Annotated in this window: 55 protein-coding genes and 1 tRNA gene (2 of these 56 cut by a window edge); 27 read left to right on the top strand and 29 right to left on the bottom strand. The window is 37.5% G+C overall.

All coding sequences use genetic code 11. The features are described 5' to 3' along the window. From B5488_RS10295 to B5488_RS10260, 8 genes are all read left to right on the top strand, one after another. Positions 1-1,075, top strand: the 3' portion of a protein-coding gene (locus B5488_RS10295; protein ID WP_079735185.1) for a 1-acyl-sn-glycerol-3-phosphate acyltransferase. It extends 68 nt beyond the left edge of the window; only the last 1,075 of its 1,143 coding nucleotides appear in the window; the start codon falls outside the window, past its left edge; it ends in the stop codon at positions 1,073-1,075. Then, positions 1,059-2,087: an asparaginase gene (locus B5488_RS10290; protein ID WP_079735184.1), complete on the top strand. Its 1,029-nt coding sequence runs from the start codon at positions 1,059-1,061 to the stop codon at positions 2,085-2,087. The genes B5488_RS10295 and B5488_RS10290 overlap by 17 nt, the downstream gene beginning before the upstream one ends. A gap of 72 nt (positions 2,088-2,159) precedes the next feature. Beyond that, positions 2,160-2,247 (top strand) — tRNA-Ser (locus tag B5488_RS10285). 78 nt (positions 2,248-2,325) lie between these two features. Next, positions 2,326-3,129, top strand: coding sequence for a MotA/TolQ/ExbB proton channel family protein (locus B5488_RS10280; RefSeq protein ID WP_079735183.1), 804 nt, complete (start codon positions 2,326-2,328; stop codon positions 3,127-3,129). A gap of 14 nt (positions 3,130-3,143) precedes the next feature. Beyond that, a complete protein-coding gene (locus B5488_RS10275; protein WP_079735182.1) occupies positions 3,144-3,581 on the top strand; it encodes a hypothetical protein in 438 nt (145 codons plus the stop codon). 4 nt (positions 3,582-3,585) lie between these two features. Then, the gene (locus tag B5488_RS10270) at positions 3,586-4,197 is read left to right on the top strand and encodes an ExbD/TolR family protein (RefSeq protein ID WP_079735181.1); all 612 of its coding nucleotides are present in this window, start codon (positions 3,586-3,588) and stop codon (positions 4,195-4,197) included. A 36-nt stretch (positions 4,198-4,233) separates the two neighbouring features. Further along, a complete protein-coding gene (locus tag B5488_RS10265; RefSeq protein ID WP_075325123.1) occupies positions 4,234-4,716 on the top strand; it encodes an ExbD/TolR family protein in 483 nt (160 codons plus the stop codon). A gap of 104 nt (positions 4,717-4,820) precedes the next feature. Beyond that, on the top strand, positions 4,821-5,546 hold the full coding sequence (locus tag B5488_RS10260) for a porin family protein (protein ID WP_079735180.1): 726 nt from the start codon (positions 4,821-4,823) through the stop codon (positions 5,544-5,546). Here the strand turns inward: B5488_RS10260 and B5488_RS10255 are convergent. From B5488_RS10255 to pyrH, 8 genes are all read right to left on the bottom strand, one after another. Continuing rightward, positions 5,541-6,146 carry a hypothetical protein gene (locus B5488_RS10255; protein WP_079735179.1) on the bottom strand — a complete coding sequence of 202 codons (606 nt, stop codon included), beginning with the start codon at positions 6,144-6,146 and terminating at the stop codon, positions 5,541-5,543. The two genes, B5488_RS10260 and B5488_RS10255, sit on opposite strands and share 6 nt — an antisense overlap. Further along, positions 6,146-7,612, bottom strand: coding sequence for an RNA polymerase factor sigma-54 (gene rpoN, locus B5488_RS10250; protein WP_079735178.1), 1,467 nt, complete (start codon positions 7,610-7,612; stop codon positions 6,146-6,148). Before rpoN ends, B5488_RS10255 begins: the two co-directional genes overlap by 1 nt. A gap of 137 nt (positions 7,613-7,749) precedes the next feature. Further along, on the bottom strand, positions 7,750-8,619 hold the full coding sequence (locus tag B5488_RS10245) for an RluA family pseudouridine synthase (protein WP_079735177.1): 870 nt from the start codon (positions 8,617-8,619) through the stop codon (positions 7,750-7,752). Between the two features lie 217 nt (positions 8,620-8,836). Then, positions 8,837-10,279: an asparagine--tRNA ligase gene (gene asnS, locus B5488_RS10240; RefSeq protein ID WP_079735176.1), complete on the bottom strand. Its 1,443-nt coding sequence runs from the start codon at positions 10,277-10,279 to the stop codon at positions 8,837-8,839. Between the two features lie 162 nt (positions 10,280-10,441). Further along, the gene (locus B5488_RS10230; protein ID WP_079735174.1) at positions 10,442-12,865 is read right to left on the bottom strand and encodes an efflux RND transporter permease subunit; all 2,424 of its coding nucleotides are present in this window, start codon (positions 12,863-12,865) and stop codon (positions 10,442-10,444) included. Positions 12,866-13,039: 174 nt separating this feature from the next. Next, a complete protein-coding gene (locus B5488_RS10225) occupies positions 13,040-15,493 on the bottom strand; it encodes a DUF5686 family protein (RefSeq protein WP_079735173.1) in 2,454 nt (817 codons plus the stop codon). Between the two features lie 203 nt (positions 15,494-15,696). Further along, on the bottom strand, positions 15,697-16,251 hold the full coding sequence (gene frr / locus B5488_RS10220) for a ribosome recycling factor (protein WP_079735172.1): 555 nt from the start codon (positions 16,249-16,251) through the stop codon (positions 15,697-15,699). Between the two features lie 31 nt (positions 16,252-16,282). Continuing rightward, on the bottom strand, positions 16,283-16,990 hold the full coding sequence (gene pyrH / locus B5488_RS10215) for a UMP kinase (protein WP_075325115.1): 708 nt from the start codon (positions 16,988-16,990) through the stop codon (positions 16,283-16,285). Positions 16,991-17,207: 217 nt separating this feature from the next. Between pyrH and B5488_RS10210 the strand changes: the two genes are divergently transcribed. Continuing rightward, on the top strand, positions 17,208-17,894 hold the full coding sequence (locus B5488_RS10210) for a zinc metallopeptidase (protein ID WP_079735171.1): 687 nt from the start codon (positions 17,208-17,210) through the stop codon (positions 17,892-17,894). 179 nt (positions 17,895-18,073) lie between these two features. Here the strand turns inward: B5488_RS10210 and B5488_RS10205 are convergent, their stop codons facing one another. The 4 genes from B5488_RS10205 to B5488_RS10190 form a co-directional block, all read right to left on the bottom strand. Then, positions 18,074-18,604: a ferritin gene (locus B5488_RS10205; RefSeq protein ID WP_079735170.1), complete on the bottom strand. Its 531-nt coding sequence runs from the start codon at positions 18,602-18,604 to the stop codon at positions 18,074-18,076. Positions 18,605-18,777: 173 nt separating this feature from the next. Then, positions 18,778-19,092, bottom strand: coding sequence for a hypothetical protein (locus tag B5488_RS10200; protein WP_079735169.1), 315 nt, complete (start codon positions 19,090-19,092; stop codon positions 18,778-18,780). A 45-nt stretch (positions 19,093-19,137) separates the two neighbouring features. Then, the gene (locus tag B5488_RS10195; protein WP_079735168.1) at positions 19,138-19,608 is read right to left on the bottom strand and encodes an Lrp/AsnC ligand binding domain-containing protein; all 471 of its coding nucleotides are present in this window, start codon (positions 19,606-19,608) and stop codon (positions 19,138-19,140) included. A gap of 52 nt (positions 19,609-19,660) precedes the next feature. Then, positions 19,661-21,034: a saccharopine dehydrogenase family protein gene (locus tag B5488_RS10190; protein WP_079735167.1), complete on the bottom strand. Its 1,374-nt coding sequence runs from the start codon at positions 21,032-21,034 to the stop codon at positions 19,661-19,663. Positions 21,035-21,102: 68 nt separating this feature from the next. Between B5488_RS10190 and B5488_RS10185 the strand changes: the two genes are divergently transcribed. Continuing rightward, on the top strand, positions 21,103-21,492 hold the full coding sequence (locus B5488_RS10185; RefSeq protein WP_079735166.1) for a DUF423 domain-containing protein: 390 nt from the start codon (positions 21,103-21,105) through the stop codon (positions 21,490-21,492). A 75-nt stretch (positions 21,493-21,567) separates the two neighbouring features. Beyond that, positions 21,568-23,169 (top strand): phosphoenolpyruvate carboxykinase (ATP), encoded by a 1,602-nt coding sequence (gene pckA / locus B5488_RS10180; RefSeq protein ID WP_079735165.1) that lies wholly within the window; start codon positions 21,568-21,570, stop codon positions 23,167-23,169. Positions 23,170-23,253: 84 nt separating this feature from the next. Here the strand turns inward: pckA and B5488_RS10175 are convergent, their stop codons facing one another. After that, positions 23,254-24,000 (bottom strand): uroporphyrinogen-III synthase, encoded by a 747-nt coding sequence (locus B5488_RS10175; RefSeq protein WP_079735164.1) that lies wholly within the window; start codon positions 23,998-24,000, stop codon positions 23,254-23,256. A 28-nt stretch (positions 24,001-24,028) separates the two neighbouring features. Further along, positions 24,029-24,646, bottom strand: coding sequence for a DUF4271 domain-containing protein (locus B5488_RS10170; RefSeq protein ID WP_262507359.1), 618 nt, complete (start codon positions 24,644-24,646; stop codon positions 24,029-24,031). A gap of 145 nt (positions 24,647-24,791) precedes the next feature. Between B5488_RS10170 and B5488_RS10165 the strand changes: the two genes are divergently transcribed. From B5488_RS10165 to B5488_RS10155, 3 genes are read left to right on the top strand one after another with little or no spacing between them, the layout of a single operon-like run. Beyond that, positions 24,792-25,526: a polyprenol monophosphomannose synthase gene (locus B5488_RS10165; protein WP_079735162.1), complete on the top strand. Its 735-nt coding sequence runs from the start codon at positions 24,792-24,794 to the stop codon at positions 25,524-25,526. Further along, a complete protein-coding gene (locus tag B5488_RS10160; protein WP_079735161.1) occupies positions 25,523-26,866 on the top strand; it encodes a dihydroorotase in 1,344 nt (447 codons plus the stop codon). The genes B5488_RS10165 and B5488_RS10160 overlap by 4 nt, the downstream gene beginning before the upstream one ends. A 1-nt stretch (position 26,867) precedes the next feature. Then, positions 26,868-27,401, top strand: coding sequence for a DUF4296 domain-containing protein (locus B5488_RS10155; protein ID WP_170065265.1), 534 nt, complete (start codon positions 26,868-26,870; stop codon positions 27,399-27,401). Here B5488_RS10155 and B5488_RS10150 read toward each other — a convergent pair. After that, positions 27,398-28,411, bottom strand: coding sequence for an NAD-dependent epimerase/dehydratase family protein (locus tag B5488_RS10150; protein WP_079735159.1), 1,014 nt, complete (start codon positions 28,409-28,411; stop codon positions 27,398-27,400). The genes B5488_RS10155 and B5488_RS10150 overlap by 4 nt on opposite strands. Positions 28,412-28,681: 270 nt before the next feature. Here B5488_RS10150 and tyrS point away from each other — a divergent pair, with 270 nt between their 5' ends. Next, on the top strand, positions 28,682-29,977 hold the full coding sequence (gene tyrS, locus B5488_RS10145) for a tyrosine--tRNA ligase (RefSeq protein WP_079735158.1): 1,296 nt from the start codon (positions 28,682-28,684) through the stop codon (positions 29,975-29,977). A gap of 241 nt (positions 29,978-30,218) precedes the next feature. Here tyrS and B5488_RS10140 read toward each other — a convergent pair whose 3' ends face one another. From B5488_RS10140 to B5488_RS10125, 4 genes are all read right to left on the bottom strand, one after another. Continuing rightward, positions 30,219-31,196 carry a LuxE/PaaK family acyltransferase gene (locus tag B5488_RS10140; RefSeq protein WP_079735157.1) on the bottom strand — a complete coding sequence of 326 codons (978 nt, stop codon included), beginning with the start codon at positions 31,194-31,196 and terminating at the stop codon, positions 30,219-30,221. Positions 31,197-31,258: 62 nt separating this feature from the next. Continuing rightward, a complete protein-coding gene (locus tag B5488_RS10135) occupies positions 31,259-31,603 on the bottom strand; it encodes a T9SS type A sorting domain-containing protein (RefSeq protein WP_079735156.1) in 345 nt (114 codons plus the stop codon). Positions 31,604-31,766: 163 nt separating this feature from the next. Continuing rightward, the gene (locus B5488_RS10130) at positions 31,767-33,737 is read right to left on the bottom strand and encodes a hypothetical protein (RefSeq protein ID WP_079735155.1); all 1,971 of its coding nucleotides are present in this window, start codon (positions 33,735-33,737) and stop codon (positions 31,767-31,769) included. A gap of 39 nt (positions 33,738-33,776) precedes the next feature. Further along, entirely contained in the window at positions 33,777-36,578 is a 2,802-nt protein-coding gene (locus B5488_RS10125; protein ID WP_079735154.1) for a TonB-dependent receptor, read from the bottom strand. 176 nt (positions 36,579-36,754) lie between these two features. Between B5488_RS10125 and B5488_RS10120 the strand changes: the two genes are divergently transcribed. Further along, the gene (locus B5488_RS10120) at positions 36,755-37,438 is read left to right on the top strand and encodes a response regulator transcription factor (protein ID WP_079735153.1); all 684 of its coding nucleotides are present in this window, start codon (positions 36,755-36,757) and stop codon (positions 37,436-37,438) included. Then, positions 37,438-38,508, top strand: coding sequence for a sensor histidine kinase (locus tag B5488_RS10115; RefSeq protein WP_079735152.1), 1,071 nt, complete (start codon positions 37,438-37,440; stop codon positions 38,506-38,508). The genes B5488_RS10120 and B5488_RS10115 overlap by 1 nt, the downstream gene beginning before the upstream one ends. Here B5488_RS10115 and B5488_RS10110 read toward each other — a convergent pair. Then, positions 38,455-39,513, bottom strand: coding sequence for a glycosyltransferase (locus tag B5488_RS10110; RefSeq protein ID WP_079735151.1), 1,059 nt, complete (start codon positions 39,511-39,513; stop codon positions 38,455-38,457). The two genes, B5488_RS10115 and B5488_RS10110, sit on opposite strands and share 54 nt — an antisense overlap. Before the next feature lie 68 nt (positions 39,514-39,581). Here B5488_RS10110 and trmB point away from each other — a divergent pair, with 68 nt between their 5' ends. From trmB to B5488_RS10075, 7 genes are all read left to right on the top strand, one after another. Then, complete coding sequence (gene trmB, locus B5488_RS10105; protein ID WP_079735150.1) at positions 39,582-40,256, top strand: tRNA (guanosine(46)-N7)-methyltransferase TrmB; 675 nt, start codon at positions 39,582-39,584, stop codon at positions 40,254-40,256. A 6-nt stretch (positions 40,257-40,262) separates the two neighbouring features. Then, on the top strand, positions 40,263-40,886 hold the full coding sequence (locus B5488_RS10100) for a LysE family translocator (RefSeq protein WP_079735149.1): 624 nt from the start codon (positions 40,263-40,265) through the stop codon (positions 40,884-40,886). A gap of 2 nt (positions 40,887-40,888) precedes the next feature. Then, complete coding sequence (locus B5488_RS10095; RefSeq protein ID WP_079735148.1) at positions 40,889-41,218, top strand: MGMT family protein; 330 nt, start codon at positions 40,889-40,891, stop codon at positions 41,216-41,218. Between the two features lie 198 nt (positions 41,219-41,416). Continuing rightward, positions 41,417-42,550 (top strand): Mrp/NBP35 family ATP-binding protein, encoded by a 1,134-nt coding sequence (locus B5488_RS10090; RefSeq protein ID WP_079735147.1) that lies wholly within the window; start codon positions 41,417-41,419, stop codon positions 42,548-42,550. Further along, positions 42,551-42,793 carry a NifU family protein gene (locus B5488_RS10085; protein WP_079735146.1) on the top strand — a complete coding sequence of 81 codons (243 nt, stop codon included), beginning with the start codon at positions 42,551-42,553 and terminating at the stop codon, positions 42,791-42,793. A gap of 32 nt (positions 42,794-42,825) precedes the next feature. Then, a complete protein-coding gene (locus B5488_RS10080; protein WP_079735145.1) occupies positions 42,826-43,887 on the top strand; it encodes an NAD(P)/FAD-dependent oxidoreductase in 1,062 nt (353 codons plus the stop codon). A 119-nt stretch (positions 43,888-44,006) separates the two neighbouring features. Continuing rightward, positions 44,007-44,342 carry a 2Fe-2S iron-sulfur cluster-binding protein gene (locus B5488_RS10075; protein ID WP_079735144.1) on the top strand — a complete coding sequence of 112 codons (336 nt, stop codon included), beginning with the start codon at positions 44,007-44,009 and terminating at the stop codon, positions 44,340-44,342. Between the two features lie 199 nt (positions 44,343-44,541). Here the strand turns inward: B5488_RS10075 and B5488_RS10070 are convergent, their stop codons facing one another. From B5488_RS10070 to rplM, 7 genes are all read right to left on the bottom strand, one after another. After that, complete coding sequence (locus tag B5488_RS10070; RefSeq protein ID WP_079735143.1) at positions 44,542-45,351, bottom strand: DUF3050 domain-containing protein; 810 nt, start codon at positions 45,349-45,351, stop codon at positions 44,542-44,544. Between the two features lie 405 nt (positions 45,352-45,756). Next, complete coding sequence (locus B5488_RS10060; RefSeq protein ID WP_079735141.1) at positions 45,757-46,935, bottom strand: acyl-CoA dehydrogenase family protein; 1,179 nt, start codon at positions 46,933-46,935, stop codon at positions 45,757-45,759. A 56-nt stretch (positions 46,936-46,991) separates the two neighbouring features. Beyond that, complete coding sequence (locus tag B5488_RS10055; RefSeq protein ID WP_079735140.1) at positions 46,992-47,714, bottom strand: tRNA1(Val) (adenine(37)-N6)-methyltransferase; 723 nt, start codon at positions 47,712-47,714, stop codon at positions 46,992-46,994. A gap of 94 nt (positions 47,715-47,808) precedes the next feature. After that, positions 47,809-48,636: a translation elongation factor Ts gene (gene tsf / locus B5488_RS10050; protein ID WP_079735139.1), complete on the bottom strand. Its 828-nt coding sequence runs from the start codon at positions 48,634-48,636 to the stop codon at positions 47,809-47,811. Positions 48,637-48,724: 88 nt separating this feature from the next. After that, positions 48,725-49,621, bottom strand: coding sequence for a 30S ribosomal protein S2 (gene rpsB / locus B5488_RS10045; protein WP_079735138.1), 897 nt, complete (start codon positions 49,619-49,621; stop codon positions 48,725-48,727). 166 nt (positions 49,622-49,787) lie between these two features. Next, positions 49,788-50,174 carry a 30S ribosomal protein S9 gene (gene rpsI / locus B5488_RS10040; RefSeq protein WP_075325081.1) on the bottom strand — a complete coding sequence of 129 codons (387 nt, stop codon included), beginning with the start codon at positions 50,172-50,174 and terminating at the stop codon, positions 49,788-49,790. After that, positions 50,174-50,629, bottom strand: a complete 456-nt coding sequence (gene rplM / locus B5488_RS10035) for a 50S ribosomal protein L13 (RefSeq protein ID WP_079735137.1) — start codon at positions 50,627-50,629, stop codon at positions 50,174-50,176. Before rplM ends, rpsI begins: the two co-directional genes overlap by 1 nt. Before the next feature lie 343 nt (positions 50,630-50,972). Here rplM and B5488_RS10030 point away from each other — a divergent pair, with 343 nt between their 5' ends. Further along, positions 50,973-51,566, top strand: a complete 594-nt coding sequence (locus B5488_RS10030) for a hypothetical protein (protein WP_079735136.1) — start codon at positions 50,973-50,975, stop codon at positions 51,564-51,566. Between the two features lie 162 nt (positions 51,567-51,728). Here the strand turns inward: B5488_RS10030 and polA are convergent, their stop codons facing one another. After that, positions 51,729-54,560, bottom strand: coding sequence for a DNA polymerase I (polA, locus tag B5488_RS10025; RefSeq protein WP_079735135.1), 2,832 nt, complete (start codon positions 54,558-54,560; stop codon positions 51,729-51,731). Between the two features lie 143 nt (positions 54,561-54,703). On the opposite strand from polA, the gene B5488_RS10020 reads away from it, so the two are divergent. Continuing rightward, complete coding sequence (locus tag B5488_RS10020) at positions 54,704-55,633, top strand: isoaspartyl peptidase/L-asparaginase family protein (RefSeq protein WP_079735134.1); 930 nt, start codon at positions 54,704-54,706, stop codon at positions 55,631-55,633. Positions 55,634-55,838: 205 nt separating this feature from the next. Here B5488_RS10020 and B5488_RS10015 read toward each other — a convergent pair whose 3' ends face one another. Then, positions 55,839-56,696, bottom strand: coding sequence for a cyanophycinase (locus B5488_RS10015; RefSeq protein ID WP_079735133.1), 858 nt, complete (start codon positions 56,694-56,696; stop codon positions 55,839-55,841). A gap of 115 nt (positions 56,697-56,811) precedes the next feature. On the opposite strand from B5488_RS10015, the gene cphA reads away from it, so the two are divergent. Beyond that, positions 56,812-57,671: the start of a cyanophycin synthetase gene (gene cphA, locus B5488_RS10010; protein WP_079736578.1), read on the top strand. The gene runs 1,768 nt beyond the window's last position; the window shows 860 of its 2,628 coding nt (coding positions 1-860); its start codon is at positions 56,812-56,814; its stop codon lies beyond the right edge, outside the window.

Below are 57,671 nucleotides of genomic sequence, written 5' to 3'. Positions count from 1 at the left end.
GAGACACCCCATGGTTAAAACGCTTTTACAGTTTACATTTCCTGAAAAAACTTCAGAAGAAATTACGACCATATTGGGAGAATGCCATTCTATTAGAGATTTTCAAACCAAAGTAATTTATAATTCGGTATTAAAAGTTATTGAAAAAAGTACCGAAGGGCTTACTTACAATGGTTTTGATAAATTAAATAGCGATCAAGCTTATTTTTATATTTCCAATCATCGCGATATTATTCTGGATACTTGCTTATTAAACACCACCCTTTATGAGCAGGAGCTTATCATGACGGCTTCGGCTATTGGTGATAACCTGGTGCAAAAGCCTTTTCTTATGGCTTTGTCCCGTTTAAACAGGAATTTTCTTGTAAAACGCGGAATTAGCCCCAGGGAAATGCTGAAGAGTTCTATGGTGCTTTCAGAATATATTAAAAAACTGCTGCATGAGGATGGGCGATCTGTTTGGATGGCGCAAAGAGAAGGCAGAACTAAAGATGGAAGCGATTATACCCAGCAAGGCGTATTAAAGATGCTTGGTATGGCTAAAGGGAAAAATAGTTTGGCGGAATATTTTGCTGGGCTCAAAATTGTTCCGGTAGCGATTTCTTATGAATTTGATCCCACCGATATTTTAAAAATGCCGGAACTTCTTGCTAAAAGAATGAAAGAAGAATATGTAAAATCGGCTAACGAAGATTTTAATTCTATTATGCAGGGTGCGCTTGGTAATAAAGGTCGCATTCATATCAATGCGGGAGAAGTACTTGGAAAAGAAGTTTTTGAAGAGATTGAGAGAGAACATACTTCTATAAACGCACAACTTAAAGCAGTGGCTACAAAAATAGATCAGCATATCTATAAAAATTACAAATTGTGGCCGGCAAATTATATCGCATTCGATTTGTTGAAGAATTCAGAAACGTATGCCAATAAATATTCAGATAAAGAAAAAAGGCAGTTTGAGCGCCGTCTTAGCCGAAGGGTGGATGTTAAAAATGCCCTGGAGCTAAATAGTTATTTATTAATGTATGCAAATCCGGTAATAAATAAAGAAGCGCTATATGAAGAAAAGAGCTAAAATCTTACTTATTTATACCGGCGGGACTATAGGTATGATTAAGGATTATGATTCTGGAGCCCTTAAAGCCTTTAATTTTGATGAATTACTACAAAATATTCCCGAGCTTAAAATCCTGGAGCACGAGATAGATACCTTGAGTTTTGGCGACCCTATAGATTCCTCTAATATGAATGTGGAATGCTGGGTGAAAGTCGCAAATACAATTAATGAGAATTTTGATGCTTATGATGGTTTTGTAGTACTGCACGGCAGCGATACTATGTCTTACACGGCATCAGCGCTCAGTTTTATGTTCGAGAATTTAACCAAGCCCATTATTTTTACAGGATCCCAATTACCTATTGGAGATTTAAGAACAGATGCCAAAGAAAACCTTATTACCAGTATTCAAATTGCGGGTTTACAAAAAAATGGCAAGCCGGTAATTGCTGAGGTAGGACTTTATTTTGAATATAAATTATATCGCGCTAACCGTACTACGAAAATTAATGCCGAACACTTCCAGGCTTTTGCTTCCTTAAATTATGCTCCTTTGGCAGAATCTGGGGTTTATCTTTCGGTTAATTACAATGCATTATGGCGTCCCAATCGAAGACAAAGAACAAAATTGCATACCGGATTTAATAATGAAGTGCTGATTTTAAAGATTTTCCCGGGAATTAATGCAAAAACGGTAGAATATATGTTATCAAAACCTGGACTAAAAGGGGTGGTTCTGGAAACTTACGGAAGCGGGAATGCTCCCAGTGACGATTGGTTTCTCGATATTCTGAAAAGAAAAATTTCTGAAGGATTATTTGTAGTCAATGTAACTCAATGTATTGGGGGAAGCGTAGTTATGGGGCAATATGAAACCAGTGTTCAGCTTAAAAAAATAGGTGTGGTTTCTGGTAAAGACATCAGTACTGAGGCTGCGGTGGCTAAATTAATGTATCTTTTAGGAAAAGAATTGTCTCCTAAAGTGTTTAAAACTATCTTTGAAACCTCTCTTAGAGGGGAAATGTCATAAAATTAACGGCAGATGCTTGACGAAGTATATTTTTTTTCGTTATTTGGCGCACCGTTTAGAAAACGTTAAGAAAGAGAGGTGGCCGAGTGGTCGAAGGCGCACGCCTGGAAAGTGTGTATACGCCACAAGCGTATCGAGGGTTCGAATCCCTTCCTCTCTGCAATAATTATTATATTTTTATTAAAAATTTATTTTTATATCTTTAACCCTTTAACTAATTAAATTAAGACAAACAGTAATGAAAAGATTATTTTCTATTTTGGTAATCGCCGCGGTGATGGTACTTGGAGCCGGAAACCTAAATGCGGCCAATAATGTTAACACATTACCTGGTACAATTGTGAATTTTGTACAAGACGAAGAGGCTGCAGCTGCCGCAGATGAGGCAGAGGAAGAATCTCTTGGTTTTCATCAGGAACTTAAAAAACGATTTATAGAAGGTGGTCCTGCATTTATGGGGATTGTACTTTTATGTTTAATTCTTGGTTTGGCTGTTGCCATTGAGAGAATTATCTTTTTAAACCTTTCTACAACTAACACCAGAAAACTGGCTAGAGATGTAGAAGATGCTTTAAACAGTGGTGGTGTAGAATCTGCTAAGGAAGTTTGTAGAAATACAAAGGGACCTGTTGCTTCTATCTACTACCAGGGTCTTGATCGTGCAGACGAAAGTATTGACGCTGCAGAAAAAGCTGTTGTAGCTTACGGTGGAGTTCAAATGGGACAGTTAGAGAAAAACGTTTCCTGGTTGTCTTTATTTATCGCTATTGCTCCTATGCTTGGTTTCATGGGTACTGTAATTGGTATGATTACCGCCTTTGATAGAATTGAAGCTGCTGGTGATATGCAACCATCTCTTGTTGCCGGAGGTATTAAAGTGGCACTTCTTACAACCGTATTTGGTTTGATCGTAGCTATTATTCTTCAAATATTTTATAACTATATTATCGCTAAAATTGATAGTATCGTAAATGATATGGAAGATGCATCTATCACTCTTATCGATATGTTGGTAGCTTACAAAAACAAAAAAAGAATCTAAGACCAGATTAAATTATGACTTTACATAAAATATTAAAATATGTGTCCATCGTTTTAGGCGTTATAGGTCTTATCCTACTGGGAAGGATCCTTGCCGAAGACGGTGATGCTATAGAGGCCTCGGCCGATTTACAGAATAGTCTGCTTGCACCAATAATGTATTTGTCTTATTTCGTGTTGCTTGTTGTTCTTGTATTGGTCGCATTCTTCGTGATAAAAGGTCTGTTTAAAGGAAATATTAAAAACACACTTATTGCTGTTGGTGCCTTTGTTGCAGTTATTGTAATTGCTTACCTTGTAACCGATGGTACTCAAATGACGCTTAAGGATGGGGATATACTCTCGGCCAACGCAGCGCATTGGGTAAGTGCAGGTTTAGTAACTTTCTACATTCTTGCAGGTATTGCAATTCTAGCGATGGTGATATCCGGAGTTAAAAAATTAACTAAGTAATAATATGGCAAAAAGAGCAGCACCAGAAGTTAATGCCGGTTCTATGGCCGATATTGCTTTCTTGCTTCTAATCTTCTTTTTGGTAACAACAACCATTGAGACAGATAGCGGAATTAGCAGGAAGTTGCCGGAATGGCAGCCAGAAGAACAGGATCCGCCAATAATTAAAGAGCGGAACATCTTCCAGGTATTGGTTAATGCAAATAACCAGTTACTTGTAGAAGATGAGGAGATGGAGATTGAGGAATTAAGACAGGCAGCTGTAGAATTTCTTGACAATGGAGGAGGAACAGGCGATGAAGCTTGTGATTTCTGCCAGGGAGCCGAAGATCCAGCTTCTTCTGTTAACCCAACGAAAGCTATTATTTCATTGGTAAATAACAGGGGAACAGAGTATGGAACTTATATCGCAGTACAAAACGAACTTGTAGCGGCTTATAACCAACTTAGAGATAGGGAAGCCCAGCGTTTGTTTGGTACAAGCTATACAGAGATGGAAGCTAAGTATAATGATTCGCGTACTAGTGAAGGCGCTAAAGAAACTTTAAAGGAGAGAATTGAATTGATTAAAGATATGATTCCTCAAAAGCTTTCTGAAGCAGAACCTACGAGTTAATAACCTTAATATAAAACTTAAATTTAAGACTTTATTATGTCTAAATTCAAAAAGAAAAAAAGCGAAGGGCAACCAGCCATAAGTACAGCATCTTTACCAGATATTGTATTTATGTTACTGTTCTTCTTTATGGTTGTTACCGTGATGCGTCAGAATACGTTAATGGTTGAAAATAAACTGCCATTCGCCGATCAGGTTGAAAAACTTGATAAGAAAGACCTCGTAATGTATATTTACGCCGGTAAACCCAGCCCACGCTACCAGGAAAGATTTGGTAGTGAAGCAAGAATTCAGTTAAACGATAAGTTTGCCAGTGTTGGCGAAGTACAACAATTTATTTTTGCTGAAAGGGAAACTAAGCGTGAAGAGTTAATACCATATCTTACAACTGCCCTTAAGGTAGATGAAGAAACAAATATGGGATTAGTTTCAGATATCAAACAAGAATTAAGAAAAGCTGAAGCTCTTAAAATTAACTATACCACCAAAGAAGGTGACGCCCTGCAAAACATGCAATAATTACCAATAGGTATTTTTTCAAAACTGTATAAACATCCTGTCTAAATTTAAATATTTGGCAGGATGTTTTTTTATCTTTAAACTCAATATACCTGTAGTTTAAAATGAATAGAATATGCTACCTTGTTTTCTTCTTTATACTTTTTAGTACGCCATTATTGGCCCAAACTGAAGAAGGGAATAGATTAGAAAGCATTCCAGACTCCGTACCGTCGATTATCGATAGTTTGTACCGTGAAGATCAATTCTACGTGGGGCTAACTTTTAATCTCATAGGAAATAAACCTGAGTCAATTTCCCAATCTGGTTTTTCTGGAGGAATTCACGTCGGTTTCACAAGAGATTTCCCCATAAATAAACGTCGAAATATCGCTATTGCAGCAGGTTTAGGTTGGTCTTTAAATAGCTATAGCCACAATTTGTTTATTGGCGAAGATGAGAGTGGAGAAACTATTTTTAGAAATCTAACGCGAGATATTGATTATAGTACTAACCGCTTTACTGCCCAGCTAATTGAAGCGCCGTTGGAGTTTCGCTGGCGTACTTCTACTCCCGAAACCTATAAGTTCTGGAGAATTTATACCGGATTAAAATTAGGTTATATCTATCACTTTAAAAGTAATTTTATTCAACCCGAGAACCAGGTTGTTCAAACCGATGTGCCCGAATTAGACCGTTTTCGTATGGGGGCAACTTTTACTTTTGGATATAATACCTTCAATTTTCATATTTATTACAGTCTTAATTCACTATTTCCCGACGCTCGTTTAAACGAAGAGACTATAGATATTTCGGTATTTAGGGTTGGTCTTATGTTTTATATTCTATAACCAGAAGTATAAAACAAAAGCTTGCGGAATTACTCCGCAAAATAAACCAAGCAGAAGTTCATTAAACGTATGCGCTTTATAATAAAGCCTCGATGATGCGGTGATACCCAGCGCAAGAATTAAAAAGCTAATAGTATAGGTTAAATTTAATTGAAAGTTTAAGCTAACCCCTATCATAAATATTATAAGTCCGCTAAGTGCCATTATATGTAAACTGGCTTTTAAACGAAACATGACCACCGTAAATGCCAGTAAAGTTGAAAAAAGAATGCCTACAAAAAAGTAATAAAGGGCGGCATAGTTATAGGCATTTAGAATTTGATTTAGCACCATGGTTACTAAAATGGCAAAGAAAAGCAAAGGCCATCTACGCTCACGTACATCTTCTAAAAATATGGATTGAGCCTTTCCCAGGTTTTTGAGTAAAAAGTAAAATACCACGGGAATAAATACGGTTAAAATTGCAATGGCGAGAAGTTTAGCTTGTATTACACCCGGAGGGAAGAATCGCGGTGTAAATAAAAAATAAAGTAAACTCCCTGCCAGCGGTATCCAAAGCGGATGAAATATAAAGGAGGCGCTTTTTAAAAGGAATTTCATTAAATCTCTTTTCGCAATCTTGCAACCGAAATATCTAACTGCTCCCTGTATTTTGCCACGGTACGCCTCGCAATGGGATAACCTTTGTCTTTTAAAACCTTGGCGAGCTTCTCATCGGTAAGTGGTTTACGCTTATCTTCTTCCTCAATAGACATTTCCAGGATCTTTTTGATCTCCCGGGTAGAAACATCTTCCCCCTGATCGTTTTTCATAGATTCAGAGAAGAATTCTTTTATGAGTTTAGTCCCGTAGGGGGTATCTACATATTTGCTGTTAGCAACCCTGGAGACGGTAGAAACATCCATTTCAATTTCATCGGCGATATCTTTTAAAATCATTGGGCGTAAGTTCCGTTCGTCGCCGGTAAGGAAGAATTCTTTTTGATAGTTCATAATAGAACTCATCGTTACCATTAAGGTTTGTTGTCTTTGTTGTATGGCTTCAATAAACCACTTTGCCGCATCCAGTTTCTGTTTAATAAACATCACCGCATCTTTCTGCGCTTTTGTTTTTTCCTTAGATTCTTTATAGCCCTTAAGCATATCGCTATAATCACGAGAAACGTGCATTTGTGGGGCATTTCTTCCGTTCAGACTAAGCTCTAAATCCCCGTCTACAATTTTTATGGTAAAATCTGGAATTACGTGTTCTACCATCCTGGTATTACCGGAATAAGAACCGCCCGGTTTAGGGTTTAGATGTTCAATAACATCTATAGCCTCACGCAATTCATCTTCAGAAATATCGTGTCTCGAAAGAATTTTGGTGTAATGTTTTTTACTGAATTGATCGAAAGATCTATCCAGGATATCTTCAGCCAATTCTACGCCTTTTGTAGGCTCCTTTCGTCTTAGTTGAATAAGTAGGCATTCCTGAAGCGATCTTGCGCCTACACCAGCTGGATCAAGCTCCTGGACCTTCTTCAATACCTTCTCTACCGCAGCTTCATCGGTATAAATATTCTGGGTAAAAGCCAGGTCGTCTACCACATCCTGTAATTCTCTTCTTAAATATCCACTTTCATCCACACTTCCTACCAAAAACGCGGCGATTTGTTCTTCGGTTTCATCAAATCTAAGGGTGCTTAATTGCGTGGTTAGATATTGGGTAAACGAAGTTCCCGAAGCGTAAGGCACACTTTTCTCATCATCGTCTGCACTGTAATTATTGGCCTGTAATCTATAATTAGGTACTTCGTCGTCGCTTAAATATTCATCAACATCAATTTCTGCTTCTATAGATTCGGTTCCTTCATCTTCACGCTCCCCATCGCTATAATCGTCTTCATATTCCTCATACTCATCCTTGGTTTCCACTTTACCATCCTCCAAAGCGGGGTTTTCCTCCAGTTCCTGCTTTATACGCTGCTCAAAAGCCTGCGTGGGGAGTTGTATAAGCTTCATCAGCTGAATTTGCTGTGGGGAAAGCTTTTGGGATAATTTGAGATTTAATTGCTGTTTAAGCATAAATTTATTTTACTTAACTCGATAATCGAGATTTAATTATTTCAACGCGAGTTTGAAACAATTGTTGTTTACAACAAAAATACGGAAAACAACGCTACACAGCATTTGGCATAGTAAATGATTGTGGTAAAATTTTGTTAAGGATTCTTAGATAATCTCTTAAATTCCACGAATTTCTTCGGAAGCGAAAGCTCGAAAGCCATATTTTCTTTAGTAACAGGATGTTGAAATTCAAGTCCCGTGGCCGCTAAAAATAAACCTCCTTTTTTTATGAATTCTGAAGTTTTACCGTAAATTTTATCACCTACAATTGGATTTCCATGGGTTGACAGGTGAATTCTTATCTGGTGGGTTCTGCCTGTTTTTGGAAAAGCTTTTACCAGACTGAAATTTTCATTTTTAAGTAGAAAATGTTCTAAAACTTCAATGCTGGTTTCAGCTTCTTTTTCTTCAATTCTATCATTTAAAGTAACTGAAGTAGGAAGTGTTCCCAAAACCAGCGCCTGATAACTTTTCTGAATCTCTTTTTCCTCAAAAAGTCGGTTTAAAGCTACCTGGGCAGCTTTACTTTTCGCAATTAGTAATATTCCTGAAGTTGGGTTATCTAACCTATGCACAGGCAAAGGAGACGGCAAAGCATCTTTAACTGTAGATTTTTTTAAATTAAAAGCTAAGGCGTTTTCAACGGTCTTAAAATAATTCCCACTAGTAGGAATTCCTGCGGGTTTATGGATTACCGCAAGAAATTCATCTTCAAAAATAATCTCCAATTTTAAGCTGAAAACTTTCTTATTTTGTTCTTCAGGTTCAAGAAATTCTATTTTTTGTCCTTCTTTGATCCAGTCTGAAGTTTTTGCTGGTTGACCATCTAATAGGATAAGCTCTTTTTTTAAAGCTTTTTTAAGCGAACTTTTGGTAGGAAGGGAAGCAAAGATTGAAACCGCATATTCCTGCAACCTGATTTTTTCAGTTATAGCGGGAACAATATGGGTTTCTTTGATTTTCAATGGCAGGATTTAATGGGAGAAATCATATCAAGTTTTTAAGATCGTCATCCTGAACTTGTTTCAGGATCTAACATGAGGAAAACTAAAATCATCTTAGAATCCCGAAGAAAAATTCGGGATAAAGTCTGAAACAAGTTCAGCTTGACGGTGACGAGTTGATTAAAAAACCTCACAGGTTTTTAAAACCTGTGAGGTTTGAGAATATCTAAAAAATTTTTTAAAACTCGGCGTTTTGCGGAGTTCTAGGGAAAGGAATTACATCCCTAATATTTCCCATTCCGGTTACAAATTGTACCAGTCTTTCAAACCCAAGTCCGAAGCCACTGTGAACACAGGTTCCAAACTTACGGGTGTCCAGATACCACCATAATTCTTTTTCGTCTATATCTAATTCCTTCATTTTATTTTGAAGTACGTCTAAACGCTCTTCTCTTTGCGAGCCACCAACAATTTCCCCAATTCCCGGGAAAAGGATGTCCATTGCTCTTACGGTATTGCCGTCTTCATTAAGGCGCATATAAAAAGCCTTGATGTTTGCCGGATAATCGAATAAAATTACCGGGCATTTAAAGTGTTTTTCCACTAAGAAGCGTTCGTGCTCACTTTGCAGATCGGCGCCCCATTCTTCAATGATATAGTTGAATTTCTTTTTCTTGTTAGGTTTGCAATTTTTAAGGATCTCGATAGCCTCAGTATAACTTACCCTCTTAAAATTGTTATCTATTACAAAGTGAAGTTTTTCCATTAGCCCCATTCCACTGCGGTCTGCTTTTGGCTTGGCTTCCTCTTCAGTTTTGAAACGTTTGTCTAAGAATTCAAGATCGTCCTGGCAGTGATCTAAAATATATTTCAATACATATTTTATAAAATCTTCGGCTAAATCCATATTGCCGTCAAGATCGCAGAAAGCAACTTCTGGTTCTATCATCCAGAATTCAGCTAAATGCCTGGAGGTATTAGAATTTTCGGCTCTAAAAGTAGGTCCGAAAGTATAAATTTGACCCAGTCCCATCGCGTAAGCCTCTCCTTCCAATTGTCCGGAAACGGTTAAATTGGTCTCTTTTCCGAAGAAATCTTCACTAAAATCAATACTGCCATCTTCTTTTTTCGGGGGGTTCTCCATATTTAGAGCGCTAACCCTAAACATTTCCCCGGCACCTTCGGCATCACTTCCAGTGATAATTGGAGTGTTTACATAATGAAAGTTATTCTGCTGAAAATAGCTATGAACAGCAAAAGACAGTTTAGAACGTACACGCATAATGGCGCCAAAAGTATTGGTGCGGACACGCAAATGCGCCTGTTCTCTCAGTTTTTCGAGACTATGGCGTTTTGGAGAAAGAATGGTAAGTTTTACCTCTTCCGGATTCGCATCTCCAAGAATTTTAAATTCTTTTACTTCAATCTCAACTCGTTGCTGATTTCCCTGGCTTTCAACCAAAGTACCTTTTACAGAAACTGCTGCACCAACAGTGATTCTTTTCAGTTCGTCCTGATCAAAATTTTCAAAATCTATTACACATTGCAGGTTGTTGATGGTAGAACCATCGTTTAAGGCAATAAAGCGATTGCTCCTAAAAGAACGTACCCAGCCGTTCACCTCAAATTCCTGTAGAAATTGATTGCTGTCTAATATTTCAGCAATTTTTGCTTGTATCATTTATGTAGATTTAGAAAAAACAAATATAAATTTTCCGTCTCAGCCTGCAAAGCAAGCCGGTTTTTATTAATCCCTCCAGAGGGTTTAATTCTCCGGAGGCTTTTCTCGAATGAAATATAATTTTCCGACTCATACCTAATGGGCTTACCCCGAGGAGCTTGATTATCTTTCTGAATTTTTAGATTCCTCTTTTTCAATTTCGGCCTCGTCTTCATCGGTTTCAATAATCCTCATTGCGGGCTCTTTTAAAACTTCTTTATTAGCGATGTTTTTCTCTAATGAAAGCAATAAAGACGGCAACAATAATAAATTGGCAAGCATCGCGAAAAGTAGGGTTGCTGAAACGAGTCCGCCAAGGGCTACCGTGCCACCAAAGCTACTAATCATAAATACCGAAAATCCAAAAAACAGCACGATGGAAGTATAGAACATACTCACCCCGGTTTCCCGTAGAGCCGCATAAACGGAACGTTTAATTTTCCAATTATTCGCTTTAAGCTCCTGCCTGTACTTTGCTAAAAAGTGAATGGTATCATCTACCGATATCCCGAAAGCGATACTAAATACCAGGATCGTAGAAGGTTTTATGGGTACTCCCAAAAAGCCCATCATTCCTGCAGTTACCAATAGTGGTAGTAAATTTGGCACCAGCGAGACAATTATCATCCTGAAAGATCTAAACATCCAGGCCATAAATAAGGCGATAAGTAAAATGGCCAGGGAAAGGGAAATAATAAGGTTTTTCACCAAATAATTGGTTCCTTTTTGAAAGATAAAAGCTTTTCCTGTCATCGAGATTTCATAGCGCTCCTCGGGGAAAATCTTGTTTATTTTTGGCCACAGATCTTGTTCCAGTTCTTCCATTTTATCGGTGCCCACATCTTTCATATAGGTAGTAATTCTGGCATATCTTCCAGTGCTGTCTATGTAAGAGGTGAGCAGATTTTCATTTGAAGAAAATCCTTTTGCGTAAGGCATTATAAAGTTTTGTTCCTGCGAACTCGGCAATTGATAGTATTGTGAATCTCCATTATAGAAAGCCTGTTTTGAATACTTTACCAGCCGTGTTATTGAAATTGGTTGGGAGAACTCAGGAATTTCAGCGAGATGATCTTCCAGTTCCTCCATACGCTTAAGCGTGGCAGGTTTTAAAACACCATTTTTCCGTTTAGTATCTACAAGAATTTCTAAAGGCATCACGCCATCAAATTCTTCTTCAAAGAATTTAATATCCTGGAAGAATTCTGCTTCTTCGGGCATATCTTCCAATAAACTTCCTGAAATTTTTATGGTGTAAATACCAATAATACTCGCTACCAAAAGAATGATTGAAGTAATATAAATACTAATGCGGCGGTGTCTCACCATTTGCTCCATCCAGCCCACAAAACCCCCAATCCATCGTTTATTAAGGTGTTTAAGGTGTTTGCGCCTTGGCAAATTCATATAACTGTAGATAATTGGAATTATCAACAGACTTAAAATAAAAATCGCCACAATATTTATGGAAGCCACAATTCCAAATTCTTTTAGCAAGGTGCTATCTGTAAGAATAAAAGTTGCAAAACCAGATGCCGTGGTAATATTGGTCATTAAAGTGGCATTTCCCACTTTGGTAATTACCCGTTGTAGCGATTTTGCCTGGTTCCCGTGTTTTTTTATTTCCTGCTGGTATTTATTGATCAGGAAAATACAATTGGGAATTCCTATTACGATAATTAAGGGCGGAATAAGTGCCGTAAGTACGGTGATTTCGTAATTGAATAGCCCTATCACTCCAAAAGCCCACATTACGCCAATACAAACGGTGATCATAGAAATAATCGTAGCTCGAATAGACCGGAAAAAGAAGAAAAATATGAGTGAAGTAACTCCTAGTGCAGCCAGGATAAAAAGCCCGATTTCATCTATGATATTCTGTGAATTCAGCGTTCTTATGTATGGCATCCCGGAGACTTTTACATCTATGCCGGTTCTTTCTTCAAAATTGGCGATGAGCGGCTGCAATTCATCTATAACAAAGGTTTTTCGTTCTTTAGAATTTACAATTTCTTTGTTTAAATAAATCGCCGATTGTAATGTGTTGGAATGCGAACTGTAAACAAGATTCTCGTAAAATGGCAATTCGTTATAAAGTTCATCCTGATATTGCTGAAGTTCTTCTTCAGTAGGATTTTCTTCAGAAATAAATGGGACCATTTCAAACCGGCTGGGCTCTTCAAACTTTTTTAATTGCTGAAGATTACTTACCGAAATCGCATAATCTACCGCGGGGTAGGCCTCTAAAGTTTTGGTAAGCTCTTTCCAGGCCCTAAAATTTTCAGGCTTAAAAAGCGTAGAATCTTTTACGCCCAGGAGAACAAGATTTCCTTCTTCCCCAAATTTATCCAGAAACTCGTTATAGGCAATATTGTCTTCGTGATCGTCTGGTAAAAGGTTAGCTTCGGTATAAGAAAATCGCATGTTCTTCCACTGGGTAGAAAGAAATACTGTAGTAGCAATTATAAGTAAAAGAATAATAATCCTGTTGCGTAAAATTAATCGCGCAACTGAGTTCCAGAATCCGAAACTAAAAATCTTAGCCATTGGAAGTTTTTAAGGGAGGGCAAAGGTATAAAAAGGAAGCCTATTTACTCGATAATCGAGATTTAAATGCTAAAGGGGGCTTGCCGGGAATAAAAAATAGATTTTACGATTTATATCTCGGGGACTTGCTTCAAGGCTTTTGATGGGTTTTTAAACTTTTAAAGTAACTCTAATTTAAATATCTAAATGAAAGGTAAATTTAAATGCGAAGTTTTCATTGAAATTGGGCAAACTATAAGGTCCGTATCGGTAGGCGGCTCCCAAACCAAAACCAACAAGGATTTTTTGCAGTTCTATCCCAAATTCGTGATAACCCTCTTTCAAACTTTTAAACGGAATGCTGTGACGTTCAGGGTTGCTAATATCGCCAATGGCGTGGCGGGAAATAAAAACAAGCTCCGGCTGAATTAACCTATGAATATTTATAGGCCTTAATTGATGCTTTACGTGCAGCATCGCCTGTTTATCACTAAAAAATTCGTTGTAAAACATCGTTTCAAAACTGCGCCGTCCTGCCACCGAAAACCGACTTAAGATTCCTTCGCGAGAAGGGCTGTTAGGCAATGCGTGGTATAAATGGGTTAGTGGTACTTCGTCTGTGGCATAATTTCCTTCAAGAATAATTTCGGTTCGGGATTGGTTGAGTCTTTTTATTTCGTGTTCTACTAAAAGCCCGAATTTCGTGTAATCAAAATCGCTCCCAAAAATCCCGGAAATCCCTTTTGTGATTTGTCCTGTAAACTTTGGATAACCTTTTTCTATTAATTTGGTAGAATTTGGAGTTTTTAGAAACCTGGCAAACGGCCTCCATAAGAAAGAAAATGTAGCTTCAGAAAGTGTATATTCTGAAAATTCCTGCCCATTTAGTAAAAAGCTGTAATCCCGGGTTTGGGAAATATCACTTTTAGAAAGTTGAAGTTCGGTTTTAAAATCAGACCCGAATCTATGGGTTAAGCCACCGCTTAACGTGCGATGCTCATAAAAGAAATTAATATTTACAAATCGTGGCTCTACAATAGAAAAGTCATTTTTACCCTGTAAGTAGCTAAAACTGCCGGTTTCAACAATATCTCGGGTGTAGTTCAGTTTTAGGTCGGTTTCGCTAGCTTTATTTAAATGAATTGAAGTTCCCAGGTTGTATTTAAAAACTTCGTCTTTAGTGCCGTAAACGAGATAGCCGTTTACACTAAGTTTATCTGAAATTGCCTCGTTAGTCTTTCCTCCAAATCCCAGTCTGATTCCTTCGAAATTATTAAATTTAAAGAATTTACCAAGATCAAAATCCCAGAATGCTACCGGATAATAACCTGTAGAAATCGATTTTTGAAGACTTATTTTTTCTTCAATTTCTTTTTCTTTAATAAGCCTTTCGGCACGTTGGCGACTAAACTTATTTTGCGTGCTTAAAGCTTCAGTCCTGTTTTCTTGCCAAAAACTATCTTTTTGGGAATTCGCATCAGACTTAACCAGAATTTCAGCTGAAGTTTCTAAAGTTGCATCAGAATTCAGCTGAATATCGTAATTAGTGCTTGTAGCGTTTAGAAATAGGTTGGGATCACCTCTTCCCGGGGCAAGAATATTATTAAGAATAGATTCTTTTTTCTGAAGTGTTCCTGCCGAAATCACTCCGCCAAAAACCGAAATCGCCTGGTCGCCATTTCCTGGGCGGATTGTTATTTTTTGAGTTTTTGGAAACCATAAGTTTTCGTCAGGGAAATATTCATATTCCTGGTCTATTTCCAGTTTTATCGCGCCAAGAAGTTGCGCTTTTGCCTGCTGAATGGCGTATGTTTTGGTATCTAAATAAAGAACACCTTCTAAACCTGCAACGGCACGTTGCCTTTTTGGTTTAAAATAAATTACATAAGCCGGGCGGGAAGTGGTAGTAGTATCTAAAATTTTAAAAGAATAATTTCTAAAAGCAGAATTTTGTAGCGGTGCGGCATAATCGGTTTCAAAAATTCGAAAATCTTTATCGTAAAGCGAAAATGGATTTACCGAAAGGGATAAGATCTCGTACACTGGTTTTTCAAACCCGGCCGTTTTTAACCCCTTAACTTCTTCTTTTAAACCTTCTTTTTGTGAAAAATAAAACCTGGATATTTTTTCGGAAAAATAACTTGCAGCCGAATTTATTACAGTGCCAATTTCGAAATTGGTGCTATCGGCAGCCATCTCCAATGCGGCAGATTCATTGTCTACAATAAATTTATTATAGTTTTTAAAATTGAATTTTTGCAGTTTCTCTTCAGGATCGTTTTCTGGTTTTCGTGCAATTGCTTTTTCAATTATTGCATTCGCTTTATTTTCTCCCGAAGAAATAGTTACTGCATCGAGTCCTTCAATTTTAGGAGTTAATTTAATCCTTACAAACTCAATGTTTTTTGAAACTTCGAAGGTCTGCGTTTCAAAACCTACGTAAGAAATACTAAGTTGGGTTTTATCTTCTTTAAGACTAACGGAAAAACTACCGTCTATTTTGCTTAAACCTTCTTTGTTGCCAAACGTTATTTTGGCATAGGCGAGGGGTTCACCGGTTTGTTCGTTTACAATCCTTCCCCTTAGTTGTTGCTGAGCACAAACACTAAAGGAAAATAACAGAAAAATAAGCAATAACGGGTAACGCATAGTTTTTCCTGAGATATGAACTAAAAATCAATAAGGGTAAAACAATAGAGGCTGGTTGAGAAGCTTGTTTTCGTCAAGCTGAACGGCTTTCAGCTTCTAGTATGTTTAAATTATAACAACTTAGATCCTGAAACAAGTTCAGGATGACGATTTTTAAAATTCTTCAAACAGCCTCTAATGTAGTCTAAGAAACTGACTTTCTATTATATAGTCATAATTTCTTTTTCCTTGTTTTCAAGGATAGTGTCAATACGGGTAATATGGGCATCGGTTAATTCCTGAACCTCATTTTCAGCATCTCTAAGTAAATCTTCAGAAATATCCAGTTTCTTTAATTCGTTATTGGCAGATTTTCTGTCATTTCTTACCCCAATTTTAGCATCTTCAGCTTCAGCTTTTGCTTGTTTTGTAAGTTGCTTACGGCGCTCTTCAGTTAAGGGTGGTACATTTATAATTACACTCTCACCGTTGTTCATTGGATTAAAACCAAGGTTTGCCAACATAATTCCTTTTTCAATATCTTTAATCAGGCTTTTCTCAAAGGGCTGAATAGAAATAGTTCGGGCATCTGGCGTATTCACATTGGCAACCTGTTGCAGCGGAGTTTGAGCTCCATAGTATTCTACCATTACACTCCCAAGCATTGCCGGGTTGGCTTTACCTGCCCGAATGTTTTGCAATTGTTTATTCAGGTGATCAATCGCTTTGTCCATACCTTCTTTGGTAGTGTCTATAATAAATTCAATTTCGTCTTCCATTTTTTTAATATTAGTTGAGCGTAATAAAACTTTATAAATTAACTTTTGTGCCTATTCTTTCGCCTGTAACCACTTTTAGTAGGTTTCCGGGAGTGTTCATATCAAAAACAATAATTGGGAGTTCGTTTTCCTGGCTTAAGGTGAAAGCGGTAGTATCCATTACTTTTAGACCTTTTCTAATCACATCGTCAAAAGATATAAAATCGAATTTTGTGGCTTTTTTATCTTTTTCAGGATCAGCATTGTAAATTCCGTCTACACGTGTTCCTTTTAAAATTACATCGGCGTGAATTTCAATAGCTCTTAAAACTGCGGCAGAATCTGTAGTGAAATAAGGATTTCCGGTTCCACCTCCAAAAATTACCACACGGCCTTTTTCTAAATGGCGCATGGCTTTTCTTCTAATAAAAGGTTCGGCTACTTCATTTATTTTTATAGCCGATTGCAGCCTGGTTTGAACTCCGGCATCTTCCAGTGCACTTTGTAAAGCTAACCCGTTAATTACGGTGGCAAGCATTCCCATATGGTCACCCTGCACTCTGTCCATTCCTTTACTGGCTCCAGCCACACCTCTAAAAATATTTCCGCCGCCTATAACAATGGCTACTTCTATTCCCTTATCGGTAACTTCTTTAATCTCCTCGGCATATTCTGCCAGGCGATCGGGATCTATGCCATATTGGCGTTGTCCCATTAATGCTTCTCCCGATAATTTTAAAAGTATTCTTTTGTATTGCATAGCCTTTTTGTAGTGATTGGTGCAAATATAGGTAATATCTTAAATTGTAAAATAACATATTCACAATCAATCTTCCGCTAATTACTAATTTTTTTATTGGACTCTAAGTTTCATTTCAGTTAAAATTCTGTGAGTTTAATTTAAAATGTATGGCTAGAATTGGAAATACAAATGGCGAGGTTTTTGCTATCTTTGAAGTAATAAAACAGAAAAGAAAATGTTAGGATATTATATTATTGCAGGGCTCATTTTTATAGTGAGTATGTATGTGAGTAATAAATTGAAAAGTAAATTTAAAAAGTACTCTAAAGTTCATTTGCAAAACGGAATGAGTGGAAAAGAGCTCGCCGAAAAAATGTTACGGGATAACAATATTACCGATGTAAAAGTAATCTCTACTCCCGGAATGTTGACCGATCATTATAATCCGCAGAAAAAGACTATTAATCTTTCTGAGGGTGTCTACAGTCAGCGAAATGCCGCTGCCGCTGCCGTGGCAACCCACGAAACCGGTCACGCTATTCAGCACGCGAATGCTTATAGCTGGTTAACTATGAGAAGCCAGTTGGTGCCGGTGGTAAGCATAGCTTCAAGATTTTCCCAATGGGTTATTTTTGGGGGATTGATTCTTATGGCAACTACCGCTATAGGAAGTACCGTTTTACTATTAGGAATTATTATGTTTGGGATGGGAACTTTATTCAGTTTTATAACTTTACCGGTAGAATATGATGCGAGTAAACGCGCTTTAGCCTGGCTGGAAACCGAAAATATGGTTTCGGGCCCGGAACATGAAGCTGCTGAAGATTCACTAAAATGGGCCGCAAGAACTTATGTAGTGGCCGCGGTTGGTTCTTTAGCAACCTTGCTTTACTTTCTTAGTATTTATATGGGAAGGGATTAATATTGAAAATATTTCTTCTGAAAATTTTATAAAAGAAAACCCGCTTCAGCTGAAGCGGGTTTTCTTTTATCCTGGAATACCTTTTATTCCAGCTGAATTTGTAGTTTATATCAACCTAGATCCCCGATCAAAAATCGGGGCAGGCTCTGAAATAAATTCAGGATTACGTATATACAAATCTATTCTGTACGTTTGTCTCTAATTTGCGGAATACGCTCATCAAGTAATTTAAGTCCCAGGCCTTCAGTGCCCATAAGATCAAATAACTCTAGCGCACGGCGCATTGTTTGCTCTTCTTCCATTTGCTCTGCAATAAACCATTGTAGAAAATACTCGGTAGTATAATCGTTTAACTTTCGGCATTTTCCAACGATATTGTGAATTGCTTTGGTGATAGCAATTTCCTGGTCTAAAGCGGTTTCAAAGATTTCTTCCAAAGATTTAAAATCGTGGTTTACACCATTAACTTCCGGAGAATAGGCGGTGCCGCCATTATCGTTAATAAATCTAAAGATTTTCATCATATGCTCTCTTTCTTCTGTAGCTTGTTCGTAGAAGAAATCTGCACTATTAGAAAGGGCATTGTGATCGCACCAGGAAGCCATAGCTAAATAAGCTGATGACGAATGTGCTTCTTTTTCAATTTGTTTATTTAAAAGATCCATGACATCTACATGGATACTCAAATTTTGTCTTACTAAATCTTTCATTTTTTTATAATTTAACTCTATAGAGGTTCAGCAAAGGCATACGCCTTATGCAGATCAATTATTGGGTCCAGCAGTGTGCTGGTTTTTATTGGTCATTTTCTATAAAATTAGCCAAATGCTGAGTAAGAACCTAATTGTGTATAGAATTTAGAAGTAGTCTAAAGTGAAATAGATTAAACCGAAGTGGTGAGGAGGGAATTAAGTTCTAACATAGCGAAAGAACCGGTAATAAATTCTTTAAGATCTATACATTCTAAGGTGTTAAAAACAAAGAAGTGCTGGCGGTTGCATAGCATAAGCATTTCCAACCCGTGTGGGTTTTGCCCGTTAAAATGAGAATCCAGGTCAATTTCCTTAACCTGCTGTCTAAAAGCTAAAAACTGGCAAAAACCAAGCTGAATAGTTTTATGCGGAAATTCAATAAAAAAGCATCGCTGCTTATCACATTGATAAGAAGTAAAGAATTGAGACTGGTGTAATACTTTCATACTGCAGCCAAAATTAATTCTTATTTAGAATAAATCCAAAGAATATTAAATTTTGATTTGCCTTTTTATTTGTTGATTTAACGAAATAAAGGTTTCTGTTCTCGAAACCCCTTCTATTGCCTGAATATCTTTGTTAAGTACATTCATTAAATGCTCGTTATCTCTACACAATATTTTAATAAAAATAGACCAGTTTCCGGTGGTGTAATGGCATTCAATTACTTCAGGAATTTGGCTGAGTTGCTTCACGGCTTGAGGATTACTAACCGCTTTATCTAAGTAAACCCCCACAAAGGCCATAGTTTTATAGCCCAACATGCGGGGGTTTATCATAAGTTTAGAGCCTTCAATTAAACCTGCTTTCTCCAATTTGCGCAAACGCTGGTGAACTGCTGCACCGGTAATCCCGATATTCCTGGCAATTTCTAAGATAGATTTTTTAGCATCGTCCATTAAGAAATTTAGGATGGTCTTATCTATACCATCTATTACAACAGTCTCGTTTACAACTTTCATTTGGGAGGTTTATTTAGTTAAAGAGCTAAAGTAGCAAATTGAATTCAAAAATTTAATTTCCTACTTCCCCAAAAGGGTTGTAGCCCAAATATTCGGTCTCTTTTTCTTTAAAAACAATGTTGTGTTTCTCTAATTCCTTAAGGATTGGTTCATAAACTTCCTTTTTAATAGGCAGTTGCACCCCAGGAGTAGTTATTTCTCCCTTTAGAATTTTTAAAGTAACAATTGCTACGGGAAGGCCTACGGTTTTTGCCATGGCGGTTTCTGTTTGGTCTTTTCCAATATGAACCATAGTAGCGTCTATTTGTTTTTTCTCGCCATTTAACTCGTAACCAAATTTATGATACATCACAATCATATCTTTATCATCTGGTGCCAGGCTCCATTTATCCATTAAAATCTTCTGAAGGGCTTTCGCAGGAGTGGCCGCCTTAATTCCAATCTTTTTGTCTTTGTTGAATAAATCCAGCTCCAAAAGTTTTTCCCACATAAGATCGTCCTGATCTATTTTTAGACTATGCCGAAGTTTAAGTTCTACAGTATCGGTAGGAGAGTAGGGAAGAAAAGAATTTACAAAATCGCGATAACTCATACTTTCTGAATCTTTCATAGTAAAACTATCATCGGTCATTCCAAGCTGCACAAACATATTCCAGGCGCGACTGAAGCCAACCCGTCTAATGGTGCCGCGATAAAGTGTAAGTACATCTTCCAGGCCGTAGATACTCATATAATCGAGCGAATTCCTATTGGCATAACCTTCAAATTTACCGTAACCTTCAATATGCAGGAATTCGGTTCTTCTAAAAAGGCGGTGATAGGGAATATATTTATATTTTCCTTCCTGGATAAACTCGGCCACACCGCCCTGTCCAGCAACAACCACATTCCTTGGGTTCCAGGTGAATTTGTAGTTCCAAAGATTGGTATCACTTTCAGGAGCCACGAGACCTCCGGTAAAAGATTCAAATAAAAGTATTTTTCCGCCTTTATCTCGAATTCGGTCTATAACCTGCATCGCACTCATATGGTCTATGCCGGGATCTACCCCAATTTCATTCATAAATATGAGTCCGTTTTTCTTTACTTCTTCATTTAAAGCTTTCATGTCTTTGCTGATGTAAGAAGCGGTTACCATATTCTTTTTGAATTTTACGCAAGCTTTGGCAACCTCTATATGAAATCGCGCCGGAAGCATGGAAATTACGATATCGGCATTTTTCACCGCGCTTTCCCGGCTTTCTGCGTTAAAAACATCGAGGTGAAATGCTTCACAGTGCTTTTTATTTTCGCAGGCTTTTTTAGCATTCTCGAGATCAATGTCTCCAATTCTTAAAAAGAGATCTTCGGTCCCGGCTTTGGACAAAAGATGATCGATTAGGACAGAAGTAGATTTTCCCGCCCCGATTATTAAAATGTTGTTCATAAAATAAATTAGTTTTGTGTAGTGGTTTACGAATGTATTAAATCTTTAACTCATAAAAAATAACCTAAATGAATAGGAAATTTTTAATAACCGGAGCGATTTTCGGACTTTTAGCAGTAATAATTGGGGCTTTTGGTGCACATGGTTTAAAACCATTGTTAGATGAAGCAGCCAGGGAATCTTTTGAAACCGGGGTGAAATATCAAATGTATCACGCCTTATTATTTCTTTTGGTGGGAAGTTTTAATTTTACCAAATTTCGCTTTCAAAAATCAATATTTTTTCTGCTTCTCTTTGGAGTAATTTGCTTTTCTGGATCTATATATTTGCTCGCCACCAATAATTTAACACCTATAGATTTTACAGGAATTGCATTGGTCACCCCGCTAGGAGGTACGTTATTAATAGCCGCATGGATTTTTTTACTCGTGGAATTCATAAAAATAAAAGCAAAATAATTTAAGAAAGTTTAGCAGTTTATCTGTATAAGATTTATAATTTTGTACTCATAACAAACCACACACTTGAAATTTATGCTTGCACACACCCAAACTACGAAAACGATTTCGTTAGAAAACTACGGGATCAGAAATGCAATGGTACACTACCAGTTATCTCCTGAAGAACTTCATTATGATACACTAGAACATGGCCTGGGAACCGAAACAAATTCGGGAGCTTTAGCTATTAACACGGGAGCTTTTACCGGTAGGTCGCCAAAAGATCGTTTTATAGTAAAAGATGAGTTGACCCGAGACAAAGTTTGGTGGGGAGATATCAATATTCCTTTTGACGCTGTTAAATTCGATAAACTTTATGATAAGGTGGCAGATTACCTATCTGATAAGGAAATCTATGCTCGCGATGCGTATGCCTGTGCCGAAGAAAAATATCGCTTGAATATTAGAGTGGTAAATGAGTATCCCTGGTCTAACATGTTTTCTTATAATATGTTTTTAAGGCCAGAAGAAAAAGAACTCGAAAACTTTAAGGAAGAATGGTTAATTTTGAACGCTCCCGGTTTTAAAGCAGATCCCGAAGTAGACGGCACGCGCCAGGAAAATTTTGCTATTCTTAATTTTAGTAGAAAAATTGCCTTAATTGGTGGTACCGGTTATACCGGTGAGATTAAAAAAGGAATTTTTTCAGCTTTAAATTTTATTCTTCCGGTAGATAAAAATACGCTACCTATGCATTGCTCGGCTAATGTTGGTGAAGATGGTGATACCGCTATCTTTTTTGGCCTTTCTGGCACGGGGAAAACTACACTTTCTGCAGATCCAGGCCGAAAATTAATTGGAGACGACGAACACGGTTGGACCAAAGAAAATACGATTTTTAATTTTGAAGGCGGTTGCTACGCCAAAGTGATTAATCTAACCGAAGAGAATGAACCCGATATTTACCGGGCGATTAAACCAGGCGCTATTTTGGAAAATGTTATTCTGGACGATGATGGGAATGTAGATTTTTCTGACACCAGTATTACTCAAAATACACGGGTTAGTTACCCTATTCATCATATAGATAATATCCAGGAACCTTCGGTAGGTGAAAATCCTAAAAATATATTCTTTTTAACGGCTGATGCTTTTGGGGTTTTGCCTCCAATAAGTAAACTTACTCCGGGGCAGGCGGCTTATCATTTTATAAGCGGGTACACGGCAAAAGTAGCAGGTACTGAAGCTGGAATAAATGAGCCGGTACCAAGTTTTTCAGCTTGTTTTGGCGCTCCATTTATGCCTTTGCATCCTACAAAATATGCTGAAATGCTAAGTGCGAAAATGAAAGAAGCCAATGTAAATGTTTGGTTGATAAATACAGGCTGGACCGGCGGACCTTACGGAACCGGAAGCCGAATGAAATTAAAATATACAAGGGATATGATAAGCGCCGCATTAAATGGGGACTTAAATGATGCCGAATTTAGTACGCATAATATGTTTGGCCTGCAAATGCCATTAAATTGTCCTAATGTGCCTTCGGAAGTTTTGAATCCCCGGAACACCTGGAAAGATACCGCAGCGTACGATAAAAAGGCCGGGGAACTGGCAAATTCATTTAAACAGAACTTTGTAAAGTTTGAAGCATATGCTAATGATGAAATTATGGCCGGCGGGCCTACTTCATCCTAGCATTATTTTTAATTAGTTAATTGATTAAAAAAAATCCGGTGCAATTTGCACCGGATTTTTATTTGAATATAATCGGAAATAATTTTATTTTTTATTCGCTTCACTTATATATTTATGCAGCGCCATCGTCATAGATGGTGTATCTGGTGTTGGCGCTTTTATATTTACGGTTAACCCGTGTTCTTTAGCGGCCTTTATTGTGGTGTTTCCAAACACCGCAATTTTTGTTTCTTTCTGCTCAAAATCGGGAAAATTCTCAAAGAGAGATTTAATTCCGCTAGGGCTAAAGAATACCAGGATATCATATGTTACATCTCGAAGGTTAGAAAGGTCACTTACTACGGTTTTGTAAAAAGTAGCCTGTTTCCATTCTACACCAAGTTTATTCAGTGTTTTAGGAACATCTGGCTTCAGCATATCTGAAGAGGGTAATAAAAACTTCTCGTTCTTGTATTTTTTAATAAGTGGAGAAAGATCGGCAAAGGTCCTTTTACCAACATAAATTTTCCGCTTACGATACACCACGTATTTTTGCAAATAATAAGCTACAGCTTCACTCAAACAAAAGTATTTAAGGGTGTCTGGCACCTTAAAACGTAAATCTTCGGCAATTCTAAAAAAATGATCTACAGCATTACGGCTGGTAAGGATAATTGCAGAATATTTTGTAAGATCTACTTTTTGCTGGCGCACTTCTTTAGAAGAGACACCTTCTACGTGGATAAAAGGGATGAAATCAATTTTTACTTTTTGTTTTTCTTCAAGCTCAAAATAAGGAGAGTTCTCTACTTTAGGTTCGGGCTGGGAAACTAAAATTGTTTTCACTTTCATATATCAATACTTTTATTTGGTCCTTTGTTTAAATTGTAATTAGCTTGTACAAAATAATATAGGGGGCAATTTCGAGAGCGCAAAGGTACAAAATAAAATAAAACCAATTGGCAGTAATAAGGTTTTGATTTTCCCGGTAAATCAATAACAGGCTAAAAATATTGCTTAGGACTAAAATACCCAATAGGGTATATAGGGTAAAAGCCGTAGGAGTAAAGGTGTAAACGAATATTAAGCTGGGAATTAATAATATAAGTCCAATAAAATTACGATAGCTTATTTTTTGATATAGATAAGAATCTATTTGTGGGTCTAAATTAAAAACGTTCCCAATTATTTTTTCTAACCCAAATTTTAGCAAAACAAAACTACCATAAGCAGTGGCAATTCGTATAAAAACAAAAGCCGGATTTAAAGCTGTGTCTTTCCAAAAGAAAGTGAAGAACAGGTAAAAAAGTAGCGAAAAAGAGATAAGATGAACAAAAAAAAGCAAAATGTTAAAAGGATGAAAAGCCTTGTTCTTTTTTCCTCTAAACATCATAAATTTGTTAGAGGAAAGCAGTGAAAGAAAATCCTCAAAGCGCTGTGGATATGCTGTTCTTACAATAGCCAGTAATAGAAATGCACCCATTAGTGTGAGGGTGATCCAGTCTAGCGAAACAATATGTCTTTCTATGGCTTCCAGGATTAAAACTTTTTTGCAAATGTATAATTATTTTGAAGTTAAAACTTGAAGGTGATGCCGGGAAACGAAGATTTAAAATGCATACATTTGTGCAAAAATTGGTAAGATGGTAAAGGGGATAGTCATTGTACCCACCTTTAATGAAATTGAAAACATTGAGCGACTGGTTAGAAACGTGTTTTCTCAACATACACAATTTCATATTTTGGTGGTAGATGATAATTCTCCCGATGGCACCGCAACCCTGGTAAGAACACTTCAGGCTGAATTTCATGACCATCTTTTTCTTGAAGAAAGAATGGGGAAATTAGGCTTGGGCACAGCTTACATTCACGGTTTTAAATGGGTGCTGCAAAGGGATTACGAGTATGTTTTTGAGATGGATGCCGATTTTTCTCATAATCCTAACGATCTTATAAGATTATATAATACCTGCAAAAGGAGTAATGCCGATGTTTCTATAGGTTCCCGTTACAAAACCGGGGTAAATGTAATTAACTGGCCTATGAGCAGGGTTTTATTATCCTGGCTGGCATCTAAATATGTAAGATTTATTACCGGGATGGATATTCACGATACCACCGCCGGTTTTGTTTGTTATAAAAGAAGAGTGCTAGAAACAATAGACCTGGACAGCATACAATTTGTGGGCTATGCCTTCCAGATAGAAATGAAGTTTAAAGCATATTTGCTGAAATATAATTTAGAAGAAGTTCCCGTAATCTTTACAGATAGAACCCGGGGAACTTCAAAAATGAGTGGCTCCATAATTTCTGAAGCTATTTTTGGGGTAATAATAATGAAGATTAAAAGTCTTTTTAAGCAGATTAAATTGAAATGAAGAAAGTCTTAATCAAGAACGCGAAGATTGTAAACGAGGGTAAAATTAAAGAAGCCGATGTTTTTATTGAAGGTGGAATAATTGTGGAAATTGCCGAAAGTATTAGTGCCAAATCTCCCGATGTTCAAATCTTTGATGCTGAAGGAACACACTTATTACCCGGCGTAATAGACGATCAGGTGCATTTTAGGGAACCGGGGCTCACTCATAAAGAAACTATAGAAATGGGTTCTCGTGCAGCGGTAGCCGGGGGAATTACCTCTTTTATAGAAATGCCCAATACCATTCCGCAAACTACAACTATAGAGAAACTTGAAGAAAAATTTAAGCTGGCAGCTTCAAAATCTTATGCCAACTATTCTTTTATGTTTGGGGGTACAAACGATAACCTGGAAGAAATTCTAAAAGTAGATCCTAAAACAACGGCAGCTTTAAAGTTATTTCTAGGTTCTTCTACCGGAAATATGCTGGTAGACGATGAAAAGGCTTTGGAACAGATTTTCTCAAAATCGCCGCTACTTATCGCAGTACATTGTGAGGACGAAGAAACTATTCAAAAGAATCTTGAGGAATGTATAGAACGATATGGAGACGACATTCCAATAGAATTACACCCTAAAATTAGAAGTGAGGAAGCCTGTTATAAATCTTCATCTAAAGCAGTTGCTCTTGCCAAAAAAACCGGGGCGAGATTACACGTTTTCCACATTTCTACGGCAAAAGAATTGAGTTTATTTAGCAATAAGAAAAAACTTAAAGATAAAAAGATTACGGCTGAGGTTTGTATACATCACCTTTGGTTTAACGATTCTGATTATAAGGAAAAAGGAACCTTGATTAAATGGAATCCTGCAGTTAAAACCAAAAAAGATCAGGATGCTTTAATGAAAGCTTTAAATAATGATTTGCTTGATGTGGTCGCTACAGACCACGCTCCGCATACTAAAGAAGAAAAGAAAAATGTATACACCAAAGCCCCAAGTGGCGGCCCGTTGGTACAACATTCACTTGCTGCAATGCTACAATTCTATCACCAGGAAAAAATTTCTTTAGAGAAGATCGTAGAAAAAATGTGCCATAACCCGGCTATTTTATTCCAGATAAAAGATCGCGGATTTATTCGTGAAGGTTATAAAGCCGATTTGGTGCTGGTAGATCTAAACGCGCCCTGGGCGGTACAACCCGATAATATTCAGTATAAATGTGGCTGGTCTCCTTTTGAAGGGGTTACCTTTAAATCCCGGGTAACGCACACTTTTGTAAATGGTAATTTGGTGTATAAGAATTTTAAACATCAGCCTTTTTCGAATGTGGCAGAGCGTTTGCAATTTGACCGATAATATGTTGAAAAAGCTTTTTTTACTGTTTTTCATTAGTGTGGCATTTGCCGCATGCCAGGATGTTGAAAAATCTGAAAGACCAGATAATCTTATTCCAGAAGAAAAAATGATAGATGTAATTGCCGAAATTTCTTTAATGCAATCGGCAAGGAATTTTAATAAACGCATCTTTGAAAATACGGGTATTAGAGGGCAGGATTATATTTTCGAGAAATACGATATAGATAGCGTTCAGTTTAAACGCAGCAACGATTATTATGCCGATAATTATGAAATTTATCAACGTATTTATGATAGTGTAAAGAATCGTTTTGAAAAATTAAAAGTTGAACTGGATACCTTGCAAAAGCAAGAACAACGAATTAAAGATTCTATTGCCAAAGTAAAGCGTGATTCTTTAGGAAAAAGAGGCGATTCATTAGATCCTGCGGAAGAAAAAGAGATTGAGGAGATTTCTGATTCTTTAATCGAAGAAAAAGATTCACTTAACAGAAGGGTTATAGATAGTCTCCCGCAACCAAGGTCTCGAAACTAAGATTTATCCTGTTTGTAGAATTTTGCAGTTTCAGCAATTACTTTTTTTATAGGCGTAAATTCAAAATTGAGCCTTTCTTTAATTTTCTCATTAGAATATTTTGAATGCTGAAATAAGGTATGTACCGTGGTTTTGGTTATTTGTCTTTTTGCACCAAAAAAACCACCTATTTTCTGAAAAATCCAACCTACCCAAAGCATCCATTTCTTGAGTGATTTTTTAGGTGCCGGCTTATTTAATTCAGTTGCAGTTTGTTCAAAAATAGTTTTAAAACTGATGTTTTCGGAAACTAAAATATAATCTTCATTTTTAATCTCAGCCTGCATAAGAGTTTGCATTACGTCTACTACATCTTTAACGCCAACAAATCCAGCTATTTTAGGGAAATGATAAGTCATTCCTTTATCAATTTTCGAGAAAATTTTCCCGGTGCCTTCCTTCCAAAATCCGGGGCCAATAATTACTCCCGGTTTTACAATTACAGTAGGAACTCCTTCCTGCGTACCTCGCCAGGTTTCAATTTCGGCACCATATTTAGAAATTGCGTAGTCGCTGTGGTCGTCTTCGGGGTTCCACATCACACGCTCGTTAATCTCTCTGTTGTTTAAGCTTTTCCCAAGCGCAGCCACACTACTTACATAACAAAGTTTCTCTACTTTAAAGGCAATACATAGGTTTACGATGTTTGCGGTGCCTTCAATATTAATTTTTCTAAGTTTTTTATCATCTGCAGGATCAAAAGAAACCAGCGCTGCACAATGATAAACATATTGTATGTTTTTAAAAGCTTTATTAAGTTGAGGTACGTTGGTGATATCGGCTTCAAACCATTCAATTTGTTGGAATAAGCTTTTGGCTTCTTCAGTAGAAGTATAATAGTTGAAAACGTGCTCAACCGCTGTGAGGTCGCTATTTTTTCGATGTAGGGCTCTAACTTTTTTGCCGGCTTTTAATAAATTCAGCAATAAATGTGAACCTACAAGTCCGGTGCCGCCTGTAACTAAAATCATGTGGTAAATATACCAAAACCACTTAGGAAAAATAAGAGTTTATGGTATCTTTACTTCATAATCGAGATTTGAATCATCAAGGTTTTTCAAGAAATCAATATATTATTTCGTAATAGGGCCTCGGGTATTTGCCCCGAGGTGATTTGCTCGATAATCGAGATTTAAATGCTCCGAGGCTTGCCTCGAAATTAAAATATTGTTTCCTATTTATGCCTCGTGGGCTTGCCCCGAGGTAGTTTACTATTATTTTTGCGCAAAATTATTTGAATTATGAATAAGAACTTTGTAGAAGAATTAACCTGGAGAGGCATGTTGCACGATGTGATGCCAGGTACAGAAGAACACCTAAAAGAGGGGATGCGTGGCGCTTATGTGGGAATTGATCCAACAGCCGATTCCCTGCATATTGGCCATTTAGTGAGCGTGATGATGCTTAGACATTTTCAGCTTTGTGGGCATAAACCTTATGCTTTAATTGGTGGTGCTACGGGAATGATAGGCGATCCTTCTGGGAAATCTGCAGAAAGAAATTTGCTTGATGAAAAAACTTTACGCCATAACCAGCAGTCTATAAAGAATCAACTTTCTAAATTTTTAGAATTCGGGAAGGAAGAGGAAAATGCTGCGGTAATGGTGAATAATTACGACTGGATGAAAAATTTCAGTTTCCTGGAATTTATTCGCGATGTTGGGAAACACATTACGGTAAATTATATGATGGCCAAAGATTCGGTGAAGAAGCGTTTGTCTTCTGATGCTGCTGAAGGAATGTCTTTTACCGAATTTACCTATCAATTAGTACAGGGTTATGATTTTCTGCATTTATTCAGGGAAAATGATTGTACCCTTCAAATGGGTGGCAGCGACCAGTGGGGGAATATCACCACCGGCACCGAGATGATTCGCCGTATTGGGAATGGAAAGGGCTACGCTTTAACCTGTCCGTTAATTACAAAAGCTGACGGTACTAAATTTGGGAAAACCGAAGGCGGAAATGTTTGGTTAGATCCTAAGCGTACTTCGCCTTATAAATTCTACCAATATTGGTTAAACACCAGTGATGTTGATGCTGAAAAATATATAAAAATCTTTACATTATTAAGTAAAGTGGAAATAGACAAACTCGTTGAAGAGCATAAGGAAGCGCCTCATTTGCGTACGCTTCAAAAAACATTAGCTGAAGAAATTACAGTGATGGTACATTCGCGAGAAGATTTTGAAAACGCAGTAAAAGCTTCTGAAGTACTCTTTGGAAAAAGCACCGCTGATGATTTGAAATCTTTAGATGAAGCTACTTTTTTAGATGTTTTTGAAGGTGTACCGCAAGCTGAAGTACCTAAAGCTGAAATAGAAAATGGACTCGATATGATCGCGGCTTTATCGGCTAAAACCAATTTCCTGCAATCTAACGGGGAAGCCAGAAGGGCTTTAAAGGAGAATTCAGTTTCTGTGAATAAGGAGAAAGTAAAGGAAGATTATACGATTACTTCACAGAATCTTATTAATAACAAGTATGTGATTATTAATAAAGGGAAAAAGAATACTTATATTATTAGAGCAGTTTAAACCGCTCTGGTTAGTTTTATAAATACAAAGCCCCGTAAACAGGGCGTCTACGGGGCTTGCAACTAACTAACCAATCTAATATGAAAAAATTTCACTTAGCCTGTAAGAATCATTTCAATCAAAAATTCATCTTACATTTATTAAGACGAGAGAAGCCTTGAAAATTTACAGGCTTTAGTAAATTTTAACTATAAAGTTTTGATATTTAGGTTTTTATTGGCGAGTGTTGAGTGCCAGAAGCTTATAGAATTAGAAGATTGCAACCCCGAATATCACTATTATCAAATCTTCCAAGAATTTCTATTTTATTTTCTTTAATTTTTCTACCTAAATCCTGGGTAGCAATAAATGAACAAGAGTTAAAATTGGCCAGGTCTATTAAATTAATTCCACCGGTTTTGTATTGTGGCTGGTAGCTCAGCGCATCTTCAGCATCACGAATAAGAATTTTCATCCAGGGTGGAGTCTCAAAAATCCCATCTCCTTTAGAGTAAGCCTGTGAAAGTAATTCGGTCATTCCGTATTCGCTATGAATTTTTTCTACTCCAAAACCTTTAGAAAGAATTTGATGCAGTTCTTCTCTAATCATTTCCTTGCGCCGGCCCTTCATCCCGCCGGTTTCCATGATAGTAGTATTTTTTAAGTTGAAGTCGTAATTTTCAACCAAATCGAGTAGGGCAAAAGAAACACCAAGCAGTAAGATTTTTTTTCCGCTTTTATCCAATTCTTTAAGCTTTATTTGTAAGCTTTTAAGATCATTAAGATAAAATCCGCTTTCAGGGTATTTGCTGCGTTTTATGAGACTATCAGCCATATAAATTAGTGAAGAACCCTGGCGCTCTAAATAGGAAGGCAAAAGCGCTAAAATGACCGTTTCTTCAGGTTTTCCGTAGAAAAGCTCAAAAGCTTTTAAAAAACTTTGCTCGTAAACTTTTAAATTGGTCACGTAATGTTTACTGGTGGCTGCGCCGGTGGTGCCACTGCTGGTAAAAATAATTTCTTCTGAATTTGTACCCGAAACTACCTTTTTGTTTTTAAAGAAATCTATGGGTAAGAATGGAATCTTTTCAATGGTGGAAACGTTTTCTGGATTTCGTTTTAATAACTGGCAAAATTCCCGGTAAACCTGGTTATGCTGATACTGGTATGAAAATACTTCAAGAGCGAGCTCATTAAAATCTTTCTGATTAGAAATATTAAAAATTCTTTCAGATAACATTCTCGTGGTAAATTTGGATAAGCGAAGTTAAGAAATAGTAGAAATGTCTGGGAAAAAATAAATTATCTAATCACTAATTTTCTCGTGGCAGTAGATTTTTCTTCCTTGATTTTTAGAATGTAAATTCCTGCACTAAGGCTGGAAACATCAAGTTCCTTTCCTCTTAATTTGGTGCGTTGCACAGGTTTGCCTAAAACATTAAAAATCTGGATCTCTTTTTCTTTATTTTGGGAAGTGCTAATATAAACTTTTCCGTTAGTAACAGGATTAGGGTATATAGATAAGTCTTCTATAGGGATTTCTGTTTTATTCCCCGAGCTGGTAGTATCCTGCGCATACGCCGCATTTGGTGCGGAGAATGTGAGGAAAATAGCTAATATGAAACTATAGAAGTAATATTGCTTCATTCTTTTTTATCGAGGTTTATACAAAACTACAATAAAAATTCAAAAATGGTGCCAGATTTATTGTGTATTTAATCTTAATATTATATTAAAAAAGGCTGCCTGTTAAGGCAACCTTTTTCTTTGGCTAATAAATAATTTATTTATTAATAATGAGGATACTCAACTATTGTACCCAGCTAAACATTGCAACATCTACAGTAGCATTGGCTTCATAAGTGGCATCTAGCGTTGCATCTGCACCTCCAATTTGAATTCCAGAAAGATCTGTTCTTCCTTCTTCAGCAATATCAATTGCAGTATCGTAACCAGAAAGTGAAAGTCCGGTTATTGTAGCTCCCGATTGAGCTTTGAATTGTAAGGCAATACCTCCGGTTTCTGAAACCGCGGTAAAGTTTTCAACTATAGGATTGCCATTAACACCATCTGCCTCGATTGCAGTAGAGAAGTTTTCTATTGTGTGGTAAACATAAGTGTTTGTTACCGAACCATTCCAACCTTCTGTCCAGTCTACAGCATCATCTTCGTTATTTTCTAAATAAAGATTGGTTGCAGAAACCGATCCTCCATAGAATTCAACCCCATCGTCTAATCCATTAAGAATAGCGATGTTTTCTATTGTTGTTCCAGAGCCAACTGCGTAAAGTGAAATCCCATTATATTGAGATTCTGAATTAATTTGCGCACCGGCATCAGAAAGAATAAGATACTCAATTGAACCTGAGTTGTCTTCAGCGTTGTCACCTCCATAAATAATACCACCAACTTCTGCAGTAGCATTAACACCAGCTGTAGTTTCAGCATTACCTGCAATTACAAGTCCGCCCCAGCTTCCGGCAACGCCAGAAGTAGAAGACATAACTACTGGATTTTCTTCAGTTCCCTGAATATCTATCATTGCTCCTTTTTGAACAACTACATAAATACTAGTTCCATCTTCATTATCATCACTTCTAGCGGTGATTTTAGTTCCTGCAGGAATTGTTAAGGTTGCACCATCTTCAACAGAAACTACACCGTTAATTATATATTCTGAATTCGGATCTAAAGAAAAATCCGCATCAATAGTACCTGGGAGTACAGAAACACTACCACGATTAGTAACCCAATCAAACATAGAAGGATCTACTGTTTGTGCTTCAGAATAATCTAAATCCAATTCTGCCGTAGCGCCATTCAATTGAATTCCAGAAAGGTCAGTTCTTGATTCTTCAGCGATATCTAAAGCGGTATCGTATCCAGAAAGTGAAAGGCCAGTAATAGTTGCACCAGATTGTGCTTTAAATTGTAAAGCAACACCACCGGTAGAAGAAACTGCAGTAAAGTTTTCAATAGTTGGATTTCCATTAACACCATCAGCTTCAATTGCAGTAGAGAAATTTTCAATACTGTGTAGTACGTAAGTATTGGTAACTGTACCGTTCCAGCCTTCTGTCCAGTCTACAGCATCATCTTCGTTGTTTTCTAAATAAAGATTGGTAGCAGAAACAGAACCTCCATAGAATTCAACTCCATCATCAGAACCGTTAAGGATCGCAATGTTTTCAATAGTTGTTTCAGAACCCACCGCGTAAAGTGAAAGTCCGTTGTATTGTGATTCTGAGTTTATTTGCGCACCGGCATCAGAAAGCACAAGGTATTCAATAGAACCAGAATTGTCTTCAGGATTGCTTCCGCCATATACAATACCACCAACTTCAGCAGTAGCATCTACACCAGCGGTGCTTTCAGCGTCACCGGCAATTACAAGTCCGCCCCAGCTTCCTCGTTGACCGTTAGAAGATCTCATAATTACAGGAGCTGAAGATGAACCCTGAATATCTATCATAGCTCCTTTTTGAACTACAATGTAAACACCTGTAGCATCTTCATCTGTATCTGCAACAATCTCGGTTCCTGCAGGAATGGTTAAGGTTACACCTGATTCTACCGAAAAAACACCGGTAAGATTATAAGTTTCACTCGCATCTAAAACACGGTCTTCTTCAATGCTGCCATTAAGTTCGGTTCCTTCGGGGGTTGGGGTTGGATCGTCGTCATCCAGTCTTTCAAATTCATCATCAGAGCTACAGCCTGTGATTGCTAGTCCGAATGCAAGGGCTAAAGTTGGTAAAAATCGGTTTTTAAAATTTTTCATAATTTAAGGTTTAAATAATTGAATGGTTAATATTTGTGGTTAAAATGAATAGTTTATTCCAAGGCTTAAAACTGAACCTCTGGTATAAGATCTTACAGTTTGGGTGGCTTCGATACCGGTAGAACTGGGTCTAATATCCTGTACTCTTTCTATTTCAGGATTTAAAAGGTTTTGACCACGGAACTGGAAATCCCAATGATCGCCTAAACTTTTGCTAACTATAAGATCCAGGGTTACAAAACCCTTTTCTACAATTTCGTCGTTGTAAAAAACATCGCCCTGGTTCTGGGCTTCTGGAGCGCCAAGGGCATATATTTTATCTGAAGCGTAATTTCCTACTAAAGAAGCTCTAAATGGATTTTCAGACTCTGTAGAAACATTTACCGAACCGTTAAAGATCCAATCTGAAGCTCCCTGTAAACCGATCTCGCTTTTATTGTTATATCTAAAAGTTCTAATGAAGGTTTCACCATCAAATACTTCTTTTAGATCCTGTTTGTGCCACATTCTTGAAGCATTAAATGCTACTTCCAGGTCTAAATCTTCTGGCGTTTCATTGTCAATTACATCAAGTCTGGTCTCAAGTTCCAATCCGTAGATATTTGCTTCTTCCCCGGCATTGAAATATGAGAATACACCTGCTGCACCTCTATCCTGAACTTTATTGATAGGATCCTGAATATTCTTGTAGAATCCGGTTAAGGAAACTAGCTGCCCAGAAGTTGGGAAAAATTCATATTTTAAATCGAAATTCAAGTTATTGGAAGCATCAAGATCTGGATTACCTCTGGTAACCTGGCCAGTTTGAGAAACATATTCAAAAGGAGCAATTTCCTTAAATTCCGGAAGGGTAATAGTTTTGCTAGCCGAAAGCCTGATATTTGAATTCTCGTTTGGAGAATATTTCAGGTTTAAACTTGGATAGATATTGTTATAAGATTGGTTAGAAAACTGTGGCAAGTTAGTCGGATAATTATTTACCCTGAAATCTACATTAAGTTCATCTTCCTGGAATCTTGTTCCCAGGTTGATATTCCAATTATCTTTTCCGTAGTTAAAGTTTACAAACCCACCATAAGATTGTAATTCAGCCTGGTAAAAATCTGGAGTAAGCTTGTTGATTTGTAAGTTTCCACTTCTAAAGTTCTCTATGGTAAAAACACTGGATAAATTATCTAAAGAAGTAGGATTGTAAGTATTGGTCGGACGCTCAACAACACCAAAAAATCGGGAAACAAAATCCCTTTGTTTGTTACGGTAGCTTCCCCCAAAGTCTACAAATATGTTTTTTGCATCGTCTTCATTTTCTTCGGAATTAGCAAAAGTGATTTTGTCTTCAACATAAGCATTAATCTCGTTATCCTCAATTTTTTGAGAAGACTTTCTTTGTTGATAGCCGCCCATTCTTCCTAATTGAATAAAGTCTTCACCGTCATAATTCACTTCATTTCTAATGCGGTTAGGTTCATCTGCATTAACCAGGTTGTAACCTAAGCCCCAATTCAATTCATTTTTCTCTGAAATACTATGAGTACCGTGTAACTGGTTTATCCATAAACGAGTTTGTTTAATATTCTGGTCCCGTACAAACTGGTTAAGGCCTTCGGCGGGACCGGTTTCTTCAAAAACAACACCTTCGCCATTTCTACCGCTTTCATAAACTTCATCGGTAAGTTTATTGATAAAAAGACTGGTTGCTTTTATTTCGTGATCATCGTTAAACTCGTAGAGCACGTCTAACATCCCGGTAGTATTATCGGTTTGAGTAAAATTCTCCACATCGGTAAAATAATCGTATCGGTTATTGTTTCGGTATTCGGTAAATTCACCTTCACGAAATTCAAATTCGCGAGATTGTGAAGCTGTTAAAAGTACTTTTAGTTTTTGACCGAACTTCTTTCCGGCAGTCAGTGCATAACTTCTGTTAACAGGCGCATCGGCAGTTTGTGGATCCCAGCTTTGATTGTAAAGAGTATATTCAATAGGGATATTTTGCTGATGAAAGCCGAAATAGGCATTGTCTTGATTAGGGCTTACTTTAAAGTTTGAAAATTCTCCAACTGCATTGGTGTTTACGCCCACTCTAATTCCAAGGTCAAGTTCTTCGCTGCCTACCAGCTCTCTGGATTCAATATCGATATTTCCTGAAGCCTGATCTGCAGAATAAGAAGGTGAATAAGTCTTGCTTATTCCCACACTCTTAATAACGCGGGTCGGGAAAAGACCTAAATCTATATTCTTGCGTTCCACATCGTCTGAAGGAATAGGTAAACCGTTTAAAGTAGTGTATAGGTAACGATCGCCTAATCCTCTTACAAAAATATCTCCCGAAGCTTCACTGCTGGTAACCCCGGAAATTTTAGTAGTAGCAGTACCAGCATCAGAAACGCCTATTTTTGCGAGTTCCTGGGCGCCAATACTTTCCTTTATTTGGATCGCACTTTTTTGTTCCAGAAGTAAAGCTACTTCAGAATCCTGTCTTGAAACAGTAGAAATAACAACTTCGTCTAAAGCTGCAGCACTTGCTCCAAGGCCAGTGTTTACTTCAGTAACTTTTCCGCCAACCACTTCAACATTTGGTATTTGTAAAGTTTCGTAACCTATAAAGCTAAATTCTACGGTATAGGTTCCGGGTTCAAGGTTTTGTAAGGAATATAACCCGTCAAAATCTGACGTGGTTCCTTTGTTTGTTTCTTTAATAATTACATTCGCAAAAGGCAGAGGTTGCCCCTCAACTTCATTGTCAGATAATTTTCCGGCAATACCACCGGTTGTATCATTTTGCGCTTGCATGGCTACACTTAAAATAAGTAAGCTCAGGATAGATAAATACTTCTTCATTACTGTGTTTAGTTCTCTGGCGCAAATTAACGGCAGGAGTGTAAAGCCTCTGTTAAGCTGAAATTATGTGTTTATGATTATAATGTTAGCTTAAGGTTACCAAAGGAGTTAGGCTTAAGAAAGTTCAAATTTATGGTTACTTTTACCTCACATTATACCAAATCAACTAAACCAAAATGAAAAAAAAGGACATTAAAATCTTACTGGTAGACGATGAACCAGATATCCTGGAAATCGTGGGGTATAACCTTTCTGCAGAAGGGTACCAGGTAATCACTACAGATAATGGTGCTGATGCTGTAAAACTTGCTAAAAAGAAAAAACCACAGCTCATTATCTTAGATGTAATGATGCCCGAAATGGATGGGATTGAAGCCTGTGCGCAAATAAGAAAACTGCCAGAATTGGAAGAAACCATTATTGCTTTTCTTACCGCACGTGGTGAAGATTATTCCCAAATGGCCGGTTTTGATGCCGGTGCCGATGATTATATCACTAAACCTATAAAGCCTAAAGTACTGGTAAGTAAAGTAAAAGCTTTGCTTAGGAGGTTTAAAGATGACACCGCTTCTTCTAACGTGGTAAAAATTAAAGATCTTATTATTAATCGCGATGAGTATAAAGTGATTAAAAGCGGAGAAGAAATTATTTTACCAAGAAAGGAATTTGAATTGCTTTCTTTGCTGGCTTCAAAACCCGGGAAAGTATTTAAAAGAGAAGATATTTTAGATAAGGTATGGGGCGCTGAGGTTATTGTTGGCGGGCGTACCATAGATGTTCATATTAGAAAACTTCGGGAAAAAATTGGCGACGAATCTTTTAAAACCGTAAAAGGAGTAGGCTACAAGTTTGTTGTTTAATGGCAAAAAAGTTTAAACGCTCATATAAATTTGCAATAAAGACTTCACTTTATATCACACTTGTTTTGAGTGTGGTGCTGGCAGGTTTTGCCTATTTTACCAGCGGATTTATTCCCGGGCCGTTTTTAGCTTTTATTTTTATAACCTATTTGGTGTGTTTTTTTATAATTCAGTATAGGGTAGAACATTTTATTTATAAAAGAATTAAAAAGATCTACGATAATGTTTCCCTTTTAGATTCTACCACTTTAAAACCCAGCCAGGTTACTACAGATATGGCTACCCTTACCCGTGAAGTTGAAAAATTCACCAAAGACAAAAAGCTGGAGATAGATACCCTTAAAGTTCGGGAAGCCTATAGAAAAGAATTTATGGGAAATGTTTCGCACGAGCTTAAAACACCACTTTTTACCGTTCAGGGATATATTCTTACGCTACTTGATGGCGCAATGAAAGATAAAGCGGTGCGAAAAAAATACCTGCAGCGGGCCAGCAAAGGGGTGGAGCGTCTCATATATATTGTGCGCGATTTAGATATGATCACCAAGCTGGAGGCTGGGGATCTTCATCTTGAAGAGGAAGATTTTAATATTGTGGAACTTGTGCAGGGCTCGTTTGATCTTTTAGAAATGAAAGCTTCCAAAAAAAATATTACCCTTACTTTCGATATTGATTACGATGAACCTATTTGGGTAAATGCCGATAGGGATAGAATTCAGCAGGTTCTTACCAATTTAATCGTGAATTCCATTAAATATGGAAAAGAAGACGGTACTACTGAAGTTAGCATAGAAAATCTAATTAAAAACAAGGTGATTGTTCGGGTAACGGATAATGGTGAAGGAATAGAAAAAGAAAATCTGCCGCGTGTTTTTGAACGTTTTTACCGTGTAGATAAAAGTGGCTCCCGGAAAGAAGGCGGCTCTGGCTTAGGGCTTTCTATTGTAAAACACATTATTGAAGCTCACAATGAAAAAATTTATGTTGAAAGTGTTTTTGGGGTAGGCAGTGAATTTTCATTTACCCTGGAAAAGAGCAAAAATATCCCTGAAATTAACACTGAAATCTAGAATGCTGAAGCCCGAAAAATCTTTTAAATCATCAAGTTTTGAAATGTCAAAATCTTCTTGTTTGCAATAAGGAGCTATTCCTAGCTTCATAAAACGTTCAGCCAAATATTTCTGTTCGTATTGGCCGGGAGTGGGAATAAAAAATACTTTCTTCTCCAATTTAGCCAAATCCATGATACTCGAATAGCCTGAACGGCATATAACAATTTCACTGCCTAGAATCACCTCTTCCAGGTCTTTTGTAGTTAAATAATTTTTAATTTCTAGATTGTGATTTACTGAAGAAATAGTTTTTTCAGTCATAATTCCTCTTACAAGAATTATTTTTTTATCTGAATTTTGAAAAGAGCTAAGCAGTTTTTCTTCAAGCAAAGTTCGTTGCGGTTCCGGGCCCGATAAGATCACGGCATAATCATATTTTTTTTGTTTTAAAACCTTATTAAATCGGCTAAGCGGCCCAATGTATTTTACGTTTGCAGGTACTTCTTTTAAATGACCCATTATTCCACTTAAATTATTATTGCCGGGAGTATCGGGAATCCAGCATTCATCAAAGTTGGAAATATATTTTTGATGTAATTTGCTACTTAAATAGGTGGTATTTCCGCTTAGCACACTTAACTGGTGTGTGATAAAAACAGAAGTGATGTTTTCATGTCGGCATCCAAATCGGTTATCAGAGATTATTCCATTAAAGTTATAAGCTTTAGTGAGTTCTTTAATCGCCTTTCTTTCCAGTTTTATCGCTTTTAGAATACCTGGAGTTTCAGTAAATAATTTCCATTTAAAAGAACTCGCAGATTTGCTATAAGAAATATTATAGGAGGGAAGTTCAAAAGCTTTAATGGAGGGAAATTCCTTTTGTAGTAGTTTAAGCGCTGCACCATCAGATGCGATATACACTTCGAAATTATGCTTCAGTAGTTCATTGATAATAGGAATAGAACGTGTGGCGTGACCAAGCCCCCAATTTAAAACCGCCACTAAAATTCGTTTCTTCTGCATTTATCAAATATAATATTAAGGGCCTGTAAGCTATTTTTTTTAGTTTTACCAAAATATTAAATTAAGGCGTGGGAAGTAAGAATAAATTAAGACGATTCAGGGAGAACGAAACATTTGAAAATGTGATACAACCCTCCCGGGAAGAGCTGGAGAAAGATCAGTTCAGTTTAAAAGGAAATTGGAATAAAGATTTTTTTAAAAATGATCATCCTATCGTTTTGGAATTGGGCTGCGGAAAAGGAGAATACACCATTGGCCTTTCTAAGCAGGATTCAGGAAAAAATTTTATTGGAATAGATATTAAAGGAGCCCGATTTTGGCGGGGAGCAAAGACCGCGATAGAAGACAATCTGGAAAACGTTGCATTTTTAAGGACTCAAATTGAATTAATAGATCGCGTTTTTGCTGAAAATGAAGTAGACGAGATCTGGATCACTTTCCCCGATCCGCAAATTAAATACAAGCGCACCAAACACCGCTTAACCAATACCGAATTTCTTCAAAAATACAAGCACATTCTTAAACCTGAAGGAGTAGTAAATCTTAAAACCGATAGCGAATTTATGCACGGTTACACCTTGGGGCTGCTTCACGGCGAAGGTCACGAAATTATATATGCGCATCACGATATTTATAAAAATGAATATTCTCCAAAAGCAGTTAGGGAAATTCAAACTTTCTATGAAAAACAGTATCTTGACCGCGGAAAACCTATAACTTACATTCAATTTAGGATAAAATAAGTCTCTTTGGAGGAAACAAAACTTTTTCTAATTACTTATTTCGCGGCCTTACTTGGGGTAATACCTCCCGGTTTGGTGAATATGACCGTGGCTAAAACCTGTGTTGAAAAAGGAAAGAAAAACGGACTTTACGTTGCGTTGGGTGCCACCATTGTAGTGATTATTCAGGCAACAGTGGCCGTGCTACTCGCTAAATATATATTCGGAAATGAATTTGTTCAGAATATTTTATTACGCGCTGGCCTGGTAATATTTATTCTGCTGGCTGTTTACTTTTTTATTCAGGCAAAGAAACGCGGCGGCATAGAACATAAATCCCGCAAAGCAAACTCCAACAGTATTTTTAAAGGAATGCTTGTGGCGGCCCTAAATATTTTTCCCGTTCCTTATTTTGTAGCTATAGCAGGAGCCCTGCATATTGGTGTTGGTGCCACGTACGATTGGTCCCGAATTATAGCCTTTATTCTGGCTGCATCTATGGGAAGTTTTACCACACTATATGTTTACGTACTTTCCTTTATTAGAATTGAAAAACAAGCGGAAGCATTTTCAAAATACTCCAATTACTTTATGACGGCCTTAATGCTTATTTTGGTAATTGTAACACTTTTAAGAATTTATTACTCTTAGGTTTGGAAGAAAAGAACTTTTTTGAAAGGGTTTATGAAGTAGCGAGACAAATTCCAAAAGGGAAAGTGACTTCTTACGGCGCTATCGCAAAAAGCGTAGGTGCCGCAAAAAGTGCAAGAATGGTAGGTTATGCAATGAATTCAGCAAAAGATCTTGACGATGTGCCTGCGCATCGGGTGGTAAATAGAAACGGACTCCTTACCGGGAAAAGTCATTTTGGAGATCATAGCGCGATGCAACAAATGCTAACTGCTGAAGGAATTACAGTAAAAGATAATAAAGTTCAGGATTTTGAAAAGCACTTTTGGGATCCGCAGGAAGATTTCAGATAAATTTTTCTTCTGAAGTTTTACTATAATCGGGCTTTATTATTCCATAGATCAATTATGGGTAAATACTTCGTTTTCTTAGCTTTTCCCCCTATATTTGCGTTTAGAATGAATCTATATAAGCTGATGAGGTTTTAGATAAAACTCGCTATTTCAGCTTAAAATTGTCCTGATATTTTTGGGATTATAAATATTTTTTAAATGAAGTTAGACAGAAAAGAAATATTAAAATCGCTGGAAACTATTTCTGTAGCCGGAGAAGGCAAAAATATGGTAGAAAGCGGGGCTGTTCAAAATGTAATGACTTTTGGTGATGAGGTGGTTGTAGACCTGGTTTTACAAACTCCTGCTTTGCATATTAAAAAGCGGGCAGAAGTAGATGTGATGAAGGCAATTCACGAACATGTAGAACAAAAAGCCAAAGTTAAAGTAAATATTAAAATAGAGTCTACCTCTAAAAAGCCAGAAATAAAAGGGAAAGCTATTCCCGGAATTTCAAATATTATCGCCGTTGCTTCTGGAAAAGGTGGTGTAGGTAAATCTACGGTAACTGCTAATCTCGCGGTAACTTTATCTAAAATGGGCTTTAAAGTCGGGATTTTAGATGCCGATATTTATGGGCCGTCTATCCCTATGATGTTTGATGTAGAAGCCTCAAGACCACTTTCAGTGAATGTGGATGGAAAATCTAAAATGAAACCTGTAGAAAACTACGGAATAAAGATTCTTTCTATCGGGTTCTTTACCCAACCAAATCAGGCGGTGATATGGCGTGGGCCAATGGCTTCTAAAGCTTTAAATCAAATGATTTTTGATGCTGCCTGGGGCGAGTTAGATTTTCTTTTGGTAGATCTTCCACCGGGAACAGGAGATATACATCTTTCAATTATGCAATCACTTCCTGTCACGGGATCGGTGATTGTAAGTACTCCCCAAAATGTGGCTTTAGCCGATGCTAAAAAGGGAGTGGCAATGTTCCGCCAGGAAAGTATTAATGTTCCGGTGTTGGGAATAATAGAGAATATGGCGTATTTTACGCCCGAAGAACTTCCTGAAAATAAATATTATATCTTCGGAAGAGAAGGTGCTAAGAACCTTGCAAAAGATATTGATGCCCCATTTTTAGGAGAAATTCCGCTAGTACAAAGCTTAAGAGAATCTGGAGATATTGGCCGTCCTGCAGCTATGCAGGAGTCAACACCCCTGCAAGCAGCTTTTGAAGAAATTACCCGCGGGATGGTTCAGGAAACAGTAAATAGAAACAAAAGTCTGCCTCCAACTGAAGCGATTAAGATCACTACAATGGCAGGATGCAGTGCAGTTAATAAAAAATAAATGACGAGCGAAGAAGTAAAATTAAATGTAGAAAAGGCCCTAGCCGAAATTCGTCCGTTTCTGGAAAGTGACGGGGGTAATATTTCCCTGATCTCTATTGAGAACGATCGCCTGGTTAAAGTGCGTTTGGAAGGCGCATGTGTAGATTGCACAGTAAACCAGATGACCTTAAAATCTGGGGTAGAAATGACAATTAAAAAATATGTGCCACAAATAGAAAGTGTGATCAATATTCAAAGGTAAGCACCTGGCTTACTACCAAATTTATCAGTAAAATGATTAAAACCGATATACTTATAATTGGCGCAGGGCCAACAGGCCTTTTTGCGGTTTTTGAAGCAGGATTATTAAAGTTAAAATGCCATTTAATAGATGCGCTCCCACAACCGGGCGGGCAGTGTTCCGAAATTTATCCTAAAAAACCTATTTACGATATTCCGGGGTTTCCCGAAGTATTGGCTGGAGATCTCGTGACCAATTTAATGGAACAAATAAAACCTTTTGAACCTGGATTTACCCTTGGGGAAAGAGCCCAGACAATAGATAAACAGGAAGATGGTAGTTTTATTGTTACTACCAATAAAGGAACAAAACACCACGCCCCGGTGGTAGTAATTGCCGGTGGCCTGGGAAGTTTTGAGCCAAGAAAACCACCAATTGCGAATATTACCGATTTTGAAGATAAAGGCGTGGCTTATATTATTCGGGAACCGGAAGATTATCGCGATAAAAAAGTGGTAATTGCCGGTGGGGGTGATTCAGCATTAGATTGGGCTATTTATTTAGCCGATGTTGCTTCAGAAGTTTCGCTGGTACACCGAAGAAATGAATTCCGTGGCGCTTTAGATTCTGTGGAAAAGGTAGAAGAGCTTTCAAAAATTGGAAAGATCAACCTTATTACCAATGCTGAGGTAACCGATCTTAAAGGAGAAGATGAACTGGAAAGTGTAGTAATTACGCACAAAGCTTCTGCTTCAGAAAAAGAGATAAAGGACACTGATTATTTTATTCCTTTATTCGGGCTTTCACCTAAATTAGGGCCTATTGCAGATTGGGGACTGGAAATTGAAAAAAATGCAATTAAAGTTGATAATGCTTACGATTATCAAACCAATATTCCCGGCGTTTATGCTATTGGAGATGTAAACACTTATCCAGGTAAGTTAAAGTTGATACTTTGTGGTTTCCACGAAGCGGCCATTATGTGCCAGAGTGCTTACCAACGTATTTTTCCAGATAAGAAATATGTGATGAAATATACCACCGTAAGTGGCGTAAGCGGATTTGACGGCAGTAAGAAAGAAGCGAAAAAAGAAGTTGTAAAAAGTATAAATTAAAATAGGAAAATTCAGTTTGTAGTTTCGTCAACCTGAACTTGTTTTCAGGTTCTAAGCGCTTAGATTCTGAAACAAGTTCAGAATGACGTGCGATCTTGAATATTCTTTTATTGAAAGTTATGTCTGATATAAAAATAACCATTATAGACAGGGAAGGGGAAGCCCACGTGGTAGACGCTCCAACAGATATGAATATGAACCTTATGGAAGTGGTTCGCTCTTATGAGCTTGCTGCGGAAGGTACAATTGGCATCTGTGGTGGTATGGCGATGTGCGCCTCCTGCCAGTGCTATATTCTCAATTTTGAGCATATGCTACCCGAACAAAGTATTGAAGAGGAAGATATGCTGGATCAGGCATTCTTTGTGCAAGATAACAGCCGCTTAAGCTGCCAAATTCCCATTACTGAAGAATTAGATGGTTTAGAAGTAAAAATTGCTCCTGAAGCTCCTTAAACTTATTTTTATTCGTCAAGCTGAACTGGTTTCAGCTTCTAATATGAGTTTAATTATTATTTAATTAGATCTCCGAATAAATTTCGGAGCAGGCTCTGAAATAAATTCAGGATGACGATGGTGTAGTAAAGAAAGCTATCCAGTTTCTATCTCGCAATGTTGTAGGACTGTGAGGTTTATTTTTGTAGAAAAAATCTCTTTAAATCGTTTGCAAGTTCTTGGAATCTATATTTTCTGAGATTTCTTCTTCAATACCTCGCCAGAGTTCCAGCCTGGCATCTAGCGCTTCTTCAGCAATTTGCTGTGCTTCTTCCCATTTTTCATCATCATTTCCGCAAAGTTCTTCAACCATTTTAAAAGCCATGGGACCGTGCTCATCGCCATCTAATTCTATGTGACGATCAAAATAATACTTAAAAAGGCTTAAATCTTCTTTTGGAAAATTCTGTTGCACGTTTTCTATAATTGAAGTAAACATCCCGGGAATTAAGCCTTCGCGGCCAAAAGTAAAGGCAGAAGCTATTTTATGGGATTTTCCTTCGGTAATTACTTCAAAAGTATTTTTCAGGAATATTTTAATGTTATGGGGAAGTTTTGTGGCAGCAATCAATAAAAAGATGTCGGTGCCGTGGGTTACCTGCAGCAAAAAATCTTTTATCCTGCCGGTATCCGATCCACTTTTTTCCATTGCGTCAAGATACATCTCAAAATGACTTTGATGTTTTCCGAAATAATTAACATCGGTTTCTTCAGCAAGTACGATTTCGTTGATTAAATAACGGGTTTCGGGATTGCCCACAGGCACCCACGGATTGGTGGTTTTGGTAAGTTTTTCCTGTAAAGCGGTAAGCAAAGACATAAAATCCCACACAGCAAAAACGTGATGCTCCATAAAGATTTGAAGATGCTCTGGAGTGGTTATTTTTTGATATAAGGAATGTTCTAAAAGTTGGTTTATTTTAGGTTGTAATGCCTTATTTACCTCGTCTATTCTAATTTTTTCTCCCATTTTGCAAAAATAAGATTCTGCTTAGGATTTTTAAAATTTAAACATTCATTTAAAATTGAATTAACGCTCAATTTCAGCTTTTTAAAGTATATTCAAAATATGGCGAATCAGTTTTCAAATTCATATAATGTCATTGTTTTTTATTCAAATAGATCAAAAGATTATTTGCAATTAGACGGTGTTGTGGCTAAAAAGCCTAAACCACTCAAGAAAGAATGTTGCGAAAAATATAAAAAGGGCAATCGATGTAAACGCTGCCCTTGTTTTGATTTATTGTAGTTGAAATGATACGTCCCTCTGAACTTGTTTCAGAGCTTGCTCCGAAAGTTCTTCGGAGATCTAACATGTTTAGGATTTTAACAAGCTAGATGCTGAAATGAATTCAGCATGACGGCTTAAATCTTTTTACTGAAAAGCTGGAATTCCTGTAATATCCATTCCTGTAATTAAAAGATGAATATCGTGTGTGCCTTCGTAAGTAATTACACTTTCCAGGTTCATCATATGTCGCATAATACTGTATTCGCCGGTAATTCCCATTCCACCTAAAACCTGTCTCGCTTCGCGGGCTATTTTTATAGCCATTTCCACATTATTTCTTTTGGCCATAGAGATTTGAGCCGAAGTTGCTTTTCCTTCGTTTTTAAGAACACCAAGTCTCCATGCCATAAGCTGTGCTTTAGTGATCTCAGTGATCATTTCTGCCAATTTTTTCTGCTGAAGTTGCGTGCCGGCAATTGGTTTATCAAACTGAACCCGCTCCTTTGCATAGCGCAAGGCGGTATCATAGCAATCCATTGCTGCACCTATGGCTCCCCAGGCAATACCGTAGCGGGCAGAATCAAGACAACCTAATGGAGCACCCAGTCCGCTTTTATTCGGCATTAAATTCTCTTTTGGCACTTTTACGTTGTCAAAAATAAGTTCGCCAGTTGCGCTGGCACGAAGTGACCATTTATTATGAGTTTCAGGGGTAGAAAAACCTTCCATTCCTCTTTCCACGATAAGTCCGTGAATACGGCCATTTTCATCTTTTGCCCAAACTACTGCAACATCGGCAAAAGGCGCATTGGAGATCCACATTTTTGCCCCATTTAGCAAATAGTGGTCGCCTTTATCTTTAAAATTGGTGGTCATCCCACTGGGGTTAGAGCCGTGATCTGGTTCGGTAAGCCCAAAGCAGCCCATAAATTCTCCAGAAGCTAATTTTGGCAAGTATTTTTTACGCTGTTCCTCGGTACCGTATTTATAAATAGGAAACATTACCAGAGAACTTTGCACAGAGGCGGTAGAACGCACGCCACTGTCCCCACGTTCAATTTCCTGCATAATAAGTCCGTATGAGATTTGATCAAGACCGGCACCGCCATATTCTTCCGGAATATACGGGCCAAAAGCACCAATTTCGGCTAAACCGCTAATTATAGATTTAGGAAATTCTGCTTTTTGAGCAGCATCTTCAATTATTGGGGAAACTTCGCGTTTTACCCATTCTCGAGCGGCGTCGCGAACTATTTTATGTTCATCGGTTAGCAGCTCATCAATATTATAATAATCGGGAGCCTGGAAGTTATCTGTTCTCATTTGTGTGGTGTTTTACACAAATGTAACCAAGCTTTTTAAAGCAAACAATTTTAAGATTATAATTTAAGATAGAAGTCTTTTACAAGCTTTTTATAAGCATCTGTATAATTATGCCGTGAAATTTCAATGATAAGTTCATTTTTTTCTGGCTGCTCCTTTTTAAAATTGAAGCTTAGCAAACTTCTCTTTATTGCTGATGTTTCATTGCCACGTACCCTTGTTATTTTCTTCGGAAAAAGACCAAATTCCCTGGCCAGAGTTATAAAATCTGTTTCCTCTTTATGTGGAATAATCGTGTTGAATTCCCCTTGGGGATGAAGCAGTTTTGATACACCTTCAACTAATTCTGAAAAAGGTAAAGCTTCAGCAAAACGGGCTTTATTTCTACTCGCGTTTTCTGAAGTATAATCTTCAGAATAAAATGGCGGATTGGAAATTATGAGTTCATATTTCTCTTCATCCTGCATTTCTTCAACAAACTCATCAAAAGCGGCGTGATAACAAAACAGCCGGTCTCCCCAATTGCTTTGTTCAAAATTATCTACAGCCTGTTCATAAGCATCTTCGTCAATTTCCAAAGCATCAATAAGAAGGGCAGGAGAGCGTTGTGCGAGCATTAATGCGATTAAGCCGGTTCCCGTGCCAATATCAAGAATACTGTTGGGTTGGTGCTCCATGGAAGCCCAGGCCCCGAGTAAAACGCCGTCGGTGCCAATTTTCATAGCGCAACGATCTTGTTCTATGCTAAATTCTTTAAACTGAAATGCTTTTTCTGACATTTGATAAAATTAAAAAAACCGTTTCAGATTAATGAAACGGTTTTTGAGTTTATTAGGATTTCCGTCTTCACGGAAATGACATAAAATTTTTTAATTACTCTCCTAAAGCAACTCTTTCAAAAGCTACAACTTTAAGATCTGAATCTACAGATTTTACGTAATCTGCAACGCTTTGTTTCCCGTCTTTGATAAAAGCCTGGTTAACCAAAGTGTTGTCTTTGAAATAACGCTGAATTTTTCCCTTTGCTATTTTGTCTAGCATATCTTCAGGTTTTCCTTCCTGGCGAAGGGTATCTTTAGCGATCTCAATTTCTTTGTTTATAGTTTCCTGGTCTACACCTTCTTCGTTAAGTGCAATTGGATTCATAGCAGCAGCTTGCATAGAAACATTTTTTGCAGCTTCCTCAGCACCTTCAGTTTGTTTTGAAAGACCTGTGATTACAGCAATTTTATTACCTGCGTGAATATAAGAACCTACGAAAGGAGCTTCTAAAGTTTTAAAAGCACCAATTTCTATTTTTTCGCCAATTACACCGGTTTGCTCAGTTAATTTATCTTGAACTGAAATCCCGTTGTAATCTGCCTTAAGTAATTCTTCTTTTGAAGAAACGTTAAGAGCGATGTCTGCGAAGCTGTTGGCCATTTTTACGAAATCATCGTTTTTAGCAACAAAGTCGGTTTCACAGTTAAGAGAGATAATAACACCTTTAGTATTATCATCATTCACTTTAGCAATTGCAGCACCTTCAGCTGAATCTCTATCGGCTCTCTTAGCAGCAACTTTCTGACCTTTTTTACGAAGCACTTCAATAGCTTTATCAAAATCACCATCTGCCTCTACAAGTGCCTTTTTGCAATCCATCATACCGGCACCGGTAGATTTTCTTAATTTGTTTACTTCTGCGGCGGTTATCTTAGCCATAGTATTGTGTTTTATTTAAAAAAGTCGCTTAGAGACCAACTGTTAGGAGAGAAACTAAACGACTTTTTCGATGTTATAAAATGTTGTTTTATTCTTCTTCGTTAGATGAAGCTTCGTCTAATGTTTCTTTCTTAGACTCAAGTTTTACATCTTTCTTGGCTTCTTGCATTGCCTTTTTGTCTTCGGCATCTTTAGAAGGAGCTTCAGCTTCTGGTTGCTTTACAGCAGCCTTTGGTGCTTTTGGCTCTTTTTCTTCATCTTCTGCTTTCTCTTTTTTAGTAGATTCTTTAGAAGCTTTTCTTTCAGAAAGGCCTTCTACAATAGAATCTGCAACATAAGAAACCACTTTGTTGATAGACTTTGAAGCATCGTCATTAGATGGAATTACGTACTCAACCTCACGAGGATCTGAGTTCGTATCTACCATAGCGAAAATTGGAATGTTTAATTTTTGAGCTTCTTTAATAGCAATGTGTTCACGAGTAATATCAACAACAAAAAGCGCTCCTGGAAGTCTGCTCATATCAGAAATAGAACCAAGGTTCTTTTCTAATTTAGCTCTTAAACGATCTACCTGAAGACGTTCTTTTTTAGAAAGTGTATTAAAAGTACCATCTTTCTTCATTCTATCAATAGAGGCCATTTTCTTAACGGCTCTACGAATAGTTACAAAGTTGGTAAGCATACCACCGGGCCAACGCTCGGTAATGTATGGCATATTTGCTTTTTCAGCTTGTTCGGCTACTATTTCTTTAGCTTGTTTCTTGGTAGCTACGAAAAGTATTTTTCTACCGCTGGCTGCAATTTTTGCAAGGGCATCACCTGCCTCCTGCATTTTAGCAGCACTCTTATATAAGTTGATGATGTGAATCCCATTACGCTCCATATAGATATATGGGGCCATATTTGGGTTCCATCTTCTTGTAAGGTGTCCAAAATGTACACCTGCATCAAGTAATTCTTTTACTTCTACTTTGTTTGCCATTTTTGTAATAGTTTACGTTCTGTTGAAGATAGCAACAAGTAAGTGGCTGTTTTTATAAACACGGCCTTACATGTTTAGATGCTAAACTAACTTCCGCTGGCAGCGGAATAACAACAAAAATCTTTTTAATATTAAATGAACTTTGGAATATAAATTCCAATAAAAATTAACGTTTAGAGAATTGAAATTTCTTACGAGCTTTCTTCTGTCCAAACTTCTTACGCTCTACCATTCTTGGGTCTCTGGTCATTAAACCTTCTGGCTTTAACACCGCTCTGTTCTCTGCATCCAGTTCTACCATTGCTCTTGCAAGTGCAAGACGAATAGCTTCTGCCTGTCCTGTAATTCCACCACCGTAAACATTAGCAATAATGTCGAAGTTATCGTCATTACCGGTAAGGTTAAGGGCCTGGTTTACTTTGTAAAGTAAAGGACCTGTGGTAAAGTAGTCTTTAAGGTCTTTTTTGTTAACGCTAAATTTTCCGCTTCCTTCAGAAACGTAAACACGCGCAACCGCCGTTTTTCTACGGCCAATTTTGTGAATAACCTCCATTACTTAAGATCGTTTAAGTTAATAGTTTTAGGTTTTTGTGCAGTATGATCGTGATCTGTTCCTGCGTAAACCTTTAAATTTCTAAATAGGTCTGCTCCAAGTTTGTTTTTTGGTAGCATTCCTTTTACTGATTTTTCGATAAGTCGCTCAGGACCTTTTTCGAATAATTCAGCGGCTGTTAGACTTTTTTGTCCACCCGGGTAGCCAGTATGACGAATGTATTCTTTCGAATCCCATTTCTTACCGGTTAAGTTGATCTTTTCTGCGTTGGTAACAATTACGTTATCACCACAATCAACGTGCGGGGTGAAGTTAGGTTTGTGCTTACCTCTTAGTAGCTTGGCTACTTTAGATGATAGGCGGCCCAACGTCTGTCCTTCAGCATCTACGTGTACCCATTCTTTGGTCACGGTAGCCTTGTTGGCTGATACTGTTTTGTAGCTTAATGTGTCCACACTAATTAAATTTACTTATTATTAAACATTCCATTCCCATCCCCAACATAAATCATGTCGGGAAATCGGGGTGCAAATGTACAATTATAAATTCATATAGCAAATCCGAAATTAATTAATTTGTTGTGAGGAAAATAGCTGTACATCAGAATTTTAGGATTAAGCTTTTTCCCATAACATTTTTGATGCTATCCAAGGCTATTGAGGCTTTATTCTTACATAATTAATCCAAGATGGATCGGTAAAATACACAGAATGAACGTTAAACGGTAATTTTTATGTTAATAAAGTCATAAAAATCCTCTAATGCATCTTATATTTGCCCCCTCAAATTGATTTTGCTATGAAAAACCTACTTATTTTTAAAAACCTTTGTGCCGTATTCGTATTGATGCTTGTTTTAGTATCCTGTGAGCCTAACGAAGATGCTGTTGCCGAAACTGAAATTACCGCAACTAATGCGATGGCTACTATTACTCCAGAAGATCTGGAGGGAGAATGGATACTTTCGGCAATGGAAACTGATACCGTTGTAGATCTTAACAGCGATGGTGTGTTTAATTCTAATATTTTGTTGGAAACCGACTGTTTCGTAGATATGGGCGTTGTTTTTTACGCCGGTGGCGATATGACTACTACCAACTCTAAACTAGATTTTAAAGCCGGAACAAATAATAATGATTTTGAATGCCTGTCGGGAAGAACAGATGCCGGGCTCTGGGATGTTGAAAACCAAAATGATGAGGAAAGGTTAATTATAACCATGACGATTAATGGCGAAACCTATACTCATAAACGTGTGTTGGAAAGAACCCCAGATACTTTTGCTTTTAAAGTAAACAGGTTAGAATCTGAAGAGTATTTAAATGGCAGCCCCGATGGAACAGATGCCGAAGAGGTTACCGTTTTATCTTTAGAATACACCAGGGTGAATTAACCTACCCAAACTTTTTAGTGTTAGATAGAAAAACCTCGCAGCTTTGGTTGCGAGGTTTTTTGTTTTGCTAATTGTTTAGATGATTATATCTCCGAAGAACTTTCGGAGCAAGCTCTGAAACAAGTTCAGGATGACGTAGTAAAAAGTTTTTAAATTTTTATTCTAATGCGCTTCCAGCCAGTTATTGCCTTCTCCTAATTCTACATCTAAAGGAACTTCCAGTTTGTAAGCGTTTTCCATTTCGTACTGGATCATTTTCTTCACTTCTTCAACTTCATCTTTATGGGCATCAAAAACCAATTCATCGTGTACCTGAAGTAACATTTTGGTCTTAAACTTTCCTTCAGATAATTTCCTGTAAATATTAATCATCGCTAACTTAATAATATCTGCTGCGCTTCCCTGTATAGGTGCGTTTACCGCATTTCTTTCTGCGGCGCCACGCACCACTGCATTTTGTGAATTGATGTCTTTCAAATATCGCCTTCTGCCTAAAATAGTTTGCACATAACCGTTCTCCCTGGCAAAGGCTACCTGATCGGCAATGTAGCCGGTTAGTTTAGGGTAGGTTTTATAATAGGTGTCAATAAGTTCTTTTGCTTCCGCTCGAGATAAATTGGTCTGATTACTCAATCCAAAGGCCGAAACGCCATAAATAATTCCGAAATTCACCGTTTTAGCGTTGCTCCTTTGCTCACGGGTTACTTCATCTATATTCACATTAAAAACCTGGGCTGCGGTAGAAGCGTGAATATCCTTGCCATTCTTGAAGGCTTTCATCATATTATCTTCCTGACTAAGCGCCGCGATAATTCGTAATTCAATTTGAGAATAATCGGCAGCAAGTAAAATATGATTTTCGTCCCGCGGAACAAAAGCTTTTCTCACCTGGCGACCACGCTCAGTTCTTATCGGAATATTTTGAAGGTTAGGATTGTTGGAACTCAATCTTCCCGTAGCTGCAATAGTTTGCACGTAATCGGTATGAATTCTTCCGGTTGCTTTTTGTACCTGATTTGGTAGAGAATCTACATAAGTATTTTGCAATTTTACCAAAGCGCGATACATTAATACGTCTTCTACGATCTTGTGTTCTTTTACCAGATAAGAAAGTACATCTTCACTGGTAGAATATTGTCCCGTTTTGGTCTTTTTTGGCTTTTTAACCAATTCCATTTTTTCAAAAAGGATAAGTCCTAATTGTTTTGGAGAGCTGATTTTAAATTCTTCTCCCGCTTCCTTATAAATGCTTTGCTCCAAATCTTTAATGTCACTATCCAGTGCATCAGAAAGGGATTTCAGGAAATTTTCGTCTAATTTTATGCCTTCCAGTTCCATTGCGGCAAGCACTCTAACCAACGGAATTTCAATTTCATCAAAAAGCTTTCGGGTTTCTGCTTCCTTTAATTCCTGCTCAAAGAATTTTTTAAGCTGAAGGGTAACATCGGCATCTTCTACACCGTATTCGGTTTGCTCTTCAACCGGAACATCCCGCATCGACTTTTGATTCTTTCCTTTTTTTCCTATTAATTCTGAAATAGGCTGCGGACTATAATTTAAATAAGTCTCGGCAAGTATATCCATATTATGGCGCATATCTGGATTAATCAGGTAATGCGCGATCATGGTATCGAAAAGCTTTCCTTTAATTTCGATATTATATTTTGCTAAAACCTTGATGTCATATTTAAGGTTTTGCCCGATTTTTTCAATCTTTTCATCCTCAAAAAAGGGCCTTAATTCTTCAATAAGTTCCTGTACTTTTTCACGTTCTTCGGGGAAAGGAAGGTAAAAACCTTTGCCGGTTTCCCAGGAGAAAGCGATCCCAACCAACTCAGCTTCCAAAGCATTTAAGCTGGTGGTTTCGGTATCCACGCAAACACTGCTTTGCTTCATTAAATTCTGAAGAAACATTTGCCTCGCCATTTTTGTATTCAGGGACTGGTAAACGTGAGCGGTATCTTTTAAGGATTTTCTTCCGCCAGAACTGGCTTCAATTTTTTCTGAATCATCTCCGGAAAACAGTGAGAATTGACCTTCCCCGGCTGTTTGAGAAGCTTTTTTGGCAGTTGGAGAATTGGTGACCTGGGTTTGCTGTTTTTCTTCCTCACCGCTAAATAGCTTTATAAATTGATCTTTAAGTCTTCTAAATTCAAGCTCATCAAATATCTCCTGAACTTTATCGGCATCAGGTTGGGAAAGTTCATAATCTTCAGCGTGAAATTTCACATCACAATCGGTAAGAATGGCGGCAAGTTTTTTAGAAAGAATACCCTGCTCCGCGTGACTTTCTACTTTTTCTTTCATCTTTCCTTTTAACTGGTCAGTATTTGCCAGCAGCTCTTCCATACTTCCAAATTGCTTTAGGAATTTTTTAGCAGTTTTCTCGCCTACTCCCGGAAGTCCGGGAATATTATCTACGGCGTCGCCCATCATTCCAAGAAAATCGATTACCTGCGCGGGACGTTCCACTCCAAATTTCTTTTGAACTTCGGGAATACCCCAAATTTCAATACCGTTACCCATTCTTGCCGGACGGTACATAAAGATATTTTCGGTTACCAATTGAGCAAAATCTTTATCTGGAGTCACCATAAAAACCTGGTAGTTTTCTTTTTCAGCTTGTTGTGCGAGCGTTCCAATAATATCATCGGCTTCACAGCCGGGTAACACCACCACTGGGATGTGCATGGCATTTAAAATATCCTGGATAATAGGAATTGCCTCTTTTATGGGCTCTGGAGTGGCATCTCGATTGGCTTTATATTCGGTAAACATTTCTGTTCTTACCTTGCTACCTTCCTTATCAAAACAAACGGCAAGATGATCTGGTTTTTCGCGCCTAATTACATCAAAAAGTGAGTTGGTGAAACCCATTATTGCCGAGGTGTCAAAACCTTTGGAGTTTATCCTGGGATTTTTAATAAAAGCATAATAACCACGAAATATAAGTGCGTAAGCGTCCAGTAAAAATAAGCGTTTTTGAGCTGCCATCTATGTTTTTTAAAGTCTATAAAACTACAAAACTTATAGCTACATTTAAAATGCAAGTTGTAATTTTCGGAAGTAAAAAAGGACTGTAAAAATGTTTTTGATTTTTCAGTAAAATAAAAATTTCAGAGTTAACACAGAAGAAGGTGAAAAAAATAGCATTGGCAATTCACGGCGGCGCAGGTACTTTATTAAAAGGAATGATGACTGCGGAAAAAGAGGTTTCCTATAAAAAAACATTGGAAGCAGCGATCACCGCTGGATACAATATTCTTGAACATAACGGAAATTCGGTAGATGCAGTTGTTGAAGCTTTAAAATTGCTGGAAGATTCTCCTCTTTTTAATGCTGGAAAAGGCAGTGTTTTTACAAACGCTGGTACGCACGAAATGGACGCGGCGATAATGAATGGTGGCAATCTTGAAGCTGGGGCGGTTTCTTTAATTAGCGGAATTAAAAATCCGGTGTTGCTGGCCAAAGATATTATGGAAAAAAGTGAACACGTCTTCCTTGCTGGAACCGGTGCCATGGATTATGCTGAATTATTAGGCTATAAATTGGAGCCTGAAGATTATTTTTATGATGAATTTAGGTTTCAGCAATGGCAGGAAATTAAGAATTCTGGGAATTTTCAATTAGACCACAGTGTAAAAAAAGATTCCAAATTCGGAACGGTGGGTGCCGTGGCCTGCGATTTTGAAGGCAATCTTGCCGCAGCAACTTCTACCGGGGGAATGACCAACAAAAAATTTGGCAGAATTGGTGATAGCTCGATGATTGGTGCAGGAACTTACGCCAACAATAAAACCTGTGCTGTTTCCTGTACCGGTAGCGGCGAATTCTTTATTCGCGCTGTGGTAGCCTACGATGTTTCCTGCCTTATGGAATTTAAAGGTTTAAGCCTAAAAGAAGCTACAGAAGAAGTAGTACAAAACCGACTTTTATCCATCGGTGGCGATGGGGGTTTAATTGCCATAGATGCTGAAGGAAATATTGCCATGCCTTTTAATACTGAAGGAATGTACCGTGCCAGTATAGACACACAAGGGAATAAAAACATAGCAATTTATAAGTAAACAACTTCGGGGGCAAGCCTTCTTCAATCTCAATTATCGAGAAAATGACTGCATTTTTCCTGCAAGATTTTTAAACCCATTTAGGTAAGAACAATAAAATGCAAAAAATTTAAAATCCATTTGTATTTTCTTAAATGAAAAAGGCCACGAATACACCAATTAAAAATATTCGTGTATTCGCGGCAATTTTTTTAACTAAAAAAAATTATTCAATAAAACTCTTAGAAGAAGCCATCACCCTAATTTCCCGTTCTTTTAGATAATAACTATCTCCATCTGAAAGTACGTGGGTAATAAGGTTCGTCATAGTTAAGGGGGTTCCTTCTTTAAGCCTTGCGAAGTTATTGTGTTTCAGTTTTCCGGGATCAAAAACAATCACCATTCCCGAACCAATAATGTCGCATTCGTTTCCATTTTTAATAACAATGCCGGTGTCTTCCGCCAGTCCAAAACCAATAAGTTCGGGGAATCTGGCTACAGCTTCAGATAATCTTCCAAAGCGTCCGCGTTGTATAAAGTGAGTGTCTATAATAAGTTGAGGAATAAGGTTAAGTCCCTCCCGCAATTTAATCGCGCCTTTAATAAAAGATTCTTTACTGCTACCGCCGGTTATCATTTCTTTAGACATACACATAGCGCCAGCACTGGTTCCTGCCAGTACAAAGTTTTCTTCGTGGTAACGTTTTGTAAGTAAATCGTGAAAAAGGGTTCCTTTAATATTTCTGGTGATTTTATATTGATTTCCGCCAGAAAACATCACACAATCTGCTTCTTTCAGCAAGTTTAAATTTTCTTCAGAATTTGCTTCTTCTTTTGAGCCTATATAAAGGTGGGATACATTATTACAGCCCAACCTTTCAAAAGCATCCAGATAGCTTTGTCCTACTTCTTCAGGTATGCCAGAAGCTGTAGTGATTATGAGTATTCGTGAGCTATTTCCGCCACTTTCGTAAACTACACGAGAGAGAATTCCCTGGCTTATGTAATCCAGTCTAAATCGGTCTGCTCTATGGAAGCCTTTATCTTCATTTCCGCCAATGGGTATTAAAGTTCCTTTAATCATATTCAGTTTATAATTAGCCGTAAAAGTAACTTATATATGTCCGGCTTCAAATATTACGTACATTTAAATGCGGCTAAGAACAGGGCGCCAAAAAGATAATAACAGAAGGAATTTTATGAAGATACGGGAGATAAATGCCATGCGAGGTCCTAATTACTGGTCGGTTAGGCGACATAAATTAATAGTAATGGTCCTGGATCTTGAAGATATGGAACAGAAGCCTACCAATAAGGTGCCTGGTTTTAATGAACGAATCAAGGCAATGTTTCCCAGTATGTATGAGCATAGATGTTCTGAAGGATGCCCAGGAGGGTTTTTTATGCGGGTAGATGATGGTACCTGGATGGGGCACGTTATTGAACATATTGCCTTAGAAATTCAAACCCTTGCAGGAATGGATGTGGGGTTTGGAAGAACACGGGGTTATGGCGAAGATGGCGTTTACAATGTGGTTTTTAATTATTTAGAAGAAAATGCGGGAAGATTTGCTGCTGAAAGTGCGGTACGAATTTGCGAAGCTCTTATAGCAGGAACTGACTACAACCTGGAAGCCGATTTGCAGGAAATGCGAGAACTTAGAGAATCTGAAAGACTTGGGCCAAGTACAGGTTCTATAGTAGAGGAAGCGGCCAGCCGTGGTATTCCGTGGATTAGATTAAACCAATATTCTTTATGCCAGTTGGGTTATGGTGCAAATCAGAAAAAAATTCACGCTACCGTAACTAGCCAAACCAGTAGTATAGGCGTAGAATTGGCTTGTGATAAAGAGGATACTAAATATCTATTGGAACAGGCCGAGGTGTTGGTTCCTAAAGGAAGGATTATACGTACCGAAAGAGAACTTAAAAAAGCGATAAAAGAGATAGGCTTTCCGGTGGTTACCAAACCTATAGATGGCAATCACGGTCGTGGAATTAGCGTTGATATTAATACAATAGAAGCTGCTGTAATAGGTTTTAAAGCGGCTAAAAAAGT

This window comes from Salegentibacter salegens (assembly GCF_900142975.1).
GTDB lineage: Bacteria > Bacteroidota > Bacteroidia > Flavobacteriales > Flavobacteriaceae > Salegentibacter > Salegentibacter salegens.
The sequence above is the reverse complement of the archived record's forward strand: the minus strand, read 5'-3'. Positions and strand labels throughout refer to the sequence as shown.

Bases quoted from the DNA above. Each gene is read 5' to 3' on its own strand.
- B5488_RS10185 (WP_079735166.1), top strand. From the start codon at position 21,103: ATGAATAGGAAATTTTTAATAACCGGAGCGATTTTCGGACTTTTAGCA.
- B5488_RS10110 (WP_079735151.1), bottom strand. From the start codon at position 39,513: ATGCAGAAGAAACGAATTTTAGTGGCGGTTTTAAATTGGGGGCTTGGT.
- rpoN (WP_079735178.1), bottom strand. From the start codon at position 7,612: ATGCTTAAACAGCAATTAAATCTCAAATTATCCCAAAAGCTTTCCCCA.
- B5488_RS10150 (WP_079735159.1), bottom strand. From the start codon at position 28,411: ATGATTTTAGTTACAGGCGGCACCGGACTTGTAGGTTCACATTTATTG.
- B5488_RS10030 (WP_079735136.1), top strand. From the start codon at position 50,973: ATGAAAAACCTACTTATTTTTAAAAACCTTTGTGCCGTATTCGTATTG.
- B5488_RS10070 (WP_079735143.1), bottom strand. From the start codon at position 45,351: ATGGGAGAAAAAATTAGAATAGACGAGGTAAATAAGGCATTACAACCT.
- rpsI (WP_075325081.1), bottom strand. From the start codon at position 50,174: ATGGAGGTTATTCACAAAATTGGCCGTAGAAAAACGGCGGTTGCGCGT.
- frr (WP_079735172.1), bottom strand. From the start codon at position 16,251: ATGGAAGACGAAATTGAATTTATTATAGACACTACCAAAGAAGGTATG.
- B5488_RS10125 (WP_079735154.1), bottom strand. From the start codon at position 36,578: ATGAAGAAGTATTTATCTATCCTGAGCTTACTTATTTTAAGTGTAGCC.
- B5488_RS10090 (WP_079735147.1), top strand. From the start codon at position 41,417: ATGAAGTTAGACAGAAAAGAAATATTAAAATCGCTGGAAACTATTTCT.
- B5488_RS10225 (WP_079735173.1), bottom strand. From the start codon at position 15,493: ATGCGTTACCCGTTATTGCTTATTTTTCTGTTATTTTCCTTTAGTGTT.
- B5488_RS10210 (WP_079735171.1), top strand. From the start codon at position 17,208: ATGTTAGGATATTATATTATTGCAGGGCTCATTTTTATAGTGAGTATG.
- B5488_RS10165 (WP_079735162.1), top strand. From the start codon at position 24,792: ATGGTAAAGGGGATAGTCATTGTACCCACCTTTAATGAAATTGAAAAC.
- B5488_RS10290 (WP_079735184.1), top strand. From the start codon at position 1,059: ATGAAGAAAAGAGCTAAAATCTTACTTATTTATACCGGCGGGACTATA.
- B5488_RS10195 (WP_079735168.1), bottom strand. From the start codon at position 19,608: ATGAAAGTTGTAAACGAGACTGTTGTAATAGATGGTATAGATAAGACC.
- pyrH (WP_075325115.1), bottom strand. From the start codon at position 16,990: ATGCAATACAAAAGAATACTTTTAAAATTATCGGGAGAAGCATTAATG.
- B5488_RS10190 (WP_079735167.1), bottom strand. From the start codon at position 21,034: ATGAACAACATTTTAATAATCGGGGCGGGAAAATCTACTTCTGTCCTA.
- B5488_RS10275 (WP_079735182.1), top strand. From the start codon at position 3,144: ATGACTTTACATAAAATATTAAAATATGTGTCCATCGTTTTAGGCGTT.
- asnS (WP_079735176.1), bottom strand. From the start codon at position 10,279: ATGATACAAGCAAAAATTGCTGAAATATTAGACAGCAATCAATTTCTA.
- B5488_RS10230 (WP_079735174.1), bottom strand. From the start codon at position 12,865: ATGGCTAAGATTTTTAGTTTCGGATTCTGGAACTCAGTTGCGCGATTA.
- pckA (WP_079735165.1), top strand. From the start codon at position 21,568: ATGCTTGCACACACCCAAACTACGAAAACGATTTCGTTAGAAAACTAC.
- tsf (WP_079735139.1), bottom strand. From the start codon at position 48,636: ATGGCTAAGATAACCGCCGCAGAAGTAAACAAATTAAGAAAATCTACC.
- B5488_RS10205 (WP_079735170.1), bottom strand. From the start codon at position 18,604: ATGAAAGATTTAGTAAGACAAAATTTGAGTATCCATGTAGATGTCATG.
- B5488_RS10200 (WP_079735169.1), bottom strand. From the start codon at position 19,092: ATGAAAGTATTACACCAGTCTCAATTCTTTACTTCTTATCAATGTGAT.
- tyrS (WP_079735158.1), top strand. From the start codon at position 28,682: ATGAATAAGAACTTTGTAGAAGAATTAACCTGGAGAGGCATGTTGCAC.
- B5488_RS10115 (WP_079735152.1), top strand. From the start codon at position 37,438: ATGGCAAAAAAGTTTAAACGCTCATATAAATTTGCAATAAAGACTTCA.
- B5488_RS10080 (WP_079735145.1), top strand. From the start codon at position 42,826: ATGATTAAAACCGATATACTTATAATTGGCGCAGGGCCAACAGGCCTT.
- B5488_RS10270 (WP_079735181.1), top strand. From the start codon at position 3,586: ATGGCAAAAAGAGCAGCACCAGAAGTTAATGCCGGTTCTATGGCCGAT.
- B5488_RS10075 (WP_079735144.1), top strand. From the start codon at position 44,007: ATGTCTGATATAAAAATAACCATTATAGACAGGGAAGGGGAAGCCCAC.
- B5488_RS10140 (WP_079735157.1), bottom strand. From the start codon at position 31,196: ATGTTATCTGAAAGAATTTTTAATATTTCTAATCAGAAAGATTTTAAT.
- B5488_RS10160 (WP_079735161.1), top strand. From the start codon at position 25,523: ATGAAGAAAGTCTTAATCAAGAACGCGAAGATTGTAAACGAGGGTAAA.
- polA (WP_079735135.1), bottom strand. From the start codon at position 54,560: ATGGCAGCTCAAAAACGCTTATTTTTACTGGACGCTTACGCACTTATA.
- B5488_RS10015 (WP_079735133.1), bottom strand. From the start codon at position 56,696: ATGATTAAAGGAACTTTAATACCCATTGGCGGAAATGAAGATAAAGGC.
- B5488_RS10265 (WP_075325123.1), top strand. From the start codon at position 4,234: ATGTCTAAATTCAAAAAGAAAAAAAGCGAAGGGCAACCAGCCATAAGT.
- B5488_RS10085 (WP_079735146.1), top strand. From the start codon at position 42,551: ATGACGAGCGAAGAAGTAAAATTAAATGTAGAAAAGGCCCTAGCCGAA.
- B5488_RS10060 (WP_079735141.1), bottom strand. From the start codon at position 46,935: ATGAGAACAGATAACTTCCAGGCTCCCGATTATTATAATATTGATGAG.
- B5488_RS10260 (WP_079735180.1), top strand. From the start codon at position 4,821: ATGAATAGAATATGCTACCTTGTTTTCTTCTTTATACTTTTTAGTACG.
- B5488_RS10055 (WP_079735140.1), bottom strand. From the start codon at position 47,714: ATGTCAGAAAAAGCATTTCAGTTTAAAGAATTTAGCATAGAACAAGAT.
- B5488_RS10175 (WP_079735164.1), bottom strand. From the start codon at position 24,000: ATGAAAGTGAAAACAATTTTAGTTTCCCAGCCCGAACCTAAAGTAGAG.
- B5488_RS10280 (WP_079735183.1), top strand. From the start codon at position 2,326: ATGAAAAGATTATTTTCTATTTTGGTAATCGCCGCGGTGATGGTACTT.
- B5488_RS10120 (WP_079735153.1), top strand. From the start codon at position 36,755: ATGAAAAAAAAGGACATTAAAATCTTACTGGTAGACGATGAACCAGAT.
- rpsB (WP_079735138.1), bottom strand. From the start codon at position 49,621: ATGGCAAACAAAGTAGAAGTAAAAGAATTACTTGATGCAGGTGTACAT.
- B5488_RS10255 (WP_079735179.1), bottom strand. From the start codon at position 6,146: ATGAAATTCCTTTTAAAAAGCGCCTCCTTTATATTTCATCCGCTTTGG.
- B5488_RS10155 (WP_170065265.1), top strand. From the start codon at position 26,868: ATGTTGAAAAAGCTTTTTTTACTGTTTTTCATTAGTGTGGCATTTGCC.
- B5488_RS10130 (WP_079735155.1), bottom strand. From the start codon at position 33,737: ATGAAAAATTTTAAAAACCGATTTTTACCAACTTTAGCCCTTGCATTC.
- B5488_RS10135 (WP_079735156.1), bottom strand. From the start codon at position 31,603: ATGAAGCAATATTACTTCTATAGTTTCATATTAGCTATTTTCCTCACA.